Consider the following 50,935-nt stretch of genomic DNA (forward strand, 5'->3'; position numbering starts at 1 on the left):
CCTGGAACAGACCGGTCTCGGCAAGCTGGATATCGCCGGTTTGGTGAAGGGCGGTGGGCTGGCGGCACCGTTTATCAGCGGTATCAAATCGGCGCTGGCGTTCAGGGCTGAGGTCGGCGAGGTCAATGCCGCCGTGGGGCAGGGCGTTACCGAAACGGCGGCGCAAGGGCTGAAGGATTTCAACGCGTCGCTGGACAAGGTGTCGGTGGCGTTTGGTACTGCGCTGTTGCCGGCCGTCACGGCGGTGGTGGTCGGGTTGGAGCCGTTGCTGACGACGTTGGCCCAGGTGCTCACCGAAAATCCGCAACTGGTGCAGGGCCTGGCTGCCGGCGCAGTAGCGTTTACCGCGATGCAGGCGGCCGTCACCGGCGTGTCTCAGGCACTGGGCTTGATGCAGCTGGTGCTCAGCGCCAATCCGATAGTTTTGGTGGCTGTAGGCATTGCCGTGGCGGCAGGCTTGATCGTTGCCAACTGGAAGCCGATTTCGGCATTTTTTGTCGGGCTCGGCGAACGGGTGATGGCGGCGATTGGAACCTTGGGCGAGTTTTTCCAGACGGTCTTTGCGTTTCGTCCGCTGGAACAGGTGATGCGCTTGTGGGGGCCGATCACAGGCTTTTTTGCAGGGTTGTGGACGTCGCTGAAGGTAATGGCGCAGCCCTTGGTCGGCTTTTTCACCACACTGTTTTCCTGGTCGCCAATGGGTTTGATCGTCAACAACTGGACGCCGTTGAGCGGTTTTTTTGCGGCCCTCTGGGACTTGCTCAAGGCACTGAGTGTGCCGGTGGTCGAGTTCATGAAAAGTCTGTTCAGTTGGTCACCCCAAGGGCAAATCATTGCCAACTGGGGTGTGATCAGTGAGATGTTTGCGGCGATCTGGAGTGACTTCAAACTCACCGCGCTGGCGGCTTTTACCATCGTCAGCAGTTACTTCGATTGGTCGCCCCTGGACAAGGTTTCTGCCGTCTGGGGTAGCGTCAGCGGTGCATTCGCCTCGATCTGGGGCGATATCAAGTTGCAGGCCCAGGACGCCTTTGTAGTGTTGAGTGGCCTGTTCGACGACTGGCATCCGATGGAGCAACTTGAAGCCATGTGGGCACCGGTGCTGAGTTGGTTCACGGCGCTCTCGGAGAAGCTTGCGGTGATCACCGCACCGATTCGCAAGCTGTTCAACGGTGGGCTGGGTGAGGTGATCAACCAGGCGACCGGCAGTGTGCTGGAGTTGACCACCGAGCAACAGGAACGTAATGCCGAAAGCGCGCGCGATCCGTCCTGGTTCCGCAAGGGGCCTGGCTTGGTATCACCGCTGGCGTCCAGCTCCAGTTCGCTGCTGCAACAAACCGCTGCCAACAACCGCACGCAGCTCAACGGCGATTTGCGGGTGAGCTTCGACAATGCACCGGCCGGCCTGCGGGTCGACCAGCCCAGAACCAACCAGCCCGGCCTGAGCGTCACCCCACGTGTCGGCTACCGTTCCCTGTCCCTTGGAGGCTCCAATGAGCTGGCGTGATCGTTTGTTGCCGGCGTCGTTTCGTGGCGTCGGGTTTTGGGTTGACCAGGCGAAAGTCCCGGTCGGCAAGAAGGGCCAGTTGCACGAATACCCTCAGCGCGACCTGCCTTTTTTTGAAGGGCTGGGCCAACAGTCCAGGGTGCATGAGCTGACGGCATTTGTAGTGGGCGAGGATTGCCTGGAGCAACGCGACAAGTTGCTCAAGGCCCTGGAGGAGGGCGCCGGCGAGCTGGTGCACCCGTGGCTTGGACGGTTGCAGGTCAAGGTCGGCGAATGCGAGATGACCCAAACCCGCCAGGACGGCGGGCTGGTGACCTTTGCCCTGAAGTTCTATCCCGACGAACCTTTGAAGTTTCCCACTACGGCGGTCAATACCCGCCAGCTGTTGCTGGTGTCGGCCGACAGTTTGCTGGGGTCGGCGGTGCTGCGCTTTGAGCAGGCCGTCGCACTGGTGAAGCAGGCGCGGGTGGGCATCCAGGCGTTGCGCAATGGCCTGGCAGAGGTTTACCAGGTGATTGAGCAGCAGTTTGCCCCACTGATTCAGTTGTATGGCGACCTGAATGCCTTGGTCAAAGCCATCAAGGAAGTGCCCAAGGAATTGAGCGCCGAGTTCAAGGGCTTGCTCGGTGATGTGAAAGAGTTGAAGGCATTTGCCCGCAACGGCTATCGCGGCATGCTGGCCAACCTCTCGCAGCAGGTGGAAGCGGCTCGCACTATCGACGTGCCGAAGCTGACCACCGGCAAGGACAGCGTGGCGGCGGTGCAAGCCACTGCCAACCTGGTACAGGATGCGTTGTGGGTGAAGATCGCCCATTGGCTGGCGGACGTACCGGTGGCGACAAAAGCGGTGACCCTCAGTACCACGCCATCCCTGGCGCAACAGGCGGCACAGCCGGTGCAGCGCCGCGAAGTACCGGTGGCCGACGATGTGCTGGTGCTGCGTGACCTTCTGAACGAAGCCATGTGGCAAGCCGCATTGAAGGCCGACGCCGGGCACTATGTTGCGCTGAACGACCTGCGCCAACAGATGTTCGCGCATCTGACGGCGGTGGCTTCGTCCGGTGTCCGGCTGGTCAATCTGACGCCGATGCGCAGCATGCCCGCCTTGCTGTTGGCCTATCAGCGGTTCGGTGACGCGACGCGAGTGGGCGAGGTGGTGCAGCGCAATCGGGTGGCTCACCCGGGCTTCCTGCCACCGGCGGACCTGCAAGTGGTCAGGGAGTAACTCATGAACGAGTTGGACAATGCCGTCACCCTGACCGTGGACGGCCTGGATTATGGCGGCTGGAAAAGCGTGGAAATCAGCGCCGACCTGGAGCGTCAATTTCGCACCTTCACCCTCAACATCACCTGGCAATGGCCCGGGCAAACCCTGGCGGCGCCGATCAAGCCCGGCGCCCGTTGCCAGGTACGCATCGGTTGCGACCTGGTGCTCACCGGCTTTGTGTTCAAGGCGCCCATCAGTTACGACGGCCGACAGATCAGCCTGAGTATTCAGGGCGGCTCAGTGACCCAGGACCTGGTGGACTGCGCAGCGATAAACCAGCCCGGCCAGTGGCGCGGGCAAAATGTGCTGAGCATCGTCCGGGCGCTGACGGCCACCTATGGCGTGGAGGTGCACAGCGAGATTGCCGAAACCGCGCGCCTGCATACCCACAGCATCGTGCCCGGGGAGACGGTATTTCAATCCATCGACCGCTTGCTGACGTTGTATCGGGTGTTCTCCACCGACGATGCGGATGGGCGCCTGGTATTGGCATCGCCCGGTAGTGCAGGGCGTGCGAATGACAGCCTGGAGCTGGGCCAGAACATCCTTTCGGCTAACGCACCGATGGACTTCAGCTCGGTATTTTCCGAGTACCGCGTCATCGGCCAGCACAAGGGCGATGATCAAAAAAACGCAGCGGCGGTCAGTGAGGTTTCAGGGATTTCCCGGGATGAAAAAGCCACGCGAAAACGCGTCACGGTGATCAGCGAACCGACGCAGTTGACCCCCGAGCTGGCCCAGCAACGCGCCGACTGGGAACGCGCCACCCGTACCGGAAAAGCCCTGACCACCACCTACACCGTGCAAGGCTGGCGGCAGTCCAACGGCGATTTGTGGCGCCACAACCTGTTGGTGCGGGTGATCGATCCGGTGCTGGGCTTTGACCAGGACATGCTGATCTCCAAGGTCACCTGGTCGCTCTCCGACCAAGGTTCGATCACCACGCTACAGGTGGCGCCGCCGTCCACCTTTGATGCCAATCCGTTGCCATCCGCTTAACCACCAAGGAATTTCCATGAGCTTACTGACTCGCCTGCTGGCGCGCGGCACTGTCGTGCTCGCCCACTCGGCCACCAAGCTGCAATCGCTGCAAATGCGCCTGACGGCAGGCGAAGTGAACGACGACATGGAGCACTTCGAACCCTACGGGTTTACCAGCAACCCTCTGGCGGGTGCTGAAGGCATCGCCACCTTCCTGGGCGGTGACCGCTCCCATGCCATCGTGCTGGTGGTGGCCGACCGTCGCTATCGCTTGCAGTCCCTGGCGCCGGGTGAAGTGGCGATCTATACCGACGAAGGCGACAAAGTTCATTTCAAGCGCGGGCGGGTAATCGACATTGAAACCGGCACCTTGAATATCCGCGCCAGCCAGGCGGTGAACATTGATACGCCGACCCTGACCCAGAGCGGCAAGATCATCTCCCAGGGCGACCAGATTGCCGGCGGCATCAGCCAGATCCAGCACGTGCATGTGGGCGTCCAGCCCGGCAGCGGCCAGACCGGTGCGCCGGCGGGAGGCCAGTGATGTTTGTCTCCGACAACCTGAAAAAGGCCCTGACCCGCTCGGTGCTGATCAGCCTGTTCACCTGGCGCCGTGCCGCGTCCGACGATGCGGTTGACGATGACGAGCGCTTCGGCTGGTGGGGCGACAGTTTTCCCAGCGTGGCCGACGACCGTATCGGCTCAAGATTGTGGTTGCTGCGCCGGGTCAAGCTGACCCACCAGACGCAACTGGACGCCGAATTCTATGCCCGCGAAGCCTTGCAATGGCTGATCGACGACGGGCATTGCAGCGCCATCGAAGTCCTCAGTGAGCGCCTCGACGCCCAGCGGCTCAACCTGCGCACGCAGCTGACCCTGGCCGATGGCGAGCGCCTGGACATCAACCCTGATAACAGTTGGCAGGTGATCTATGCCGTTTGAAACCCCTTCGCTGCCGGTGCTGATCAAACGCACCCAAAGCGACCTGGCCAGCGATTCGCTGCGCCAGTCCGATGCCCAGGTCCTGGCGCGCACACTGAGTGGCGCTGCGTTCGGCCTGTACGGTTATCTCGATTGGATCGCTGAGCAGATCCTGCCGGATACCGCGGATGAATCCACCCTGGAGCGCATCGCCGCGCTGCGTTTGAACCAGGCTCGCAAGGCGGCGGTGGCCGCCAGTGGCAGCGTGAGTTTTACCGCAGCGGCGGGCGCGGTGCTGGATGTGGACACGGTGCTGCAAGCCAGTGATGGTCGCAGCTTCAAAGTCACCGCTGCCGGTACCACCCATGCAGGCCTCAACACCGCCACGGTGCAGGCGATTGATGCCGGCACGCTGGGCAACGCTGATGCCGGGCTGAGCCTGATCGCGGTCCAGCCGCTGCAAGGTATTGGTTCGACCTTTACCGTGCTGGCGCCGGGGCTGACCGGCGGTGTGGCGCGAGAAACCCTGGAGTCGCTGCGGGCGCGGGTGATTCGTTCCTATCGCGTTATTCCCCAGGGCGGTTCGGCACAGGATTACGAGACCTGGTCCCTCGAAGTGCCCGGCATTACCCGCGCATGGTGTCGCGGCAATTACCTGGGGCCGGGGACGGTGGGGGTGTTCGTGATGCGTGACGACGACCCGCAGCCGATCCCCAATGCCGCGCAGCTGGCGCAGGTTCAAGCCCATATCGAACCGCTGCGGCCAGTGACCGCTGATGTGTATGTGTTGGCGCCGGTGATGAAGCCAGTGGTTTATCAACTGCGCCTGACCCCCGACACCAGCGCCGTGCGCGCGGCCGTCGAGGCCCAACTGCGAGACTTGCACAATCGCGAGGCGGGGCTGGGCGACAGCTTGTTGCTGACCCACATCGCCGAAGCCATCAGCACCGCCACCGGTGAGACCGATCACACACTGACAAGCCCGCTGGCGGACGTTACGGCGGCGACAAACCAGTTACTGGTGTTTGGAGGTATCACATGGCTGGGATAAGGACGGCTGGCCAGTACGAGGAACAACTGATCGCCCTGTTGCCCAGCGGTCCGGCCTGGGACCTGGAGACCATGCCGCAGTTGCAGACGGTGCTCAAAGGCATCGCCGAAGAACTTACGCGCATCGACGCCCGCGCCTGCGACCTGCAAAACGAAATGGACCCCGTGACCGTCAGCGAACTGGTGCCGGAGTGGGAAAGGGTGATGCAACTGCCCGACCCTTGCCTGGGCTTGAGCCCGCTGTACGACGACCGTCGCCTGGCGGTGCGTCGACGTCTGTTGGCGGTGGGCAGCCAGCGCGCCGCGTACTACATCGAAATCGCCCGCAGCCAGGGTTATCCCGACGCCAGTGTCACTGAACATCGCGCCCCGCGCATGGGCCGCTCACGGTTTGGCGCGGCGCATTTTGGCACCTGGCAGGCGCACTTCATGTGGACGCTCAACACCGGCGGCCGCCAGCACCTGGGGCGGCGGTTTGGGGCGAGTTATTGGGGAGAGCGGTTTGGCGTCAACCCGGGCAATGCCCTGGAGTGCCTGATTCATCGCAGCGCACCTGCACATACGCAGGTGCACATCAATTATGACTAGAGGATAGAAGCGTGGATTATCCAAAGAGTGTGCCCAGCGTTGGGCTGGTGAATGGCAAGTTTGTGGATGAAAACCCGGTGACCGGGACGCCGGGGAGTTTGATTCCGGCAGCTTGGGGGAATGGGGTTACGCAGGAGATTTTGAATGTGCTGGCGGCGGCGGGGATTGCGCCGGATGAGACGAAGACGGATCAGTTGGCGCAGGCGTTGACTGTTTTGAGTGATTGGTTGAGGTTGAGGAATAAGCCGACGACGTTGGCGGGGTATGGGATTACGGATGCTCTGGTGGTAGGCCGTACGTCCCAGCAGCGCCCAAGTCTTTCTTCCAGCATATTGGGTGAGATCGGCAATGGACAGGGGGGCGCACTGGAAATTCGTGAAGCGCAAGAAGTTTCTGATTCCACACGAGATTTCAACTATGCACCACGAATCATGTTCCATTGGGGCAAGATAATTGCTCGAGCACTCGCGATGAACGCGGACGGTGAGTTGCTCTGGAGTTCGAAGAAAATTTGGTCTGAGATCAACTTCAACCCTTCAACCAAAGCGGATAAGGCCACGACCCTTGCGGGCTATGGTGTGACAGATGCGCTGAGCATTGGCCAATACGGACTGGGTGGCAATGTTGCACCTGCTGCCGCGATTGATACCGTTGGGCTACCCGGCGGGTTTTATTATTACAGTGCCGGGAATACCAGTTTCGCCAACTACGTCGGATTGGTGAATATCCCTTACGGCGACGGAAATTACGCGGGGCAGATTGGTTTTCAGCAGGGGAACACAGAACCGGATGTCTACATCCGAGGCTGCTCTCAGGCTAAGGTCTGGAGCCCAACACGAAGGCTCTGGCACTCTGGAAATCTCGACCCAGCGTCGATGGGGGTTCCGGTCGGGACGACGATTCAGTATTGCGGTGCCTCGGCACCGGCTGGGTTTTTGAAAGAGAACGGGGCTGCGGTTTCTCGTACAGCCTATTCAAAGCTGTTTGACGTGATAGGGACGACGTTTGGCGCTGGTGACGGAAGCACTACGTTTAACCTGCCGGACAGCCGTGGTGAGTTCATCCGTGGCTTTGACGATGGACGCGGCGTGGACCCGCAACGCGGGCTGGGGTCGTTGCAACTGGATGCGATGCAAGGCCATTGGCACGGCCCTCGTCCTGGCACCACTCTGAACGGGAGCCCAGGCAACTGGAACGGCGTGGGCGGTGGTTCCAACGCATCGTTCAACATTGGCAGCACCGGTGACCCCGTAACCAACGGCGTCAATGGTGTTCCACGCACCGCCAACGAAACGCGTCCGCGCAACACTTCCCGTCTTATGTGCATCAAGTACTGAGGTCAATCATGACTACTTCTGCCCCCGTTATTTATCAGGCACACCCGGTGACGGGCGAATACATCGGAACGGCTTTTGCTGACCCCGATCCACTTGTCGAGGGTGCCTGGCTTATCCCCTCCATGGCTTTCAGTGAAGCCCCGCCTGTAACCGAGCCCGGCTTTGCTGCGGTTCACGTTAAAGATGCTCAAGCTATCTGGAACCTGGTTCCGGACCTGCGCGGTCTTGTGTATCGAACGGATACCGGCGAGGAGATCCAATGGCAGCAGTTAGGTGAGTTGCCGTTGGAACTTACCTCGCTGAAACGCCCCGGGTCAGATCACGTTTGGGATGGCTCGTCCTGGCATCTCGATGAAAAACTGAGGAACACGAACGAGTGTGAATCCGAACGACTCTGGCGGGATTCGGAAATCGACAGTATCAAGTGGCTTCGCGAGCGCCATCGGGATGAGTCCGATCTGAAGCGAGATACCACGCTGACAGAAGGACAATTTGCGCAACTGCTGGCTTATTTCCAACTGCTGCGTGATTGGCCGCAGAACTCGAAGTTTCCAGCCTCCGAATTTCGACCGGTTAAACCGGACTGGATGGTTGGCCTTGTACAATAGTGTGGTGCTCGTGAGTTCGGAGGTTTTTTCATGCCGATAACCCAGAATGATCTTGTGCAAATCATGCCTAACGCCCGCTCCCAAGCGGGCGTTTTCGTATCTGCGCTGAACACAGCCATGTCCAACCGCCAAATCACCACACCCAAACGCATCGCCGCCTTCCTCGCCCAAATCGGCCACGAATCCGGCGAACTGCGTTACGTACGTGAGCTGGGCAGCGATCAATACCTGAGTAAGTACGACACCGGCACCCTGGCCGCCCGCCTGGGCAACACCCCGGAAGCCGATGGCGATGGCCAGAAGTATCGCGGCCGCGGCCTGATCCAGATCACCGGCCGGCGCAACTACCTGGCGTGCAGTCAGGCACTGTTCGGCGATGAGCGTTTGTTGCACCAACCGGAGTTGCTGGAGACGCCGCAATGGGCGTGCGAATCTGCCGCGTGGTTCTGGCAGCGCAATGGCTTGAACGAGCTGGCTGACCAGGACCAGTTCACCACGATCACCCGGCGCATCAATGGTGGCCTCAACGGTCTGGAGAACCGTATGCAACTGTGGGCGCGGGCGAAGGCGGTGTCATGGGCTTCCTGACGTCGTGTCGCCTGCTTGGGTTTTGCCTGTTGTTCGCAGTTTCGGCGGGTGTTGCCTGGCAGGTACAGGCTTGGCGATATGGCGCACAACTCGAGCACCTGCAGGCTCTGCATGCCGCAGCACTCAGCCAGCAACAACAGGCCGAACAGGATAAACGGCTGGCACTGGAGCAACAACTCAGCGCCAGCGACCAACAACACACCCGGGAGCTTTCCGATGCACAACGCGCTCAGGCTCACCTGCGGGATCGCCTGGCCACTGCTGATGTGCGGTTGTCAGTCCTTCTCGACGCCAGCGATTCAGCCAGCGGCTGTACAATGCCAGCCACCGCCCCCTCCGGCAGCCTGGTTCATGGCGCCCCGCGAGCCCGACTTGACCCGGCGCATGCTCAACGAATTATCGGCATCACCGACGACGGCGATAACGCAATGATCGCCTTGCGCGCCTGCCAGGCGTATGTCCAGGCCGTCGCGCGTTAGTCTCTTGTAACTTGCATGGCCCATGGGCTCCTGTAGGGTAGGCGAACGCCCGTCCACTCCAGGAGATGACCGTGAAGGAAATTACTCAACTCGCCGCTGAACTTGGCCGACGCTTGCAGGTTCTCAATGCCCACGTCACAACGGCCGAGTCGTGCACCGGCGGCGGTATCGCCGAGGCAATCACGCGGATTCCCGGGAGTTCGGCCTGGTTCGAGGCGGGCTATGTCACGTATTCCAATCGCCAGAAGACCCGGCAACTGAATGTGCCGGAAGCTCTGTTCCCCAAGGTCGGTGCCGTCAGCCGCGAAGTGGTGGAGGCGATGGTGCGGGGCGCCCAGGAGAAAAGCCTGGCGCGTTTTGCCGTGGCAGTCAGCGGCGTGGCCGGGCCCGATGGCGGTTCGCCGGACAAGCCGGTGGGCACCGTATGGCTGGCCTGGGGCGTGGGCGATGAGGTTACCGCCGAGCTCGAACACTTCCCCGGCAACCGCGACGAGGTCCGCCGACAAACGGTAAAGGCCGCGCTAGAGGGCTTGTTGCGACGAGCTGCAGCAGAAATAGAAAATCAGGGGTAGGCGATCACGGATCTTTGTGGAACAATACTGTCTACTTATACAGGTGTTGGCCGCCAGGCCTTATTGATTACGTGAGGACTTTAATGGACGACAACAAGAAGAAAGCCTTGGCTGCGGCCCTGGGTCAGATCGAACGTCAATTCGGCAAGGGTGCCGTAATGCGTATGGGCGATCACGACCGTCAGGCGATCCCGGCTATCTCCACTGGCTCTCTGGGTCTGGACATCGCGCTCGGCATTGGCGGCCTGCCAAAAGGCCGTATCGTTGAGATCTACGGTCCTGAATCTTCCGGTAAAACCACCCTGACCCTGTCGGTGATTGCCCAGGCACAAAAAATGGGCGCCACCTGTGCGTTCGTCGATGCCGAGCACGCCCTGGATCCTGAATACGCCGGCAAGCTGGGCGTCAACGTTGACGACCTGCTGGTTTCGCAACCGGACACAGGTGAGCAAGCGCTGGAAATCACCGACATGCTGGTGCGCTCCAACGCCATCGACGTGATCGTGGTCGACTCCGTGGCAGCCCTGGTACCCAAGGCTGAAATCGAAGGCGAAATGGGCGACATGCACGTGGGCCTTCAAGCCCGCTTGATGTCCCAGGCCCTGCGTAAAATCACCGGTAACATCAAGAACGCCAACTGCCTGGTGATCTTCATCAACCAGATCCGGATGAAGATCGGCGTGATGTTCGGCAGCCCGGAAACCACCACCGGTGGTAACGCGCTGAAGTTCTACGCTTCGGTCCGTCTGGACATCCGTCGTACTGGCGCGGTGAAGGAAGGTGACGAGGTTGTCGGTAGCGAAACCCGCGTTAAAGTCGTGAAGAACAAGGTGGCCCCGCCGTTCCGTCAGGCCGAGTTCCAGATTCTCTACGGCAAGGGTATCTACCTGAACGGCGAGATGATCGACCTGGGCGTGCTGCACGGTTTCGTCGAGAAATCCGGTGCCTGGTATGCCTACAACGGCAGCAAGATCGGCCAGGGCAAGGCCAACTCGGCCAAGTTCCTTGCGGATAACCCGGATGTTGCCGCTACGCTCGAGAAGCAGATCCGCGACAAGTTGCTGACCCCGGCACCTGACGTCAAGGCTGCCGCCAACCGCGAGCCGGTTGAAGAAGTAGAAGAAGTCGACACTGACATCTGAAGCAAACGATGAGCGTTGTCCTGGATACACCCGTCGCCGTAAGGCGCACTGCAATGGACCTGCTCGCACGGCGCGAGCATGGTCGAGTCGAGCTGACGCGTAAGCTGCGTCAGCGTGGCGCAGATCCCGAGATGATCGACGCAGCCCTTGACCGTTTGACGGAAGAAGGGCTGCTGTCGGAGTTCCGTTACCTCGAAAGTTTCGTCTCCTACCGAGCCCGATCCGGCTATGGCCCTGCACGAATTCGTGAAGAGCTGAGCCAGCGTGGCCTGCACCGGGCTGATATCGAACTCGCGTTGCGTGAGTGCGGCATCAGTTGGCAGGCACAACTGGAAGAAACCTGGCGGCGCAAGTTTGCCGGTCATCTGCCTATTGATGCGCGTGAGCGGGCTAAGCAAGGTCGCTTCCTGAGTTATCGCGGGTTTTCGATGGAGATGATCAGTCGCCTGTTGAGCGGTCGGGATATGGATGACTGAAGGCTGCGCCTGGTAAATGGTTGCTCTGATCATTGCGGGGCTTGGTGTGGCGAGGGAGCTTGCTCCCGCTAGGCTGCGCAGCGGCCCTAACCTGCGCATCGTTCTACCTGACACAACCCAAAAGGCCCACTATGAAAATAGCGGGCCTTTTTGCGTTTCAGTGTCAGGTCACGCCGTCTCCGTCACCCGCTGCTGCGGTTTTCCCTGAGCCTGGGCCCAGTTTTCCGGCAAGTTGATGTAATCCACCAATTCCCGCAACCGTCCCTGATCACGCCCGTTGAAGTTGAACACCAGCCGCGTCAGATGGCTGAAGCTTGGCTCGTCATGCTCTTCGCCGGTGTACGCGACTTGTTGGAAGTCGCCACTGAGGCGAAGGCTGGCGAACGCCTCCTGCAGGTGGGCCAGTGCGCGGTCACTCAACGGATGATTCATGCGAATCACAAACTGGCGCTTCAGCCAGCGGGTGGAGTGGAAGTTGGCGTAGAACTGGTTGATTTCGTCCACCGCCTCTTCGGCGCTGTACACCAGGCGGACCAGCTTGAGGTCGGTGGGCAGGATGTAGCGATTGGCCTCAAGCTGGCTGCGGATAAAGTCCAGTGCGCCTTGCCAGAAGCTACCACCCGGTGCATCCAGCAGTACCACCGGTACCAGCGGGCTTTTGCCGGTCTGGATCAGGGTCAGCACCTCCAGCGCTTCATCCAGGGTACCGAAACCGCCCGGGCACAGGATCAAGGCGTCGGCTTCCTTGACGAAGAACAGCTTGCGGGTAAAGAAGAAGTGGAAGGACAGCAGGTTCTCGGTGCCATCGATGGTCGGGTTGGCGTGCTGTTCAAAGGGCAGGGTGATGTTGAACCCCAGGCTGTGCTCCAGGCCGGCACCCTCGTGGGCCGCCGCCATGATGCCGCCGCCGCCGCCGGTGATCACCATCAGGTCCGAACGGGCCAGGACCGCGCCCACTTCCCGGGCCAGTGCATACAGCGGGCTTTCCACCGGCGTGCGAGCCGAGCCGAACACGGTGACTTTGCGCCGCCCCTTGAACTGTTCGAGCACGCGGAAGGCGTGGTCCAGTTCCCGTATCGCCTGCAAGGTGATCTTGGCATTCCAGCGGCTGCGGTCGTCCTGGGCCATGCGCAACACGGTGAAGATCATGTCGCGATAAAGGGGGATATTTGGACTGTTGGGCGCAATCAAGTGGAGTTGCGCGTCGACCTGCTGCGTGAGGTCGGTGCCGTTTTCTTCAAATTGACGGATCAGGAGTTCATTCGGTTCGTAAGGCATTCAACTTCTCCTTCTTCACAGAACCCTGGGTGCCGGCGAGAAATTCGTCGGGACCACGACACTGCATGTGTCGTTGCCTCTGATTAACGAGGTGGGCGAAACCGGTTCTGTATATTCCTTATGATTAAAAACCTTTGCATTGCACGCTCAGGAGGGCAACCCTCTTTTGCCCTGAAAATGTTACAGGACGGTGTGAAAACCCGATGTTCCAGGCGTTCAGGATGAATTGATCATGAGCCTATAAAGTCTTGGCTGGCAACCGCTTATTGATCACTTCTGAGGGAGTTTAGACGCTGCCGCGGGCGGGCAATGGCGGAGAGTGCAGAGGGGTATATTGCGCGCCGCTGGTCAGCGGCGCGCGACAGGAGTTATCGCTTACTTTTTCTTCTTCGCGGCAGCCGGTGCCGGGCAATCTGCTTCCTGGAACTTCACCGAGGCTACCGGGCGGTTGGTTTTGTTCTCGGTGATTTCATAGCGCATGATCGCGCCCTTGGCCATCAGCTCGCGGTAACCCTTGTTCAGGCACACACTTTGGCCGAGCTGGAAGTACACAGCCTTGGGGTTGGCGCGCATTTGCTCGGCGCGGTCGGGCAGTACGCTCAAATGGTCAATCAGCTGCAAGCCTTCAACGGTGTAGGCAACTTCCAGGGTCTTTTCGTCAATTTCCCGTGGCAGTTCTTTGTTGGTTTCCTCTGCGACGCTTTGCAGCTTCCTGTTCAGTTGAGCCTCCAGCAACGAGGCCGCTTGGGCACCCAGAGGCAACACCAGCGCGAGGGCGACGGACGGAACTACAAGGCGTGGCATAAGACGCAGCATGAAACTCTCCTGATTCGGTTACTGGTGCATAGACCAGCCACTGCGCTGTGCGTTCAGTGGCGCGGGATTATAGGTGACCGCTTGCCCCTAGGGCCAGCCTATTGCCGGGAAGTGCAGGTGGCCGGGGGCGGCTCTGGTAAACTGCGGTAACTTTTGCCTTCCGAGTTCTATCCGTGTCGATTTCCACTTCCCTGCGGCGCACCCGATGAGCCATGCCGTCTCCCGTTTGCGCACGCAGCGCCTGGCCCGTGCCGTAAAACCGTTTGTAGCGCGAGGCTCGCGGGCCGAACGCTGCCCCGGCTGCCGGGTGATTCCCGAGTACTGCCTGTGCGCCTGGCGGCCCAAGGTCCAGGCCAGATCCGGCATGTGCCTGCTGATGCACGACGTAGAGCCGATGAAACCCAGCAACACCGGCTGGCTGATTGCCGATGTGATCAACGACACGACCGCGTTCCCCTGGTCGCGCACTGAGGTTGAGCCGGAGTTGCTGACCTTGCTGGCCGACCCGCAATGGCAGCCATACATCGTCTTTCCCGGCGAATTCGTGGCCCCGGAGCGGGTGGTCCATCAGGTCAAGCTGGAGGAGGGCAAGCGCCCGCTGTTCATTTTGCTGGACGGCACCTGGAGCGAGGCGCGCAAGATGTTCCGCAAGAGCCCGTACCTGGAGCACTTGCCGGTGCTGAGCCTGGCGCCCGAGCAACTGTCGCGCTACAAGCTGCGTCGCTCCAAGCGTGATGACCACTTCTGCACCGCCGAAGTCGCCGCGCTGTGCCTGGAGCTGGCTGAAGATGCCGCAGCCAGTGAAGTCCTGGATGCCTATCTGGACGTATTCAGCACTCACTACCTGGCCGCCAAGTTTCAACTGGCGCTGGACCCGGCCGATGTCGTCCATACTCGCCTTGCACCTTATCTATAGGTGTCATGGCCAGCCGACCTTTGCATGATGGCCGCGCAAACGCGCAGCCCGCTAAAATAGCCACGGGCGTAGCGCTTGACCACCCAGGCTACGCTGGGCATGCTTGGCGCCGATTGGGGCGCTGTCACAGATTGGATACGTCGCTTTTTGACGTTGAGCGCGCCCTTTGGTGACTGCTGGCCTGGCAGCCACCTTGCGCGTTGGCGAGCACTGAACCCATCAGTGCCGCCCTAAAAAACAGGATCATTTAATAAATGGCCACATACGAAATCCTGATTGCCGATGACCACCCGCTGTTTCGCAGTGCGCTGCACCAGGCGGTCACGTTGGGCCTGGGGCCGGATGTACGCCTCGTCGAAGTCGCCAGCATTGCCGAGCTGGAAACCCGCCTTACCGAAAAGTCCGACTGGGACCTGGTCCTGCTGGACCTGAACATGCCGGGTGCCTACGGTTTTTCCGGGCTGGTGCTGCTGCGTGGGCAATACCCGCAAATTCCGGTGGTGATGGTATCGGCCCAGGAAGAGGCGTCGGTGGTGGTGCGCTCCAAGGAGTTCGGTGCCAGTGGTTTCATTCCCAAGTCCAGCTCCATGGAAGACATCCAGAAAGCCGTGCGCACGGTGCTGGATGGCGATGTCTCCTGGCCGCCGCAGGCCTTTGAAGAGATCAACGTCTCCGACGAAGCCAAGGCCGCGCGTGATGGCCTGGCCAGCCTCACGCCCCAGCAGTTCCGCGTATTGACCATGGTCTGCGAAGGCCTGTTGAACAAACAGATTGCCTACGAGTTGAGCGTGTCGGAAGCGACCATCAAGGCTCACGTCACGGCGATCTTCCGCAAGCTCGGCGTACGTACGCGAACCCAGGCGGCGCTGCTCTTGCAACAACTTGAGTCAATTTCGCAGCATTAAGACGCTGTTCATTCACGTTTTTTTGACTTTGCTTGCTCTAGTTTCCCCACACCTTTTTGCTCAGTTGCCTACTCTATGTCGCCTTTCAAGGGTCAAACCGGTATCAAACGTATTTTCAACGCAGGCGGATATTCCCTGGATGGCCTGCGTGCGGCTTTCACCGGCGAGGCGGCGTTTCGTCAGCTGGTGTTGCTCAATGTCATCCTGATCCCGCTGAGTTTCTTCCTTAACGTCAGCCGGGTAGAGCGGGCGCTGCTGATTGCGGTGTGCCTGCTGGCACTGATCGTCGAGTTGCTCAACTCCGCCGTCGAAGCGGCGATCGACCGGATTTCCCTGGACCTGCACCCCTTGTCGAAAAATGCCAAGGACATGGGCAGCGCCGCGCAGTTCGTAGCGCTGACCATGATTACCCTGGTGTGGGCCGTGATCCTGATCTAGGCAATGGTCGGCAGTACAATTTCGTCGCTGCGCTGCACCCCGGCGGTGAACGACCGGCACAGCTCGAGGAATTCGCGCATCGCCGAGGTCTGGTACTTCTGCTTGTGCCAGATGAAGTAGAACTGCCGGGCCAGGTCCAGGTCCGGGGTTTCCACCGGTACCAGGCTGCCACGCCGGAAGGCGTCGCGCAGCGCCAGCCGGGAAATGCAGCCAATCCCCAAGCCTGATTCCACCGCGCGTTTGATTGCCTCGGTGTGTTCCAGCTCCAGGCGGATATTCAGCGCGCTGCGGTGATGCCGCATGGCCTGGTCAAAGGTCAGGCGTGTTCCAGAGCCTTGTTCCCGCAGGATCCACGCTTCATGGGTCAGCTCTTCCATGGTCGCCTGGCCGCGCTTGGCCAAGTGATGCTGGGGTGCGCAGAACACCACCAGTTCATCTTCCACCCAGGTTTGCACCTCGATGTCCGGGTGGCTGCAGTCGCCTTCGATTAGACCCAGATCAATTTCGTAATGCGCCACCTGATGCACGATATGCGCAGTGTTCTGCACGTGCAGCTTCACCTGGCTCTCGGGATGCTGCTGCATGAAGCTGCCGATCAGCAGCGTGGCCAGGTAGTTGCCGATGGTCAGCGTGGCCCCGACCGCCAGGGAGCCGAAGCCCGACTTGCCGTTGAGCAGGTCCTCGATCTCCTTGGCCTGGTCCAGCAGTGCCACCGCCTGGGGCAATAGCTGGTGACCGAGGGCGTTGAGGCTCAGGCGTTTGCCCGCGCGGTCGAACAACTGGCAGCTGGATTGACGCTCCAGCTCGGTAATCGACGTGCTGGCGGCGGATTGAGATAAGGCCAGAAGGCCAGCAGCGCGCGAGACGCTTTCCTGCTGGGCGACGGCGACGAAGACTTGCAGTTGACGTAGAGTAAATCGCATATCGATATAACCGATAACCCTTATCTTAATAATCCAGTTAACAGATATTGTCGCCGCCATTAGAATGCTGTGCAATTGCGCATCCATCATTTGGCGCAGACCCATTTCCAGGAGTCCCCCGTACATGAGCAACATGAACCACGAGCGTGTCCTCAGTGTTCATCACTGGAACGACACTCTGTTCAGCTTCAAGTGCACCCGCGATCCGGGCCTGCGCTTCGAGAACGGTCAGTTCGTGATGATCGGCCTGCAACAGCCCAACGGCCGCCCGCTCATGCGCGCTTACTCGATTGCCAGCCCGAACTGGGAAGAGCATCTGGAGTTCTTCAGCATCAAGGTGCCTGATGGCCCGCTGACTTCCCAATTGCAGCACCTGAAGGAAGGCGACGAGATCATCATCAGCAAAAAACCGACGGGCACCCTGGTGCTTGACGATTTGAAGCCGGGCAAGCACCTGTACCTGCTCAGCACCGGCACTGGCCTGGCGCCGTTCATGAGCGTGATCCAGGACCCGGAAACCTACGAGCGTTTCGAAAAAGTGATCCTGTGCCACGGCGTGCGTTACGTCAACGAAGTCGCCTACCGCGAATTCATCACCGAGCACCTGCCGCAGAACGAGTTCTTCGGCGAGGCCCTGCGTGACAAGTTGATCTACTACCCGACCGTGACCCGTGAGCCGTTCGAAAACGAAGGCCGCCTGACCGACCTGATGCGCAGCGGCAAGCTGTTCAGTGACATCGGCCTGCCGCCGATCAATCCTGAAGACGACCGCGCCATGCTGTGCGGCAGCCCAAGCATGCTGGATGAAACCAGCGAAGTGCTCAACAGCTTCGGTTTGAAGGTTTCCCCGCGTATGCGTGAGCCGGGCGACTACCTGATCGAGCGTGCGTTCGTCGAGAAATAAGCGCGACGCAAAAAAATGTGGGAGCGGGCTTGCTCGCGAAAGCGGTGTAACAGTCACCAGATGTATTGACTGATCCACCGCTTTCGCGAGCAAGCCCGCTCCCACATTTGTTTCCGGTTTACCCGGCCGACACGACTTCCAGCACACAAATCATCCCGGCTTCGGGATAGTGCCAGCGCACATCAACATCCCAGAACTGCGCCCCGTATTCCCGCTCCGGCCCCGGAGTCTGGTACGCCGGCCGTGGATCCTGCGCCAGGCACTGCTCGATCAACGCCACCAATGGCTCGCCAAGGCGCTGAGCGTGGCCTTCTGCCTGTTGCAGCGCAGTCTTCAGCCACTGCACGGGAATCAGCGGTGGCGCAGCGCTGGCGATGCTGTTGGTCGCAGTGTCAACTATGTCTGCGTACGGCACGTACGGCTTGATGTCGAGAATCGGTGTGCCATCCAGCAGGTCGATCCCGGATATCCACAGGCGCCCATCTTCCACCTTGTCCAGCTTGACCACTGACTGGCCGATGCCGTTGGGCCGGTGCGTCGCGCGGGTGGCGAACACGCCCATGGACGTGTTGCCACCCAGGCGAGGCGGGCGCACTTTCAGGCGGGGCTTGTCTTCCAGCGCCTGGTGGAACAGGAACAGCAGCCACACATGGCTGACCTGTTCCAAACCCTGCACCGCCTCACCCTGGTCGAATGGCGCCACCAACTCCAGCACGCCCCGGGCGGCAGGCGCCAGTTGTGGCTGGCGCGGGATGGCGAACTTCTCCTTGAAGCAGGAGCGGACAAAGCCGATGGGCGAGACGCTGTAGTTCACGGGTTTAGGCGCGAACGCGCAGGGTCAAGCCCTTGAGGAAGTTGCGCAACAGCTGGTCACCACAGGTGCGGTAGTTGGTGTGGCCGAACTTGCGGAACAGTGCGCTCAGCTCAGGCTTGGACACCGGGAACTCGGAGGCCTTGAGGATTGCGTGCATGTCGTCTTCCTTCAGTTCGAAGGCCACGCGCAGTTTCTTCAGGACGATGTTGTTGGTCACCGGCAGTTCGATCGGCAGCGGTGGACGGCTCTCGTCCTTGCCGCGCTTGAAGATCACCAGGCCATCGAGGAAATGCGCCATGACTTCGTCCGGGCAGAACACGAAGCCTTCTTCCTCGTCTTTCTTGAGGTAGGTCAGCAGGTCGTCCTTGGTGACTTCCATGCCGCCGAGCTTGATGATCTCGACCATCTTGTTGTCGCTGATGTCGAGCATGTAGCGCACGCTGCGCAGTACGTCGTTGTGAATCATGGTGGGCAATCCTGGTCATTCAACTGTGGACACCGCCCAGGCAGGCGGTATCGAGAGATTCGGCGGCGAAAAAAGTCTTAGAATTTTTCTTTGCCGGACAGATAGCGCCATTGGCCTACCGGCACTTTGCCGATGGAGACTCCGCCAATGCGGATGCGTCGAATGGCGACGACTTTCAGGCCGACGGCTTCGCAGAACAAGGCAATCACACCCGGTTGCGGGTTTTTCAGCGCAAAGCGCAGGCGGTTCTCGTTCTGCCAGCTGGCTTTCACCGCCGGCAATTCCTTACCTTTGTAGGTCAGGCCATGGTTGAGGCGGTTCAGGCCGTGGGCGACCATGTCGCCGGACACCTCCACCACGTATTCCTGTTCGATCTTGTTCGCGTCAGCGGTCAGCTTGCGCAAAATCTTCCAGTCCTGGGTGAACACCAGCAGGCCGCTGGCCTTGGCTTGCAGGTCACTGCTGGCGGTCAGGCGCAGGAAGTGGCCCTTGAGCGGGCGCTTGCTGAAGCGGTGTTCTTCCGACAGGGTCTCGGCGTTGATCGACGCCATGGCTGTCTCGGCATCCACGCCGGCGGGGGCGTGGAACAGGATGGTCACCGGCTCCGGCGCTGTGGCCTTGGCCTCAGGGTCAAGCTCGACCTTCTGGGTGGTGACCTTGAACTGCGGCTCGTCGATCACTTCGCCGTCCACCGTGACCCAGCCGCCTTCGATGAACAGCTCAGCCTCCCGACGGGAGCAACCGACCAGTTCGATGAGGCGTTTGGAGAGGCGTAGGGGTTCAGTCATGACAAGGGCCGAAACAAAAGGGGGCGGCTATTGTACCTGTGTGGCGCCGGTTAATCCCGGCTCCATTTCATTTAGCCGCGACGTGCCTGTGGCTGGGCCTGGCGCAAACGCATGTGCAGCAACGGATAAGGCTGGCCCATGCCGTCATGGTCCGTGCGTCCGATCACCTCAAAGCCTTGCTTGAAGTAAAAGCCCAGGGCCTGCGGGTTCTGTTCGTTGACGTCCAGTTGATCGGCATTCATCGACTCGATGGCATAGCGCAGCAATTGCCGGCCCAGGCCCTGGCCACGGTGCTCGGGGTCGATAAACAGCATCTCGACCTTGCCCGCGGCCACCCCGGCAAACCCGGTGATGCGCTGGCGCGAGTCCTTGGTGCAGATCAGCATCACCGCGTCGAGGTAGCGGGTCAGCACCAGGTTTTTCAGCAGCTCGATGTAACTGTCCGGCAGGAAGTCATGGGTGGCCCGCACCGAAGCCTCCCAGATGCGAGTCAGTTCCTGATAGTCGCTGGATTTGGGTGTATGGATAACCGAATGCTGACGCATGCCCGCTGCCCCTTGCCGATGATTGGCGCCGATGGGCAAAACGATAGACCTAAAAAAGCCCCGCATCTTGTCCAGAGGCAGGGCTTTTTCAATTCTTTACACCTTATGCGCGTTTTTCAGCCCACAGGTCGTACTCGTCGGCGTCGGTCACGGTGCACCAGACCTTGTCGCCCGGCTTCAGGCCGCTGGCATCGTCGATGAACACGTTACCGTCGATTTCCGGCGCATCGAAGAAGCAGCGGCCTACAGCGCCTTGCTCGTCGACTTCGTCGATCAGTACTTCGATCTCACGGCCGATGCGCAGTTGCAGGCGCGCCGAACTGATGGCCTGCTGGTGCGCCATGAAGCGCTCCCAACGGTCCTGCTTGACGTCGTCCGGCACGATGGCAGCGTCCAGCAGGTTGGCCGGAGCACCTTCCACCGGCGAGTACTGGAAGCAGCCGACGCGGTCCAGCTGGGCCTCGGTCAGCCAGTCCAGCAGGTACTGGAAGTCTTCTTCGGTTTCGCCGGGGAAGCCAACGATGAAGGTGGAGCGGATGATCAGGTCCGGGCAGATCTCGCGCCAGTTCTTGATGCGCGCCAGGGTCTTGTCTTCGAAGGCCGGGCGTTTCATGGCCTTGAGGATTTTCGGGCTGGCGTGCTGGAACGGGATGTCCAGGTACGGCAGGATCTTGCCGGCGGCCATCAGCGGGATCAACTCGTCAACGTGCGGGTACGGGTAAACGTAGTGCAGGCGCACCCATACGCCGAGGCTGCTCAGGGCTTCGCAGAGTTCGGTCATGCGGGTTTTCACCGGCGCGCCGTTCCAGAAGCCAGTGCGGTATTTGACGTCGACGCCGTAGGCGCTGGTGTCCTGGGAGATCACCAACAGCTCTTTCACGCCGGATTTGACCAGGCGCTGGGCCTCGTCCAGCACGTCGCCCACCGGGCGGCTCACCAGTTTGCCGCGCATCGACGGGATGATGCAGAAGCTGCAGCTGTGGTTGCAGCCTTCGGAAATCTTCAGGTAGGCGTAGTGGCGCGGCGTCAGCTTGATGCCCTGCGGCGGCACCAGGTCGATCAGCGGGTTGTGGTCCTGGCGCGGCGGCACTACGTCGTGCACGGCGTTGACCACTTGCTCGTACTGCTGCGGGCCGGTCACGGCCAGCACGCTTGGGTGCACGTTGCGGATGTTGCCTTCTTCCACGCCCATGCAGCCGGTGACGATCACCTTGCCGTTTTCCTTGATGGCTTCGCCGATCACTTCCAGGGACTCGGCCTTGGCCGAGTCAATGAAGCCGCAAGTGTTGACCACCACCACGTCCGCGTCCTGGTAGGTGGACACGACGTCATAGCCTTCCATGCGCAGTTGCGTAAGGATGCGTTCGGAGTCGACCAGAGCCTTTGGGCAACCCAGGGATACAAAGCCGACCTTGGGGTTGGCTTTTGCGATGGTGGTGGACATGTCTAACCTCGGTATTGAATGACGCCGCCCGTCGTGCACGAAAGGTGGCGGATGGGCACTTGGTGTGCCTCTGATCAAAAAGTGCGCAATTCTAGCGACGGGAATCGCTCTTGACCAGCTTTATGCAGGGAAATACGACGAGTGCTGCGCTATGCTTCGCGCCGTTGCACCTGAGTGAATTTCCTCGGTCAATAAATCGTCTGTAACGAGAAGTAAAACAGCGCATGCTGTGGACAGCATAGGCGCCCGCAGCAGGCGCGCTGTTTATAAAAGACCGCAGGTCAAAGGGCAGGAGTGGTTGATGGGTCAGGCAAGTAGTCAGGCAGCAGGTGCCGAGCAGTCCAACGCAAAGCCGATCGGCATGCTGGTGGCGGCAGTGGGGGTGGTTTACGGCGATATCGGCACCAGCCCGCTCTACACCCTTAAAGAGGTGTTTGCTGGCGGTTATGGGGTTCAGGTCAATCACGACGGGGTCTTCGGGATCCTGGCGCTGATTTTCTGGTCGCTGGTCTGGGTCGTTTCGATCAAGTACGTGCTGTTTATCCTGCGCGCGGATAACCAGGGCGAGGGCGGCATCATGGCCCTGACGGCTTTGGCCCGGCGGGCGGCGGCACCTTACCCCAAGTTGCGTTCGGTGCTGGTGATTCTCGGCCTGATCGGTGCGGCGCTGTTTTACGGCGACAGCATGATCACCCCGGCGATCTCGGTATTGTCGGCGGTCGAAGGCCTGGAACTGGCGTTTGATGGCCTTGAGCGCTGGGTGGTGCCGCTTTCGCTGGTGGTGCTGGTGGGGCTGTTCCTGATCCAGAAACATGGCACGGACCGCATCGGCAAGCTGTTCGGCCCGGTGATGGTGCTGTGGTTCCTGGTGTTGGCCGGCCTGGGCATCCATGGAATCATCCAGCACCCTGAGGTGCTCAACGCCCTCAACCCTGTGTGGGGCGTGCGCTTCTTCATCGTTCACCCTGGCATGGGCGTGGCGATTCTCGGTGCGGTGGTACTGGCATTGACCGGCGCCGAGGCGCTGTACGCCGACATGGGCCACTTCGGACGCAAGCCGATTGCCCGTGCCTGGTTCGCCCTGGTGCTGCCGGCGTTGGTGCTCAACTACTTTGGCCAGGGCGCGCTGCTGCTGGAAAATCCAGAGGCAGCCCGCAACCCGTTCTACCTGCTGGCACCGGAGTGGGCTCTGGTCCCGCTGGTGGCGTTGTCCACTTTGGCCACCGTGATTGCTTCCCAGGCGGTAATCTCCGGGGCGTTCTCCCTGACCCGTCAGGCGATCCAGCTCGGTTACATCCCGCGCATGCATATCCAGCACACTTCCAGCGCCGAGCAAGGCCAGATCTACATCGGCGCGGTGAACTGGTCACTGATGGTGGGCGTGATCCTGCTGGTGCTGGGCTTCGAGTCCTCCAACGCCCTGGCTTCGGCCTACGGTGTGGCGGTGACGGGCACCATGTTGATCACCAGCATTCTGGTGTCGGCGGTGATGCTGTTGCTGTGGAAATGGCCGCCGGTACTGGCTATCCCGGTGTTGATCGGTTTCCTGTTGGTGGATGGGCTGTTCTTTGCCGCCAACGTGCCGAAGATCGTGCAGGGTGGTGCGTTTCCGGTATTGGCGGGGATTGTGTTGTTTATCCTCATGACCACCTGGAAGCGCGGCAAGGAGCTGCTGGTGGACCGGCTGGACGAAGGTGGGCTGCCGCTGCCGATCTTTATCAGCAGTATCCGTGTGCAGCCGCCTCATCGCGTGCAAGGCACGGCGGTGTTCCTGACCGCACGCCCGGATGCCGTGCCCCACGCCTTGCTGCATAACTTGCTGCATAACCAGGTGCTGCATGAGCAGGTGGTGCTGTTGACGGTGGTCTACGAAGACATCCCGCGTGTACCGGCCCAGCGTCGTTTCGAGGTCGATTCCTATGGCGAGGGCTTCTTCCGGGTGATCCTGCACTTTGGTTTCGTCGATGAACCGGACGTGCCCGAAGCGCTGAAGCTGTGCCATCTGGATGACCTGGATTTCAGCCCGATGCGCACCACCTACTTCCTCAGCCGCGAAACCGTGATCGCGTCCCGCATCAAGGGCATGGCGCGTTGGCGCGAAGGGTTGTTCGCGTTCATGCTGAAGAACGCCAACGGCAACCTGCGCTTCTTCAAGTTGCCGGTTAACCGGGTGATCGAGCTCGGCACTCAAGTAGAAATGTAAGCCCAACAAAAAGCCCCCGGTGCCTTGCGGCAGCGGGGGCTTTTTTGTGGGCGCTTATTCGGCCGGGGTCTTGCCCTGGCGCTTCTCGATGATGTCTACCAGACGCTTGGCCAGCGCCGGGTAGTTCTCGTCGAAGTGATGGCCGCCAGGCAGCTTCACGGCTTCGCCGACAGCGGTCTTGTCGGTGCAGCCACTCTCGTCGACTTCTTCGGCACCGTAGATGCACACCACCTTGTCGGCCGGCAGCTTGGCCATTTCCGGGCCGGTCGCAGCTTCCTTGCCGGCGTTGCCCAGCCAGCCTTCCACTTCGATCTCGAAGCTGCCGGTGCGGGCGAAGGCCAGCAGGATGATCGCGTCTACACGCTGCTGCTCGTTTTCCGGCAGGCGGTTGTAGATGGCCGGCAGCACATCGGCGCCGAACGAGTAGCCGGTCAGCACGAAGCGCTTGGTGCCCCATTTCTGCCGGTAGTGCTGCATCAGCTCGGCGAGGTCCTTGGCGCTTTGTTCCGGAGTCTTGTGCTGCCAGTAGTAGCGCAGGGTATCGATGCCCACCACCGGGTAGCCGATCTTGGCCATTTCACCGGCCACGTCGCGGTCCAGGTCACGCCAGCCGCCGTCACCGGAGAGGAACAGGGTGACGGTGTCCTTGGCCTGCCCAGCCGGCACTTCGACCACCGGGATCGCCAGGCCGCCGTTGTCCGAGCCCACCAGTTGCTTGCGCAACTCGTTGTTCAGCACTTGCGGGTAGTGAACGTCGTAGTCGCTGATGCTGGTGGTAGCACGCGGCGTGTCGCGTACGAAACTGGCAGCATCATCGTCAGGGTTATCGTTCCAGGCCACCAGCCAGCTACCGTGGGCCGAAGTCTTCGGCAGCGGGTCGTTGCAGCCTGGCTGCGCCAGCGCGAAGCCGACGGAGATGGCATTGGCCTTGTCGTCGTTCTGCGCGGCCAGCCAGCGCCAGGCGAGGGATGCGCCAGGGCCGATGCCGCTGACCAGGGTCGCTGGGCCGGCAAGCTGGCCGAGGGCGGTTTGCAGGGCTTGTTCCTGCAGCTTGCAGTCATCCTTGGGCAGGATTACCTGGACGATCTGCGCTGCGCCGCCCTGGCTCAGGGCGATCAGTTGGCTGTCGGTCAGGGTTTCGTCGGCCAGCACGGCCACGGCCACGCGGGCCTTGGGCGCGGTACCCGGGGTAACGCGGGTCAGGACCGTGCCATCGGCCTGTGGCAGTTGTTCCAGAGTCGGTTGCGGTGCAGGGCGGTTCCAGTACCAGTAGCCGCCACCGAGGATCAGTGCCAGTACCACCAAAAATGCCAATACATACCGCCAGGAGCGTCGAATCATCAGCGTTTCACCAATCCAGTCAAGCCGCCCGCAATCAGGGCGGCGGTGTCGGCCAGTGCCACCAGCGGATCAAGTCCTGCGGGCACGGCCATATAACGGGGTTCCCAGTCAGGCTGGAACTTGTCTTTGAAGCGGCGCAAGCCTTGGAAGTTATACAGTTGCTCGCCACGGCGGAACACCATCGAGCCCAGGCGTTGGGTCAGCGGGGCGCCACGTCGTGGTTGCAGGCCCGACAACGGCACCATGCCGAGGCTGAAGCGGGCGTAGCCATGGTTCTTATAATGTTGAATCAGGCCGACCATCATGAATTCCATGGTCAGTTTCGGCGCGTCCGGGTGCGCACGCATCAGGTCGAGACTGGCCAGGTCGTGGCTGTAGGTCTCAAGCAGGTTCGCAAACGCTACCGGGCGCCCTTCGAAGCGAATGATCGCAATACGAAAGTGCTTGAGGTAGTCGTCGCTGAATCGTCCAAGGGAAAAGCCTTTTTCCCGCACGTTCTTACCGGTCAGCCATGCGTCGGAGATGACTTTCAACTCCTCCATCGGGGCCTGGCCGGGTTCGTGGATCTCCAGGGACAAGCCATCACGGGTCCCGCGGTTCCAGGTGTAGCGCAGGTCCTTCATCTCTTTGCCCTTGGCTTCCAGGTCAAAGCGTTTGAGGTCGACCCGGGCTTCTTCACCCAGTTTGATCGCGGTGAGGCCGATGTCCATGTAGTACGGCAGGTTCTCCGCGCGCACCTGGTAGAACACCGGGCGGGCGTGGTGAATGTCGCACAGGTCGCGGAACTGCCAGATCATCTCGGCCCGTTGCAGGGTCGGGCCAATCGGATCGTACAAGGCCACCAGGCTGCGACCGCGACGAGCGTACATCAGGAACGCTTCGTCGTTGGGGTGAAACAGCAGGGCCTTGTCGCCGGTCAGCGCCAGGCCGCCGTCGGGTTGTGCAGAGTTCATCAGGATCTTGGTGGCGCGCTCCAGTTCATCCGGTGTCGGCAAGTGGATGATCGGGCGCGCGGTACGCAGCAGCCAGGTCAGCGACACCACCACCAGCACCACGGCCGCGCCCAAAAGCGAGCGCAGGCCACGCGGGGCGTTGGCGTCGAGGGTGAACTGCCACCACAACTGATGGCTGTAGGGCACGTCCTGGTAGGCGAACAACAGCAGCCAGATCGACGCACCGAGTACGCACACGCTGGCCACCAGGTACAGCGGCGAGAACGGCAGTTCGGTCAGGCGGCTGGCGCGGTAGAACGAGCGCCGGAAGATCGCCAGCAGCACCGCCGTCATGGTCATCAGGCTGGCTTCTTCCCAGTCGAAACCCTTGAGCAGGGAGAGCAGGGCGCCGGTCAGCAGCAGCACCATGGTCAGCATCCACGCCGCGGACAACCGTCGACGCAGGCCCTGGGCCAACAGAAGGCAGAGCACGCCGATCAGGCTGGCACCAAAGTGCGAAGCGTCAATCAGGCGATGAGGAATCAGGAAGCCGATGTTTTCCAGGCGTGAGTCGATTTCCGGGGTTGCGCCGGAAAACAGCAGGACCACGCCTGACAAAAAAACCAGTACGGCCAGGATCGGCGCAGCGAGGCCCGAGGCCGCGCGCAGGCTTTGTTGCGTATGGAACAGGCGCTGGGCTTCGTTGACCAGCAGGAACACACAAGCGATCAACAGCGGCAGCACCACATAGATCATCCGGTACAGCAGCAGTGCGGCCGCCAGTGGCGCGGCACCGAGCTTGTCGGCGAAGGCAGCCAGCAGGATTGCTTCGAACACCCCGACGCCACCGGGTACATGGCTGAGCACACCGGCGGCCAGGGCCAGCAGGTACACCAGCAGGAACGGGCCAAAGGGCGGCGCTTCCGGCAGCAGCATATACAGCACGGTAGCGGCCGCAGCCACGTCGAGGGCGGTGATGATCAGTTGCAGGAAGGTCAGGCGACGGCCCGGCAGGCGCAAAGTGCGACGCCCAGCCTTGACCAGCAGGTTGTCCGGATACGGTTGTTCCGGCAGGCGGCGGCGGTAGATGCCAATGCACAGTGCGGCTGTTAACAGCAACACAGCACCGGCGATGCCGCCGAGCAGGCTGGCAGGTAGATGCAGGGCATTGGACGCGGCAGGCAGGTTGCTCAGGGTGGCCAGCGCAGCGAGCGGCGGCAGGGCGCAACCCAGGGCCAGGCTGGCAAACACGGTCATGCGCGCCACTTCCGAAGCGCCGATGCCATACCGTGCATATAAACGGTAGCGTACCGAGCCGCCCGAGAGCATCGACAGACCAATCGCGTTACCGATGGCGAATGCGGTAAAGCCGCCGTAGGCCAGAGTCTTGGCAGGCAGCTTCACGCCGGCATAACGGGCACCGGAAAATTCATAGCCCAACAAAATGATAAAGCCGGCGACAGCAGCACCGAACGCACCCAGCAGTGCAGGCTTGGGTACTTCAAGGATTGAATCGTGGAGCGCGTACAGATCCAGTTCAAGCAACAGGTGGCGACAGGCGATAAGGGCGATTGCGAACAGCAACAAGGTGACGGCCAGCCCGATGGGTTGGCGGTATTTGCTCAACAGATCCAGCCAGCGCAAACGGGTGGGAGTGATCGGTTGTGTCGCTGTGACAGAGTCTTGTGGTTCAGACGAGTTGGCGCGCATCAATCACCTCGTGGATTGTGCGCGACAGGATGGAGGTATCCAGCCAAGTTACCAATCCCTATGGACAAAATAATTACAAATATTAACGCGTATCGCGAAGTGCGGCGACAGCGCCCATTGGTCGTAGAAGGACAGTGCTTGAAGACTTAGCATAGCTTGCAATGAGATGGACTCTACAAACCGTGTACGGTTTCATGAAAGATGCCATGCCATTGTTTCAAAAGGACTTTTTCGTCAGATACAAAAAAGGCCACTCTTTCGAGCAGCCTTTTTTGATGTTTGGTTGCGGGAGCCGGATTTGAACCGACGACCTTCGGGTTATGAGCCCGACGAGCTACCAGACTGCTCCATCCCGCGTCTGTGTGGCGGCATTCTACAGAGCAACGGCGGGGTGTCAACCGTTAATCGAACGATGGGTCAAATAAGTGCAATTTAGCGTCGGATTGTCACGCGGGTGCGGTAAGTGCGCGATTGGGAAAGGTTTTTTGTCAGACAATCGAAACGAGGGCTAAAACAGACAGGCACAAAAAAGGCCACTCTTTCGAGTAGCCTTTTTTGATGTTTGGTTGCGGGAGCCGGATTTGAACCGACGACCTTCGGGTTATGAGCCCGACGAGCTACCAGACTGCTCCATCCCGCGTCTGTGTGTCGGCATTCTACAGAGGAACGCGAGTGTGTCAACCGCTGATTCAAAGAAAAGCGCTTGTGGTTCAATCGGTTAGCTCTCCAAGGTGGCCCCTTGATAGGCCGCGGGGCCAGTCTGGCCGAGGCTTTCAGCTCTATTGGGGGGTGTGTTTCGATTGAGAAAATGAATTCACCTGCGAATTTTCCTACCGCTTAAGCGGAAGATTCAAACTACTGGTGCTATATACAGGTGTGAGTGAGATACTGCCGGCCTGTCCGTTTTCTGCCCAGAACCACTGCCTTATATATGACGCAGCGCAAAATCATCCACGTCGACTGTGATTGCTTCTACGCCGCCATCGAGATGCGCGACGACCCGACCCTGGCGCAAAAGCCCCTGGCGGTCGGTGGCTCGGCAGACCGTCGCGGGGTGATCGCCACCTGCAACTATGAAGCACGGGCCTATGGTGTGCGTTCGGCCATGTCGTCCCGCCATGCCCTGAAGCTGTGCCCGGACCTGACCATCGTCAAGCCGCGCATGGATGCTTATAAAGAAGCATCAAAGGAAATCCAGACGATCTTTCGCGACTACACCGACCTGATCGAACCGTTGTCCCTGGACGAAGCCTACCTGGACGTCTCCGACAGCCCGCATTTCGGCGGCAGTGCCACGCGCATTGCCCAGGACATTCGCCGGCGGGTCTCCAACCAGTTGCACATCACCGTTTCCGCGGGCGTGGCGCCGAACAAGTTTCTCGCCAAGATCGCCAGCGACTGGAAAAAGCCCAACGGACTGTTTGTGATCACCCCCGACCAGGTGGAAGACTTTGTCTCGGCGCTGCCGGTGAAAAAGCTCCACGGCGTGGGCAAGGTGACGGCCGACAAGCTGGCGCGGCTGGGGATCGAGGACTGCCTACAACTGCGGGAGTGGAACAAGCTGGCGCTGGTGCGAGAGTTTGGCAGTTTTGGCGAGCGGCTTTGGAGCCTGGCGCGTGGGATTGATGACCGTGTGGTGCAGAACGACAGCCGCCGGCAATCCATCAGCGTGGAAAATACCTACGATGTCGACCTGCCGGACTTGCCCAGTTGCCTGGAAAAACTGCCGGAGCTGATGGACACCCTGGCCGGGCGCATGGCGCGCATCGACAGCAGTTATCGGGCGGGCAAGCCGTTCGTCAAAGTGAAGTTTCACGACTTTACCCAGACGACCCTGGAGCAGGCGGGGGCAGGGCGGGACCTGGAGAGTTACCGGCAGTTGCTGACCCAGGCGTTCAATCGCGGCGACAAGCCGGTGCGATTGCTGGGAATAGGCGTGCGTTTGCTGGATTTGAGCAACGGCAACGAGCAGCTCCAATTCCCCTGGTAGAAACCGAAAACCAAATGTGGGAGCGGGCTTGCTCGCGAATGCGGTGTGTCAGTTGACGCATGTGCTGGCTGACACGCCGCATTCGCGAGCAAGCCCGCTCCCACATTTAAAGGCTTCAGCGTGCCCCGGGGTCCGCCACCAGGCGTCCGGCATCCTTGGTCAAGGCCTGCAGGAATTCCTGCTGCAACTCCGGATCATTGCGGGTCAGTTCGATCAGGCTCTGTTCCAGCTCGCTGGCTTCTTCTTCCAGGCCCAGCTCCGACAGGCGCTTGACCCGGTGCACCCACTCGTTGACCTCGTCGTCTTCCAGGTCGTCATAGATCAAACCGTGAGCTTCGAGCAATTTGCCCCGCAGGGTGCCGCTGATGGCCAGGGATGAGTCCGAGTGCACGTCATCCTGGGCATCTTCAACACTGATCTTCAGGGTGCTGATGCGGTTCAGGTCCTGCTCGGCAAACGGGCTGTCCAACAGGTTCAGGCGCAGCACGCCATCGCGGTCGGTGGTCAGCTCATGGGTTTGCTTGCCGGCAGTCACCTGTACCGGGCGCTCGCTCCAGGGCAGGCTCGAATACTCCACGCGCTTGTCGCGCTGGACTTCATCGATACCCGCCAGGTTCTGTTGCGCACGGCCGTTGGATTGCACGTTCATGAACGGGTTGAGCCCGTCCACGCCATAGCTGAGCCAATCCCGGGTCATGCTGGCAGGCAGGTTGCCCAGGGCAAACACATTCGCCACGTTGGCGCCGACGCCCGCCACCAGCGCGACCGCGCCCAGGGGCATCTCATAGAGTTTGCGCCAGGGCTGGTAGGGCGTGTAGCGGTCGTAGCGACGGGTAACTTCGAACTCGGTGACCTCAAAGGTCTTTTGCTCGTGAATGCGCACCCGGCGTTGCGGCAGCTCCAGCACCTTCGGCTCGCCCACGTCGATCTGCAGGCTGTGATCGAGCAATTTGCGCTCGATGCGTTCCTCGTGCTCGCTGCGTTGCGACATTTGGTTGGCGCAGCCGCTGACCAGCAGGGCGCCACATAACGTGGCGCCCCCCAGGGCTATGGTGTTTCGCTTGAACATGACGACTCTTGATCTGGTTTTCAGCGACGAATACGCGCCTGAAGGAAAGACAGCACGTCAGCCACCGGCAACGGTTGGGCCTCGGCTTCGGTCCGGCTCTTGTATTCCAGATTGCCATCGGCCAGGCCGCGGTCACTGACCACGATCCGGTGCGGGATGCCAATCAGTTCCATGTCGGCAAACTTGATGCCCGGGCTGGTTTTCTTGTCCCGATCATCCAGCAGCACTTCAAAACCGGCAGCCGTGAGTTCGGCATACAGTTTGTCGGTGGCTTCGCGTACTTGCTCGGTTTCGTAGCGCAGCGGTACCAGGGCAACCTGGAATGGCGCCAGGGCGTCGCTCCAGATGATGCCTTTCTCGTCGTTGTTCTGCTCGATGGCAGCCGCAACCACGCGGGATACGCCAATGCCGTAGCAGCCCATTTCCAGGGTGATCGGCTTGCCGTTCTCGCCCAGCACTTCGCACTTCATCGCCTTGCTGTACTTGTTGCCCAGCTGGAAGATGTGCCCGACTTCGATGCCGCGCTTGATTTCCAGGGTGCCCTTGCCGTCCGGGCTTGGGTCGCCGGCCACCACGTTGCGCAGGTCGGCCACGGTCGGAACCGGCAGGTCACGTTCCCAGTTCACGCCAAAGTAGTGCTTGTCATCGATGTTGGCACCGATGCCGAAGTCGCTCATCAGCTCGACCGAACGGTCGATGATGATCGGCAATGGCAGGTTCAGCGGGCCCAGGGAGCCGGCACCGGCACCAATGGCGTCGCGCAGTTCGGCGTCGGTGGCCATGACCAGCGGGCTGGCAACGCCTGGCTGCTGGGCGGCCTTGATTTCGTTGAGCTCGTGGTCGCCGCGGATTACCAGGGCGATCAGCTTGCCTTCTTCCTCGGCGCGCACGATCAGGGTCTTGATGGTCTTTTCAATCGGCAGATTGAATTTTCCCACCAGGGCCGCGATGGTCTTGGTCTCGGGCGTGTCCACCAGGCGCAGCTCTTCGCTTGGCGCAGGGCGGGAAGTTTCCCGTGGCACGGCTTCGGCTTTCTCGATGTTTGCCGCGTAGTCGGAACCGTTGCTGAACACGATGTCGTCTTCACCGGACTCGGCCAGCACGTGGAACTCGTGGGAGCCGGCACCGCCGATGGAGCCGTTGTCCGCTTCAACTGGGCGGAATTTCAGGCCCAGGCGCGTGAACACGTTGCAGTAGGCGGTGTGCATGCGGTCGTAAGTGACCTGAAGGGACGCCTGGTCAGCGTGGAACGAATAGGCGTCCTTCATGATGAATTCGCGGCCGCGCATCAAACCGAAGCGTGGGCGGATTTCGTCACGGAACTTGGTCTGGATCTGATACAGGTTGAGGGGCAGTTGCTTGTAGCTGCTCAACTCGTTGCGCATCAGGTCGGTGATCACTTCTTCGTGGGTCGGGCCGGCGCAGAAGTCCCGGCCATGACGATCCTTGAAGCGCAGCAATTCAGGGCCGTACTCTTCCCAGCGCCCGGATTCCTGCCACAGCTCAGCCGGTTGGGTGCTCGGCATCAACACTTCCAGAGAGCCGGCAGCGTTCATTTCTTCACGAACGATGGCTTCGACCTTGCGCATCACCTTCAAGCCCATGGGCAGCCAGGTGTACAGGCCCGAGGCCAGTTTGCGGATCATGCCGGCGCGCAGCATCAGCTGATGGCTGATCACGACCGCGTCGGAAGGCGTTTCTTTCTGTGTGGCGAGCAAATATTGACTGGTGCGCATGGTAGGCCGTTGTCGGTTGCTTGGACTTGAAATGACTTGGGATTGTACGGGCGCTTGCTGCCGACGTACAGGCATCTGGTTGCTGGAGCAGGGCTTCTGTGGGAGCTGGCATGCCTGCGATGCAGGCAACACGGTGTGTCAGTTACACCGCGGTGATGCAATCGCAGGCAAGCCAGCTCCTACAGTGATTCGTTTTCCTCGGGAGGATTCAAGCGAATCCGCCGGCTTTCCTGAAACCAGTGCAAGGCGATCAGGACCAGCGTCGGCACACCCAGCAGGCAGGTGATCATGAAGAAGTTGTGGTAACCGAACTTCTCGACCATCACCCCCGAATACCCGCCGATCAAGCGCGGCAGCAGCAACATGATCGAACTGAGCAGGGCGTATTGGGTGGCGGAGAACTTCAGGTTGGTCAGGCTCGACAGGTACGCGACAAACGCCGAGGTCGCCATGCCTGAACTGAAGTTATCCAGGGAAATGGTGAAAATCAGCATCTGCAGGTCCGGGCCCATGTCGGCGAGCATCACGAACAGCAGGTTGGTGCCGGCCGATGCAATGCCGCCGATGAACAGGATCGGCAGAATCCCGAAGCGCACGATCAACAGGCCACCCATGCCGGCGCCCAGCAAGGTCATGATCAGGCCGAAGACTTTGCTGACACCGGCGATCTGGTCCTTGGTAAAGCCCTGGTCGATATAGAACACGTTGGCCATTACGCCCATTACCGTGTCCGACATGCGGTAGGTGGCAATCAGCCCCAACAGCAGGAAGGCCTGCCAGCGGTAGCGCAGGATAAAGTCGTTGACCGGCGTGAGCACCGGCGCCAGGCCCCGGCGGCCCATGGTCGACAGGCACAGCGTGGTCAGGATGATGTAGAGGATGGCCCGCAGGAACGCGCGATCTTCCAGCAGCAGGTCCAGCAGGCTGACCCCATGGAACAGCACGCTGGCGAAATCAGTGTTGTACAACTGGGTGAACATCGCCGGCACCGAGACCAGCAGCACGATCAACACGAACACCGAGACCAGCTGGTGAGCAAAGCTGTAGCGCCCGGCCTGCAATTGGGTACGCAGCGGCACATTGGGTTCGCGCATGAACAGCGTGGTCAGCAGCGCAGGCACCATCAGTGCACCAAACAGCACGTACGTACCGGCCCATGCCGAGTGCTTGTAGTTGAACCCGGTGGAACCGAAGCCTTCGGCAAAAAACAGCGCACCTGCGGTGGCAAGCAGCGCGGCCACGCGATAACCGGACATATAGCTGGCGGCAAGCGCGGCCTGCTGGCTGTCGCTGGCGATTTCCAGGCGGTAGGCGTCTACGGCGATGTCTTGCGTGGCGGAAGCGAAGGCCACGATCACGGCGATGGCGATCAGCCAGGACAGATGCTTTTGCGGATCACAGAAACCCATGCCGATCAATCCGAGGATCACCAGCGTCTGGGACAGTACCAGCCAGGAGCGACGACGTCCGAGCTTGCCGAGCAGTGGCAGGCGCCATTGGTCGAGCAGGGGCGACCAGACCCACTTGAAGGCATAGGCCAGGCCGATCAGGCTCGCATAACCGATGGTTTCGCGGGCCACGCCGGCCTCGCGCAACCATACCGAGAGCGTCGAGAACACCAACATGTAAGGCAAGCCGGCAGCAAAGCCGAGCAGCAACAGCACTAACGTCGAGGGGCTGGCATAGGCGGCGAGCGCGGCGCGCCAGGTTTTACGGGGCATGGGCTGGAGTCTGCCTCAGAATTACGCAAATAAAGCGCGCACTCTAACCGCTGTGCTCTACCGGGCGCCAGCCATGACGCTGAATATCAACACGATTGTTCAGGATGCTGACGCCTTCGCCGCGCAAACGCGCACGTTGCTCGTCACCCGAGGCACTGCCCACCGGCAGACTTATCCGACCACCGGCACCCAGCACGCGATGCCAGGGCAGTTTGGTGTCCTCGGGCAGTTGGCTCAGGGTGCGACCCACCCAACGTGCGGCGCGACCCAAACCGGCGAGGTGTGCCAGCTCCCCGTAGCTGATCACGCAGCCTTCGGGCACTTGGGCGAGGGTCAGGTACAGCACGGTGCGGCGCATTTCAGCGGGGCTTTGCGGAGCGTCGGTCAGTTCGTTCACGGTGGCATATCCGATGAAAATATCCGTCTATTTGTAAGAAATTTCTGCAAAATGGGGGGCTGAGAGCGGAACTCGATACGAATACCCGAGTCAGTCCTTGCTAAGAAGTTATCCACCCCGATAATGCCCGTTTTTTCGTCAAACTCGAGCCCCATATCCGCTTATGTTGTCCAGAACCCTGCTGTGCCTCGCTGTTTTCAGCGCCTCCACCCCGTTGCTCGCCGACACCGTCTGGTTGAAGAACGGTGACCGCCTGACCGGCAAGATCAAGGTTTTCGACGGCGGCAAGCTGCTGATCCAGACCGACTATGCCGGCGCGATACCGGTGGACTGGAAGCAGGTCAAGACCCTGGAGAGCGATCAGGAATTGCTGGTCAAGCAGGATGCCTACAGCGGTGAGAAGGCCAAGTCCCTGCAGCCGGCCGACGATGGCAAGGTCATCCTGGCCAACGGCGAGGCGCCCAAGACTGTCGAGCTGGCGAGCATCCAGCAGATCATCAAGCCCAAGCCGGTGATCGAGGATCTGGTGTGGAAGGGCAATGTCGATATGGCGCTGGACTACAAGCGCGCGGAAAACGACACCAACGACTACGACATCGACTTCAAGACCACTGCCCGCCATGGCCAGTGGCGCCATACCGCCGAGGGCGAATACAACCGCGAATTTCAGGACGACGTGACCACCACCGACAACTGGGCGCTGGAGTACGACCTGGACCGGTTTATTACCGAACACTGGTTCTGGCAGGGCCGCTTGACCTACAAGCGCGACAAGGTCGAGGACCTGTCCCGCCAGCGCACCGTGGGTACCGGCCCGGGCTACCAATTCTGGGATGACGAACTGGGCGCGTTCTCCCTCGGTTCGCTGGTCAACCGCACTGACTATGAATACCAGGACGGCGGCAAGGACAACTTCTATTCGCTGGCCATGAAGTGGAACTACAACCGCTACCTGGTGGGCAAGACCGTTGAATTCTTCACCAATGGCGAAGTGGGCAAGCCGCTGGCCGGGCCGTCCGAGTACTCCCTGGATGCGGAAATGGGCTTGCGCTACAAAGTCACCGAGTGGGCCTCCCTCAACCTCAAGGCCGAGCGCGACATTATTAGTGGCGACTCGGAAAGCGCGTTGAGCAAGACCCGCTACACCGCAGGGTTCGGCGTCGCCTGGTAACGAGCCGCCTGGTAATTAAAGGCGTAACCCGCCGTCCATTTCCAGAATCCGCCCGGTGTAGTAGTCGTTCTCGAAGATATACGCCGCTGAATGGGCAATCTCCTCTGGCCGCCCCATGCGCTTGAGGGGAATGCCGGCGGTCATCTTCTCCAAGGCCTCGGGCTTCATGCCCAGGGTCATCTCGGTCTCGATAAACCCCGGTGCGATGCCCGCCACGCGGATGCCGTAGCGCGCCAGCTCCTTGGCCCAGGTCACAGTGGCGGCCGCTACACCGGCCTTGGCGGCGGAGTAGTTGGTCTGCCCGACATTGCCGGCCCGCGAGATCGACGAGATATTGATAATGGTGCCCTGGTTCTTCAGCTCCACCATTTTCGCCGCCACCTCACGGGTGCACAGGAACACCCCGGTAAGGTTGACATCGATCACCGCCTGCCACTGGGCCAGGCTCATCTTGGTCATCTCGCCGTCCTTGACCTTGAGCAGCAAGCCATCACGCAAGATCCCGGCGTTGTTGATCAAGCCGTTGATCGCACCAAAGTCTTCGGCGATCTGTGCCACGGTGTGGGTCACCTGCTCTTCATTCGCCACGTTGCACAGATAGGCGCGTGCCTTCACCCCATGGGCCTGGCAGGCGGCCACCGCCCGGTCGAGTTTTTCCTGATTGAGGTCCACCAGCGCCAGGTTGGCACCTTTGGCGGCAAAATACTCGGCCATGGACCGGCCCAAACCCTGGCAACCGCCGGTGATAATGATTACTTTGTCGTTGAGATGCATTCGCAAGTCCTGTGGGCAGAATTAAGCGGCTATCCAGGTTTGTTTTTTGACGAAATTTATCGAAGGAGTCATAAGTTGAGCGCGCACGTTGCCAAGAATGCCCGAGAACTACTGCTCAAGGAATACCGTGGGGCACTCGCCACCTTGTCCAAGGCCATGCCCGGTTTCCCGTTTGGCTCGGTGGTGCCGTATTGCCTGGACGCCGAGGGCCGGCCGCTGATCCTGATCAGCCGTATCGCCCAGCACACCCATAACCTGCAGAAAGACCCCAAGTGCTCGTTGCTGGTCGGTGAGCGTGAGGCTGACGACGTGCAAGCGGTAGGGCGCCTGACCTACCTCGCCGAGGCCGAAAAGCTCGAAGACGGCGCTGCGATTGAAGCCGCCGCCGAGCGTTATTACCGCTATTTCCCGGACTCGGCGAACTACCACAAGGCCCATGATTTTGACTTCTGGGTGCTCAAGCCGGTGCGCCATCGTTATATCGGCGGGTTCGGCGCGATCCACTGGGTCGACCAACTGACCCTGGCCAATCCGTTTGCCGGCAAGGCCGAGCTGAGCATGGTCGAGCACATGAACAGCGACCACACCAAGGCGATTGCCCACTATGTCGAACTGGCCGGCCTGCCGACCTCCGAGCCTGCGCAACTGGCCGGTATCGACAGCGAAGGCATGCACTTGCGCATTGGCCAGGCCCTCTACTGGCTGCCCTTTGCCGAGCCTTGCAACACGCCGACACAAGTACGCGAAGCCTTGGTTTTCCTGGCTCACGCCGAGGTCTGGCCGAAAAAAGCAGCCGCTGAAGCTTGAATTCACGAAACGGCGACGTCATCTAAGGTGGAGTAGCAAGGCATTCTTGCGTTGAGGAACCATTTGATGCGCCCTTTTTTGTTGCTCTTTTTGTTGTTTCCGGTGCTTGAGCTGTTCGTATTCGTACAAGTCAGCGGGGCAATCGGGTTTTTCCCGGCGCTGCTGCTGATCATTCTCGGCTCGATGCTCGGCGTACTGGTGCTGCGCGTCGCCGGCCTGGCCACGGCGCTGCGTGCCCGTGAAAGCCTGAATCGCGGCGAGCTGCCGGCCCAGACCATGCTCGAAGGCCTGATGATGGCGTTGGCCGGTGGCCTGCTGATCCTGCCGGGCTTTATCAGCGATGTGGTTGGCCTGGTGATGTTGCTGCCATTCACTCGCAAAGTGCTGGCGGGCAAGATGCGCCAGCGTGCCGAAGAGGCTGCCATTCGCCAGCGCGCCTTTGCCGATGACCTGCAACCCCGTGGTGGCCCGGCCCCGCGCCAGCCCCTGGGGCGCGAAGGTGACGTGATCGAAGGTGAGTTCGAACACCGCGACCCCAAGTAATCTCCTCACTGGCACGGCACCCGCGGGTGCCGTGCGGCTTTTGAAGACGCCCCCCGACACAAAAATTTTCATCTCGGTACCCTTGTAATAAGCTTATGCGCCCTTATGTAACGGTCACCGCAAGGTTTCTGGTGGCGACACCAGACAGACTTCCGCGTTTCGCGCCGCGAACCGCGACCGGCACCGCCGGAATTTAACTAGCCGGAATTGACACCGGCCGATGAAAAACACAATTAGGAGAGATCGACAATGAGCAAGCTTCGTCCTCTGCATGACCGCGTCGTCATCCGTCGCAGTGAAGAAGAAAAGAAAACCGCTGGCGGTATCGTGCTGCCAGGTTCGGCTGCTGAGAAAGCCAACCACGGTGTGATTCTCGCTGCTGGCCCAGGCAAGACCCTGGAAAACGGTGAAGTACGTGCGCTGGCTGTGAAAGTGGGTGACAAGGTTGTTTTCGGCCCTTACTCCGGCAGCAACACTGTGAAAATCGACGGCGAAGACCTGCTGGTAATGGCTGAGAACGAGATTCTCGCTGTTCTGGAAGGCTGACTTCCCCGCTCATCTTCCCGTTACTACAAAGTATTTAAGGAATATCGATCATGGCTGCTAAAGAAGTTAAATTCGGCGATTCCGCCCGTAAGAAAATGCTCGCCGGTGTGAACGTCCTGGCTGACGCAGTAAAAGCGACCCTGGGCCCTAAAGGCCGTAACGTGATCATCGAGAAGAGCTTCGGCGCTCCGACCATCACCAAGGACGGCGTTTCCGTCGCCAAAGAAATCGAGCTGAAAGATCGCTTCGAAAACATGGGCGCGCAGCTGGTCAAAGACGTTGCCTCCCGTGCCAACGATGACGCAGGCGACGGCACCACCACCGCGACCGTCCTGGCTCAGTCGATCGTCAACGAAGGCCTGAAAGCCGTCGCTGCCGGCATGAACCCGATGGACCTGAAACGCGGCATCGACAAGGCGACCATCGCCATTGTCAAAGAGCTGAAGTCCCTGTCCAAGCCATGCGCTGACACCAAGGCAATCGCTCAGGTCGGCACCATCTCGGCCAACTCCGACAGCTCCATCGGCGACATCATTGCCGAAGCCATGGAAAAAGTCGGTAAAGAAGGCGTGATCACCGTTGAAGAAGGCTCGGGCCTGGAAAACGAACTGTCGGTTGTTGAAGGCATGCAGTTCGACCGTGGCTACCTGTCCCCGTACTTCGTCAACAAGCCAGACACCATGACCGCCGAGCTCGACGGCCCACTGATCCTGCTGGTTGACAAGAAGATCTCGAACATCCGTGAACTGCTGCCAGTTCTGGAAGCTGTTGCCAAGGCCGGCCGCCCACTGCTGATCGTTTCCGAAGACGTTGAAGGCGAAGCCCTGGCGACTCTGGTTGTGAACAACATGCGCGGTATCGTGAAAGTGGTTGCTGTCAAGGCACCTGGTTTCGGCGATCGTCGCAAGGCCATGCTGCAGGACATCGCTGTTTTGACTGGCGGTACCGTTATCTCCGAAGAGATCGGCCTGAGCCTGGAAAGCGCTACCCTGGAACACCTGGGTAATGCCAAGCGCGTCACCGTGACCAAGGAAAACACCACCGTGATCGACGGTGCTGGTGTTGAAGCTGACATCCAGGCACGTGTTACCCAGATCCGCGCTCAAGTGGCTGATACCACTTCCGACTACGACCGTGAAAAACTGCAAGAGCGTCTGGCCAAGCTGTCCGGCGGCGTTGCAGTGATCAAGGTTGGCGCGGGTTCCGAAGTTGAAATGAAAGAGAAGAAAGCCCGCGTTGAAGACGCCCTGCACGCTACTCGTGCAGCCGTTGAAGAAGGCGTGGTACCTGGCGGTGGCGTGGCACTGGTTCGCGCTCTGCAGGCTATCTCCGAGCTCAAAGGCGACAACGCTGACCAGGACGTCGGTATCGCTCTGCTGCGTCGTGCTGTTGAAGCACCTCTGCGCCAGATCGTTGCCAACTCCGGCGACGAGCCAAGCGTAGTGGTCGACAAGGTCAAGCAGGGTTCGGGTAACTTCGGTTACAACGCTGCTACCGGCGAATACGGCGACATGATCGAAATGGGCATCCTGGACCCGGCTAAAGTGACTCGTTCGGCTCTGCAAGCGGCTTCGTCGATTGCCAGCTTGATGATCACCACTGAAGCAATGATCGCCGAGATCAAAGAAGATGCTCCAGCTGGCGGCGGTATGCCAGACATGGGCGGTATGGGCGGCATGGGCGGCATGATGTAAGCCAGTCTTACCCCGATACTGAAAAACCCCGCCTGCAGCGATGCAGGCGGGGTTTTTTTATGCTGATCGTTCCCACGCTCTGCGTGGGAATGCCGCCAGGGACGCTCCGCGTCTCTCTTTACGCGCACGCCTCAGCTGACGCCGCGACGCCCCAGCAGTTTCTTGAACATGAAGCCGCGAGCCAGCATCAGGTGCGAGGCGGGCGGCAAAGATGCCACGGGTCCCGGTGCCGCAGAGCCGGATGACGGATGGACAGGCACGTGTGCGGTTTTTTTGAGGGGCGCCGGTTGGGGCCGCTCCCAATGGCCGGACATGACCACCATGCCCAGCAGTTTGAGGGTATTGCCGTAATAGTCATGGTCACGGATGGACCGGCGTTGCAGGTTGTCCCAAAGGTTATTGAGCCACAGCTGATTGTCGGGGCTGATCATTGCGCTGACCCCGAGCGCCGCCACAAAGGCTGGCTCATTCTGCGCTTCCTCGATTGAACTGCCGTCGATCCGGTAACCACTGTTGAAGTTGCCCGGCTCATCGTGGGTGGTGGCGCGTGCCCAGCGGTTGAAGGTGGTCAGGGTGTACAGCGCACGCGGGTCACCGTACATCAGGTAATCCAGGCCGATGCGCCAAGGGTAGCGGGCCGCGTTCCACGAATAGCTGCCGTCGTATGGGCCTTCCACCAGTTCGGGCCGCGCCGGGGTGATCGAGGTGTCCAGGTGGCTGATGAAGTCCGGCACCAGCCCGCTGTTGGCGCTGTACCGTTGGGTAAAGTCACTGATGATCGAATAGGTCTTGTCGCGCACCGCCTGCCAGCGCTTGTCCCCGGTCATGGCGAAAAAGCTGTAGAGGTGCGACTGCATGAAGTCCGAGCTGCGGGTGGTGTACTCAAGCTCTGCGTCACCGTCGCTACCGGCCCAGTCGCCGAGCATCAGGTGCTGAGTCCTGGGGTGCACCTCGTGTTTCATGATCGCCGCCATCACCGTGTTGGCCTCGCTGCGATAGTCAATGGAGCCCTCGCTGCCCCATTTCTGATCCGCCAGCAGCAGGGCGTAGGCGATGTCCAGGTCGCCATCGGTGGCACTGACGTCGCCACGGAAAGGATCGGTGGAGTCACTGCATCCCTCGGTCTGGTTCCAGGCCATCAGGCCGGGATCGGACGCTGCCGGGTGATCCTGGAAGTAGCGCACCATGCCGTCGAAAATTCGTTGGGCCTGGTCATCGTAGTCGGCCATCATCACAGCAAGCAGCATGCCGTAGCCATGGGCCTCGGACACGGTGATGGTGTTGGGCGCGGCGCCACCACCCACGGGTTTGTGGTCGGCGTTGACCTTGATGAAATACCGGCCGCTGCCGCATTCCCCCGACAGGTAAACCGCCTTCCAGTCCTTGTAGAACGTGACCAGTTGTTGATCCATGATCGCCTGGGGCTGGCGATTGGGCAGGATGGTGCCGGGGTAGTAGGGCGCGTGGACATTCTGGGCCGCAACGCCGCCTGACCATGAACCGGCGGCCATGCACAGTGATAACAGCAGCGTGGGCAGATGCCGTCTAGGGTGACGCATGAGCTGACTCTCCAACCTGATCCAAAGGGCAAGGTCGCGAGGTTAGCGGCAGCGCGGATGTTCCACTGTCACAGGCTGTAACAGCCTAGGCCGGGCGCAGTGCCAGGGTCAGGGTCAGGCGTGCGCCGCCCAACGGGCTGCGGGTGATCGACAGCTCACCCCCGTGCCAATGGGTGGCGCGCTTGGCCAGTGCCAGGCCGAGGCCAAAACCGCTGGGCTCGTCGCCGCCCATGGCCAGGCGCACGAAGGGTTCGAAGATCTTTTCGCGGTTTTCCGGCAGCACGCCCGGGCCGTCATCATCCACATGCAGCACCAGGTGCTCGCCCTGGCACGCAGCGCTGACGTTCACCCGTTCGCGGGCGTAGTTAATGGCGTTGCTTAACAGGTTGCGCACGATCAGATGCAGCAGGGCGCGGTCGCCGATCAGTTCCAGGTCGGCCGGGTCGGTGTCCAGGGTCAGCAAGCGATGGTGCCCGTCCAGCAGGGCAAACTCCTGCTGCAGCCAGGCATGGAGATTGATCGGCTCATGCTGCAGGTCGCTGGGTGCGTCGGCCAGCCGGGCAAAGGCGAGGCTGGCGCGAACCAGCGACTCCAGCTCTTCGATGTCGGTTTGCAGGCGCTCTTGCAGGCGGGTGCGGGTGTCGGGGTCGGCGCTTTTACTCAGCAGTGCCAGGGCAAAACGCATCCGCGCCAGGGGTGTGCGCAGTTCGTGGGACACCGCCTGGGAAACCTCCCGGTGGCGTTCGCCCATCGAGCTGATATCCAGCGCATGCCGTTGCAAGGTCAGCAGCAGCGGCGCCCACTCCTGGCTCATCGCGGGCAGCAGCGTGTTGGGCGAGCGGGCGAGGGTAGCAATGCAGGCATTAAGGGCATCGAGGTCATGGGTGTATTTGCGCCGGGCACGCAGGGCAATCCAGAGAAACAGCAGTACCGGCAGGCCGGCGACACAGGCGGTCACCCAGTACACCGGATATTGCAGCAAGTCCTTCACTTCGGCGGTTCCCCACAAGGGGCCGAATTGAATCACCGTGTCATCGTCCAGCGGGAAGTAGGTGACGTCCTCATCACTGTTCTGCGCCGGCTGATGGTGGTCGAGCATCACAATAGCTTCAGGCGGCAGCTCGATATCATCCTTTTTCACCAGGCTCACCGGGTACTGAAAGCGTGCTTGCAGTGACTCGATGCGCGCCTCCCGTTGTTCGGCGGGCAAGGCCTTGAGTTGCTCGGCAACCAGATAACCCGGCCCGGCCATCAGCCGCAGAAAACTGTAGTCCCCGATAAACACCGAGGCGTTCGAGCACAACCACAACAGGTAAAAAGTGAGGGCGGCCCAGCTGGTGCCGGCCGCGATGGCCATCCACGGGCGGACTTTAGACAGCATGCTGGCTCCCGGTCGGGATTTCGACGAACAGGTATCCCTGCGCCGTGATGGTCTGGATGGTCACGGGGCACTCAAGGCTCATCAGCTTTTTGCGCAAGCGCGACACCCGCATATCAATCGATCGGTTCAGCCCGTCGTACTCCAGGCCGCGCAGGCGCTGGAGCAGCTTTTCCCGCGTGAGCAATACGCCGCAATGGCGGGCAAAGATGGCGAGTAACTCGAATTCGGCCACCGAAAACTGCAAGGGCGCCTCGCCAAGCCAGGCGAAGTGGTTGTTCAGGTCCAGCCGAAAAGCGCCCCACTGGTAGTAACTGCGGGGGGCCTGGGGATGGCGGCGCAGCAGCGAGCGGATCCTTGCCAGTAACAGTTGCGGGTCGATTGGCTTGACCACGTAGTCGTCGGCCCCGGCGGCAAACCCCACCAATTGTTCGGCGTTCTCGTCCAGGGCCGTCATCATCAGGATCAGCCCAGGGTAGTGGTCGCGAATCTGTCGGCACAGGGTAAAACCGTCGATGCCCGGCAGCATCACATCGAGGATCAACAGTGCCGGTTGTTCATCCTGGATACGCTGGGCGGCGTGGTCGCCACGGTGTTCCACTGCGACGGTAAAGCCTTCGGCGCGCAGGAACTCGGCCGTCAGTGCCGCCAGGGGCAGGTCGTCTTCGATCAGCAACAGGGTATCGGACATGGCTCAGCAGGATCGTTGCCAAAAAGTGCGCAGAGTGTTGCGCCCTTGCCCCCGGCTAGGCAAGGGCTGTTCATCACGGCGTCACGGGCTGCTTGCGGAAGGCGGGCTGCGGTGTTTTCACCGGCCGGTACAGCAGGAAGTAATAGGCGCCCAAACAAATCAGCCAGCTGAAAATTGCCGTCCACACGTTGTGGGAAAGAAAGTGCGCCCCTTGCATCGTGCGGCTCACCGAAAGCACCGTGCCCAGGCCCAGCGCAAACAGGAACGCCGAGCGCGCCATCCGCGGTCGGCGATCCCTCAGGGCAAAAAACAACGCAAACAGCGCAAACCCGGTCGCCGCATGCCCGCCCGGCCAGCAACGGCCAGGCTTGTCGGTCGGCGGCCTGGGGCTCAGCAGCTCGCTGTACGTCTCCTGGCCGCCAAACTCCTTGACGCTCCACGGGCATTGCACCCCGGTCACCGTCTTCAACGGTGAAACGAACGAGGTGGCCAGTGCCAGCGACAGCACCAGGCAGCCCAGTTCCCGGCGATAGGGTTTGAGCCGCTCAAAGACAAAGGCCCCGGCAAACCCGGCGATTGCCAGCACCGAAAACACGATCACCAACTGCTTGGCGCGGTCGTGAAGAATGTCCTCCAGAAAAAAACTGTGCCGGCCCACGAAGCCGCCTTCGGACGCGTCGTAAAACAGCCTGGCGATGTCCATGTCCAGCGACGTCAGCTCCAGCAGCAACATGGCCACCGCCAGAACGGCAGGCACACCGAGGCACAGCCAGAAGTTGAGGGGTTGGGATAACGGACGAACAGCGATTGCGTGCATGGCGAACTCAGACTCTAAAAAAAGCCCCGGTCAGACCTGGCCGGGGCATTCTGGTTAGCGTGTACTCACTTGGGGAGCCTCGTCCTTGGGCACCCTCCAGCTCAGCAACTGTTGCTTGTAGTCATAACTGGCGCCCTGGTAGTAGGTGATGGCCCGTTGGATCAACGGGTCATCGCTGCCAACGCGGATTTCGTGGCTGTCGCCCAGGGCCTGGTCATGCCGACGCAAGCCTTGGCGCGGGCTGAGAATCGCCAGGTCCTTGCCGTCGAACAACCCCAGGTACTGGTAATTACCGACCACTACCCGTGGCGGCAGCGGGTTGTCCTGCAGCAGGTTGCGGCCAAAGAACGTCGACTCGTAGCTCAGGTTCAGCAAGCCCAGCAGGGTCGGGGCGAGGTCGATCTGGCTGGCCAGCTTCGCGTTCTCGCCGGCGTCTACCAGTTTGGGTGCGTAGATGAAGAGCGGGATCTGGTAATTGACCATCGGCAGGTCTTCCTTGCCGGCGCTGCCCGCCGTGTGGTCGGCGACGAAAATAAAGATCGTGTTGTCGAACCAGGGTTTCTGGCGCGCCGCCTCCAGGAACTGGCCGATGGCATGGTCGGTGTACTTCACCGCGCCGTCGCGACCGTCACCGGATTTGATATCAATGCGGCCAGCCGGATAGGTATACGGACGGTGGTTGGAGGTGGTCATCAGTTGCAGCAGGAATGGTTGCTGCTTGGCGTAGTCGGCGTCCGCCAGTTTCAGCGTCTGTTTATAGAGGTCTTCGTCGGCCATGCCCCAGGCGTTTTTAAAGCTGATTTCGGATTCGGGCACGCTGCTCTGGTCGACCACGCGGTAACCGTTGCCGCTGAAAAACGCGTTCATGTTGTCGAAGTAGCCCCGGCCGCCGTAGACAAACACGCTGTCGTAGCCGATGGCGTTGAGCTGCTGGCCGAGGCTGCCGAAACCGCTTTCCCGGCCGATGCGCTTGACGATGGAACGCCCGGGCGTTGGCGGGATGGCCAGGGTGATGGCTTCCAGGCCACGGTCGGTGCGGGTGCCGGTGGCGTAGAAGTTATTGAAGTACAGGCTCTGTTTGCGCAGCGCATCGAGGTTGGGCGTGAGGTTATTCGGGTCGCCGTTGCTGCCCATGTACTTGGCACTGAAGCTTTCGATGGTCACCAGCACGATGTTGGGTTTGCGCAGCGTGCCCGGGTTGGTAATGGCGCGACGGATATCCAGCGGATCCGTGCCGATAAACCGTGCGTTGGGCTCGCTGAGTTCGGCGCGCAACTGCTTGGCGACTACATCCGCCGGCAGGCTCTTGTAGAACTGGGTGTAGTCCAGTTCGTTGTTACGGAAAGCGGCGAAGAACTGATAGGGGCCGTTGCTGGCCAATTCGTTGTTGTAGGCGTTACCGCCCTGGCTGCGCGGGCTGTCCTGGTTGATCAGTTGCAGGCTCAGGCCGGCCACCACCAACAAACCAAGGGCGTTGAGCAGGCGTTTGCGCATCGCAGGCAACGGCGAGTTCATCGCCGCGTTGAACGGTTTACGCAAGGCCAGGCTCAAGATAATCGCCATCACCGCCAGCAGGCTCAGCAGCTTGCCGATCGGATACGACTCCAGCAGGTTGTTCAACACCTCTTTGGAGTACACCAGATAGTCCACGGCAATAAAGTTGAAGCGCACGCCGAACTCGTCCCAGAACAACCATTCGGCCACGCTGGTGAAGAGCATGGCGAACAGGCTGACGGTCAGTACCGCCTGCAGGAACCAGCGATGGCCACGAAGGCGCCACAACCCCGGTGGGCACAGCAGCAAATACAGGCCCAGGGGCAGGGCGGCATAGGCGAGGAAGCCGAGGTCATACAGCAGCCCTACGCCGAATACCGGCAGCAGGTTGCCGCTCACCTCATCCAGATGGGTTACCAGCAGCACGCTGCGGGTCAGTAGAAAAACCACCAGCCAGGCACCGGTCACCAACAGCAAATAGCGCATTGGCGCCGTTTTTGGAAAACCCATGTCAACGTTCCTTATTTTCGATGGGCGCGATCTTCGCGCTGACACTGTAGTCAGCTTGTGAACCTATAGTGAAAAACTCGTTAAGTTCCCCAATCGGTTGAAAACAGTAATCGGCGCGGCCTTCAGGCCTAGCCGTGAGCCATACTTGGCCTTAAGCTGCGCGAGCCAACACGGCCGTTACCGCGTACGGAGACACTGCCCATGCGAATTTTATTGGTTGAAGACAACCGCGATATTCTGGCCAACCTGGCCGATTACCTGGGGCTGAAGGGCTACACCGTAGACTGTGCGCAGGACGGTTTGTCGGGCCTGCACCTGGCTGCCACCGAACATTACGACCTGATCGTGCTCGACATCATGCTGCCCGGCATTGATGGCTACACCCTGTGCAAACGCCTGCGTGAAGACGCGCGCCGCGACACGCCGGTGATCATGCTCACTGCGCGCGACCAACTGGATGACCGGCTGCAGGGCTTCAAGTCCGGCGCCGATGACTACCTGCTCAAGCCGTTTGCGCTGTCGGAGCTGGCCGCGCGTATCGAAGCGGTGCTGCGTCGTGCCCAGGGTGGCGGGCGCCGTGCCTTGCAAGTGGGTGACCTGAACTACGACCTCGACACCCTGGAAGTCACCCGCGAAGGGCGCCTGCTCAAGCTCAACCCGGTCGGCCTGAAGTTGTTGGCGGTGCTGATGCAGAAAAGCCCGCATGTATTGCGCCGTGAGATTCTTGAAGAAGCCCTGTGGGGCGATGACTGCCCGGACAGCGACAGCCTGCGCAGCCATGTCCATCAGCTGCGTCAGGTGATTGATAAACCCTTCGCCAAGCCGTTGCTGCAAACGGTGCACGGTGTGGGTTATCGCCTGGCCGAGGGTCGTGATGGAGTTTAAGCAAAGCCTTGCCCAGCGGATCATCATCGCCTTCGCCTTGATGAGCGCGCTGGTGGCGGGGGCCTTCGCCATGGGCATCGTCGCAACGGTGCACCTGGTGGAAGAAAAACTCATTTCGGCAGGCCTGGGCGGTGACTTGCAACGCCTGTTGCTGATGGACAGCGTCGAGGACTGGAGCCATCGCCCGGAGCCCGACCAGTTGTTCTACTTCAGCGGCGGCCCCGGCGATTTCGAACTGCCCAAGGACTTGCGTCATCTGGAGCCTGGTTTTCACGAGGTGTTTCGGGAGGCGCTGTCCTACCATGCCATGGTCGAGGTGGTCGACGGCCGCCGTTATGTCCTGCTGCAAGACCAGAGCGATTTCGAAGAGCGCGAGCGCGTGCTGTTTGCCGTGGTGCTGGTGGGGTTTGTACTCAGCCTGGCGCTGGCGGTATTCCTCGGCTGGGTGCTGGCGCGCAAGGTAATGGCGCCGGTGGTGCGTCTGGCCCGCCAGGTGCGGCACCGCGACCAGTTACTCGGCCTGGCACCACCGCTGGCGCCGGATTACGCCGCGGATGAAGTCGGCGAATTGGCCGTGGCCTTCGACGCCACCCTGGGCCGTTTGCGCCAGGCATTGTCCCGGGAGCAACTGTTTACCAGTGACGTGAGCCACGAATTGCGCACCCCGCTGATGGTGCTCGCCAGTTCCTGCGAGCTGTTGCTGGAGAACCCCGCGATTGACCAGCGCGGCCGCAAGCAGGTCGAGCGCATTGCGCGGGCCTGTGAAGAAATGCGCGAACTGGTGCAGACCTTCCTGATGCTGGCCCGTGCCCAGCGCGAGGAGGCCGGCATGTCGCCCCAGGCCAACCTGGCCCAGGTGGCCGAGGACTTGCTGGGGATCTGGCGTGAGCCGATCGAGCGCAAAGGCCTTGAGCTGATCTATCAACCGGGCAATCCACTGGATACCCGCTACAACGCGACCTTCCTGCACGCGGTCATGGGCAACCTGTTGCGTAATGCCCTGCACTACACCGAGCATGGCTTGATCCGCCTTACCCTGGAACCGAGCGGTTTTGTGGTGGAAGACACTGGCGTGGGCATTCCCGAGGACAAGCGCGAAGCGATGTTCGAACCGTTTGTGCGTGGCAGTGAAAAGCGCGGTGAAGGCCTTGGCCTTGGTTTGTCCTTGGTTCAGCGCATCTGCGAGAACCAGGGTTGGAGCGTCAGCCTCAGCACCATGGAGCCCAACGGCTGCCGCTTTCACGTCGAATTGAGTCAGGTCAAAGCCTGATGCCTGCCCTGCCGCTAAGCTGCGACAGACTTCCTGATTTTCGCCGAAGATGGCACCATGCCACGACTTGTGTCTGCAAAGTTTTGTAATGTATACGATTCGACAGGACAAGTTTTTCACAACGTGTTGACCTGTTGATCACAGGATTCTTTTTAAGGTTGTAGGCATCAGTAACTGGAGACCCGGTGATGCCTACCCCGATCAAGCTCGAATTTTCCGAAAAGTACGACGATCAGCACGCGCAGAATTATTTACTCAAACATCAGGACAATCTGGCTCGCCGGTTGTCCCACAAACGCGACGAGCAATTGGCCCGTGGTGCGCTGGCCATGGCCGGTGAGCCTGGCCTGGTGCTGGATTTGCCATGTGGTGCCGGGCGTTTCTGGCCGTTGCTGGCAGAAAAGCCCAACCGCGTGATCATCGGCGCCGACAACTCCGCGTCGATGTTGAAGATTGCCACCGTCGCCCAGCCGGCGGATGTGGTGAAACGGGTACGCCCCTTGCAGACGTCTGCCTTTGATATCGATTTGCCAGATAACGCGGTCGACAGTATTTTCTGCATGCGCTTGATGCACCACATTGGTGACCCCGAGCACAGGCTGGCAATACTGCGCGAATTTCAGCGTGTTACCCGTGACAGCGTGATTATCTCGCTGTGGGTGGACGGCAACTTCAAGGCTTGGAAACGCAAGCGTGCCGAAGTGCGGCGTCGCAACAAGGGTGAGCAGGAAGGTTACCAAAATCGGTTTGTGTTACCGGCTGCTACTGTTGAGGCAGAGTTTGAGCAGGCCGGTTTCCGTGTTCAGGAATCTCTGGACTTCATACCGCTCTACGCCATGTGGCGAGTGTATGTATTGCGCAAGAGGTAACAGGATGGCTGTCGAGTGTTTACCAGGTAGTGAAGTAGCTCCCGAAGAGCGATTTGATTATTTCTGGCGCCAGCAGGGCGAGTGGGTCGAAGAGCCCAATCGTCGTCGTGGCGGTGAAAGTGGTGTGCAACGGGTAACGGGCACCAATGGGCGTTTGCTCTACAGCAAGCGCCAGACCGGTCATATCTACCGTAGTTGGCTCCATCCGTTTGGGCGCCCCACTGTGTTGCGTGAGCGTGACGCCCTGAAGGGCCTGCGCTTGCTGGATGTACGCGTGCCGGAGTTGGTGTTCTGCGAGGCCCGTCGCGATCCTGAGCACCAATGGAAGGCGTTGTTGGTCACGGCGTCGCTGGACGGTTTCGACGAGATCGAAAACTGGTACGCCGCGGGTGGTCGTGAGCAGTATGGCGAGTTGGTGCATGAGCGTTTGCTCAAGGAACTCGCGGGTACGTTGGCGCGGATGCACAAGGGGCGTTGGCAGCATGGTTGCCTGTATATCAAGCATATCTTTGTGCGGGTGACGGGTGAGGGTGACGCGGCGAAGGTTGAGGTGGCGTTGCTGGATTTCGAGAAGTGCCGGCAGCGCTTGACCGCTTTGCGGGCGGCCCGGCATGACATGTTGCAGTTGCGCCGCCATTCGTCGTGGAATGCTACGGACTGGCAGAAACTCAGCTACTTTTACGAGACGGCGTTTGGCAGCGCTATCAAGGGTTTAACGTAATGAAGCTAGAAATTGCACGAGGTTTGTTTCTGTTGGGGGCTTTGGGCATAGCTGCCCTGGCCCTGGCTGCCTGGGAGCAGCCCCGGACACAAGTTCTCAGTGCGGTGCAGGGTGTCGGGCAGCAATGCCCGATGCCGCGGATCGCCAAGGTCGGTGTCGCGGCCAAGCCTGATCATGAGTTGTTGTTGTTCATGTTTGGGATGTCCCAAGGGATGAGGCCACAGAGTTGAAGAGATTGAAGCCCAAATAAAAGGCCTCGCTAGTTCGAGGCCTTTTATTTGGGCTTGGGTTTTGGGTTGGTTGGTTGGTTGATCGAGTACATATCCGTTGCTGCGGTAACGGCGGCTTATGGTT

Annotated in this window: 50 protein-coding genes and 2 tRNA genes (1 of these 52 cut by a window edge); 30 read left to right on the forward strand and 22 right to left on the reverse strand. The window is 60.6% G+C overall.

What is annotated here, in order from left to right:
• From HX818_RS00295 to recX, 14 genes are all read left to right on the forward strand, one after another.
• Positions 1 to 1,507, forward strand: partial view of a hypothetical protein gene (locus HX818_RS00295; RefSeq protein ID WP_177019265.1) — the 3' portion only. 110 nt of this gene lie to the left of the window's left edge; the window shows 1,507 of its 1,617 coding nt (coding positions 111-1,617); the start codon falls outside the window, past its left edge; the stop codon is at positions 1,505 to 1,507.
• Positions 1,494 to 2,732, forward strand: a complete 1,239-nt coding sequence (locus HX818_RS00300) for a DNA circularization protein (protein ID WP_177019266.1) — start codon at positions 1,494 to 1,496, stop codon at positions 2,730 to 2,732. Before HX818_RS00295 ends, HX818_RS00300 begins: the two co-directional genes overlap by 14 nt.
• Positions 2,733 to 2,735: 3 nt before the next feature.
• The gene (locus HX818_RS00305; protein ID WP_177019267.1) at positions 2,736 to 3,773 is read left to right on the forward strand and encodes a phage baseplate assembly protein; all 1,038 of its coding nucleotides are present in this window, start codon (positions 2,736 to 2,738) and stop codon (positions 3,771 to 3,773) included.
• 16 nt (positions 3,774 to 3,789) lie between these two features.
• Entirely contained in the window at positions 3,790 to 4,299 is a 510-nt protein-coding gene (locus HX818_RS00310) for a phage baseplate assembly protein V (protein WP_177019268.1), read from the forward strand.
• Positions 4,299 to 4,697, forward strand: a complete 399-nt coding sequence (locus tag HX818_RS00315) for a phage GP46 family protein (protein ID WP_177019269.1) — start codon at positions 4,299 to 4,301, stop codon at positions 4,695 to 4,697. Before HX818_RS00310 ends, HX818_RS00315 begins: the two co-directional genes overlap by 1 nt.
• The gene (locus HX818_RS00320) at positions 4,687 to 5,727 is read left to right on the forward strand and encodes a baseplate J/gp47 family protein (RefSeq protein WP_177019270.1); all 1,041 of its coding nucleotides are present in this window, start codon (positions 4,687 to 4,689) and stop codon (positions 5,725 to 5,727) included. Before HX818_RS00315 ends, HX818_RS00320 begins: the two co-directional genes overlap by 11 nt.
• Positions 5,715 to 6,314 carry a YmfQ family protein gene (locus HX818_RS00325; protein WP_087695306.1) on the forward strand — a complete coding sequence of 200 codons (600 nt, stop codon included), beginning with the start codon at positions 5,715 to 5,717 and terminating at the stop codon, positions 6,312 to 6,314. Before HX818_RS00320 ends, HX818_RS00325 begins: the two co-directional genes overlap by 13 nt.
• Positions 6,315 to 6,325: 11 nt before the next feature.
• Positions 6,326 to 7,651 carry a tail fiber protein gene (locus HX818_RS00330; protein ID WP_177019271.1) on the forward strand — a complete coding sequence of 442 codons (1,326 nt, stop codon included), beginning with the start codon at positions 6,326 to 6,328 and terminating at the stop codon, positions 7,649 to 7,651.
• Positions 7,652 to 7,659: 8 nt separating this feature from the next.
• Positions 7,660 to 8,259 carry a phage tail assembly chaperone gene (locus tag HX818_RS00335; RefSeq protein ID WP_177019272.1) on the forward strand — a complete coding sequence of 200 codons (600 nt, stop codon included), beginning with the start codon at positions 7,660 to 7,662 and terminating at the stop codon, positions 8,257 to 8,259.
• A 30-nt stretch (positions 8,260 to 8,289) separates the two neighbouring features.
• On the forward strand, positions 8,290 to 8,847 hold the full coding sequence (locus HX818_RS00340; protein ID WP_177019273.1) for a glycoside hydrolase family 19 protein: 558 nt from the start codon (positions 8,290 to 8,292) through the stop codon (positions 8,845 to 8,847).
• Positions 8,835 to 9,326: a lysis system i-spanin subunit Rz gene (locus tag HX818_RS00345; RefSeq protein WP_177019274.1), complete on the forward strand. Its 492-nt coding sequence runs from the start codon at positions 8,835 to 8,837 to the stop codon at positions 9,324 to 9,326. The genes HX818_RS00340 and HX818_RS00345 overlap by 13 nt, the downstream gene beginning before the upstream one ends.
• 71 nt (positions 9,327 to 9,397) lie before the next feature.
• Entirely contained in the window at positions 9,398 to 9,898 is a 501-nt protein-coding gene (locus HX818_RS00350; protein ID WP_003208648.1) for a CinA family protein, read from the forward strand.
• An 83-nt stretch (positions 9,899 to 9,981) separates the two neighbouring features.
• Entirely contained in the window at positions 9,982 to 11,040 is a 1,059-nt protein-coding gene (gene recA / locus HX818_RS00355; protein ID WP_003208645.1) for a recombinase RecA, read from the forward strand.
• An 8-nt stretch (positions 11,041 to 11,048) separates the two neighbouring features.
• Complete coding sequence (recX, locus tag HX818_RS00360; RefSeq protein ID WP_177019275.1) at positions 11,049 to 11,516, forward strand: recombination regulator RecX; 468 nt, start codon at positions 11,049 to 11,051, stop codon at positions 11,514 to 11,516.
• Positions 11,517 to 11,684: 168 nt separating this feature from the next.
• On the opposite strand, the gene HX818_RS00365 is transcribed toward recX, so the two are convergent.
• Positions 11,685 to 12,794 carry a TIGR00730 family Rossman fold protein gene (locus HX818_RS00365; protein ID WP_177019276.1) on the reverse strand — a complete coding sequence of 370 codons (1,110 nt, stop codon included), beginning with the start codon at positions 12,792 to 12,794 and terminating at the stop codon, positions 11,685 to 11,687.
• A 375-nt stretch (positions 12,795 to 13,169) separates the two neighbouring features.
• Positions 13,170 to 13,610, reverse strand: a complete 441-nt coding sequence (locus HX818_RS00370; protein WP_003208640.1) for a PA3611 family quorum-sensing-regulated virulence factor — start codon at positions 13,608 to 13,610, stop codon at positions 13,170 to 13,172.
• 205 nt (positions 13,611 to 13,815) lie between these two features.
• On the opposite strand from HX818_RS00370, the gene HX818_RS00375 reads away from it, so the two are divergent.
• The 3 genes from HX818_RS00375 to HX818_RS00385 all read left to right on the forward strand — a co-directional run bounded on the left by HX818_RS00375 (position 13,816) and on the right by HX818_RS00385 (position 15,869).
• Positions 13,816 to 14,526: a tRNA-uridine aminocarboxypropyltransferase gene (locus tag HX818_RS00375; RefSeq protein ID WP_177019277.1), complete on the forward strand. Its 711-nt coding sequence runs from the start codon at positions 13,816 to 13,818 to the stop codon at positions 14,524 to 14,526.
• A gap of 254 nt (positions 14,527 to 14,780) precedes the next feature.
• The gene (gene erdR / locus HX818_RS00380) at positions 14,781 to 15,431 is read left to right on the forward strand and encodes a response regulator transcription factor ErdR (RefSeq protein WP_003208636.1); all 651 of its coding nucleotides are present in this window, start codon (positions 14,781 to 14,783) and stop codon (positions 15,429 to 15,431) included.
• Positions 15,432 to 15,506: 75 nt separating this feature from the next.
• Positions 15,507 to 15,869 carry a diacylglycerol kinase gene (locus HX818_RS00385; RefSeq protein ID WP_003208635.1) on the forward strand — a complete coding sequence of 121 codons (363 nt, stop codon included), beginning with the start codon at positions 15,507 to 15,509 and terminating at the stop codon, positions 15,867 to 15,869.
• On the opposite strand, the gene HX818_RS00390 is transcribed toward HX818_RS00385, so the two are convergent.
• The gene (locus HX818_RS00390; RefSeq protein WP_003208633.1) at positions 15,866 to 16,792 is read right to left on the reverse strand and encodes a LysR family transcriptional regulator; all 927 of its coding nucleotides are present in this window, start codon (positions 16,790 to 16,792) and stop codon (positions 15,866 to 15,868) included. The two genes, HX818_RS00385 and HX818_RS00390, sit on opposite strands and share 4 nt — an antisense overlap.
• 124 nt (positions 16,793 to 16,916) lie before the next feature.
• Between HX818_RS00390 and fpr the strand changes: the two genes are divergently transcribed.
• The gene (gene fpr / locus HX818_RS00395) at positions 16,917 to 17,696 is read left to right on the forward strand and encodes a ferredoxin-NADP reductase (RefSeq protein ID WP_003189055.1); all 780 of its coding nucleotides are present in this window, start codon (positions 16,917 to 16,919) and stop codon (positions 17,694 to 17,696) included.
• Positions 17,697 to 17,814: 118 nt separating this feature from the next.
• On the opposite strand, the gene tsaA is transcribed toward fpr, so the two are convergent.
• The 5 genes from tsaA to rimO form a co-directional block, all read right to left on the reverse strand.
• Positions 17,815 to 18,510: a tRNA (N6-threonylcarbamoyladenosine(37)-N6)-methyltransferase TrmO gene (tsaA, locus tag HX818_RS00400; RefSeq protein ID WP_102369819.1), complete on the reverse strand. Its 696-nt coding sequence runs from the start codon at positions 18,508 to 18,510 to the stop codon at positions 17,815 to 17,817.
• 4 nt (positions 18,511 to 18,514) lie between these two features.
• Complete coding sequence (locus HX818_RS00405; protein WP_177019278.1) at positions 18,515 to 18,976, reverse strand: DUF1456 family protein; 462 nt, start codon at positions 18,974 to 18,976, stop codon at positions 18,515 to 18,517.
• 77 nt (positions 18,977 to 19,053) lie between these two features.
• Positions 19,054 to 19,764 (reverse strand): rRNA pseudouridine synthase, encoded by a 711-nt coding sequence (locus HX818_RS00410; protein ID WP_003208627.1) that lies wholly within the window; start codon positions 19,762 to 19,764, stop codon positions 19,054 to 19,056.
• A 71-nt stretch (positions 19,765 to 19,835) separates the two neighbouring features.
• Positions 19,836 to 20,309: a GNAT family N-acetyltransferase gene (locus HX818_RS00415; protein ID WP_003208626.1), complete on the reverse strand. Its 474-nt coding sequence runs from the start codon at positions 20,307 to 20,309 to the stop codon at positions 19,836 to 19,838.
• A gap of 103 nt (positions 20,310 to 20,412) precedes the next feature.
• Positions 20,413 to 21,753 (reverse strand): 30S ribosomal protein S12 methylthiotransferase RimO, encoded by a 1,341-nt coding sequence (rimO, locus tag HX818_RS00420; RefSeq protein ID WP_218172220.1) that lies wholly within the window; start codon positions 21,751 to 21,753, stop codon positions 20,413 to 20,415.
• A 301-nt stretch (positions 21,754 to 22,054) separates the two neighbouring features.
• On the opposite strand from rimO, the gene HX818_RS00425 reads away from it, so the two are divergent.
• Complete coding sequence (locus tag HX818_RS00425) at positions 22,055 to 23,956, forward strand: potassium transporter Kup (RefSeq protein WP_003208622.1); 1,902 nt, start codon at positions 22,055 to 22,057, stop codon at positions 23,954 to 23,956.
• Between the two features lie 54 nt (positions 23,957 to 24,010).
• Here HX818_RS00425 and HX818_RS00430 read toward each other — a convergent pair whose 3' ends face one another.
• From HX818_RS00430 to HX818_RS00445, 4 genes are all read right to left on the reverse strand, one after another.
• Entirely contained in the window at positions 24,011 to 25,297 is a 1,287-nt protein-coding gene (locus tag HX818_RS00430) for a virulence factor family protein (protein WP_177019279.1), read from the reverse strand.
• Entirely contained in the window at positions 25,297 to 27,939 is a 2,643-nt protein-coding gene (mprF, locus tag HX818_RS00435) for a bifunctional lysylphosphatidylglycerol flippase/synthetase MprF (RefSeq protein WP_003208619.1), read from the reverse strand. Before mprF ends, HX818_RS00430 begins: the two co-directional genes overlap by 1 nt.
• Before the next feature lie 280 nt (positions 27,940 to 28,219).
• Positions 28,220 to 28,296 (reverse strand) — tRNA-Met (locus tag HX818_RS00440).
• 206 nt (positions 28,297 to 28,502) lie between these two features.
• Positions 28,503 to 28,579, reverse strand: a tRNA-Met gene (locus tag HX818_RS00445).
• Positions 28,580 to 28,870: 291 nt separating this feature from the next.
• Here HX818_RS00445 and dinB point away from each other — a divergent pair.
• Positions 28,871 to 29,929: a DNA polymerase IV gene (gene dinB, locus HX818_RS00450; RefSeq protein ID WP_003208617.1), complete on the forward strand. Its 1,059-nt coding sequence runs from the start codon at positions 28,871 to 28,873 to the stop codon at positions 29,927 to 29,929.
• A gap of 115 nt (positions 29,930 to 30,044) precedes the next feature.
• Here the strand turns inward: dinB and HX818_RS00455 are convergent, their stop codons facing one another.
• The 4 genes from HX818_RS00455 to HX818_RS00470 form a co-directional block, all read right to left on the reverse strand.
• Positions 30,045 to 30,998: a hypothetical protein gene (locus tag HX818_RS00455; RefSeq protein ID WP_003208616.1), complete on the reverse strand. Its 954-nt coding sequence runs from the start codon at positions 30,996 to 30,998 to the stop codon at positions 30,045 to 30,047.
• A gap of 20 nt (positions 30,999 to 31,018) precedes the next feature.
• Positions 31,019 to 32,734, reverse strand: coding sequence for a proline--tRNA ligase (locus HX818_RS00460; RefSeq protein WP_177019280.1), 1,716 nt, complete (start codon positions 32,732 to 32,734; stop codon positions 31,019 to 31,021).
• A 179-nt stretch (positions 32,735 to 32,913) separates the two neighbouring features.
• Positions 32,914 to 34,455, reverse strand: a complete 1,542-nt coding sequence (locus tag HX818_RS00465) for an AmpG family muropeptide MFS transporter (RefSeq protein ID WP_008433581.1) — start codon at positions 34,453 to 34,455, stop codon at positions 32,914 to 32,916.
• A gap of 43 nt (positions 34,456 to 34,498) precedes the next feature.
• Complete coding sequence (locus tag HX818_RS00470) at positions 34,499 to 34,813, reverse strand: MGMT family protein (protein ID WP_218166212.1); 315 nt, start codon at positions 34,811 to 34,813, stop codon at positions 34,499 to 34,501.
• A gap of 202 nt (positions 34,814 to 35,015) precedes the next feature.
• Here HX818_RS00470 and HX818_RS00475 point away from each other — a divergent pair, with 202 nt between their 5' ends.
• Entirely contained in the window at positions 35,016 to 36,023 is a 1,008-nt protein-coding gene (locus HX818_RS00475) for a DUF481 domain-containing protein (RefSeq protein WP_134327254.1), read from the forward strand.
• Positions 36,024 to 36,038: 15 nt separating this feature from the next.
• On the opposite strand, the gene HX818_RS00480 is transcribed toward HX818_RS00475, so the two are convergent.
• Entirely contained in the window at positions 36,039 to 36,797 is a 759-nt protein-coding gene (locus HX818_RS00480) for an SDR family oxidoreductase (protein ID WP_177019281.1), read from the reverse strand.
• 75 nt (positions 36,798 to 36,872) lie between these two features.
• Here HX818_RS00480 and HX818_RS00485 point away from each other — a divergent pair, with 75 nt between their 5' ends.
• The 4 genes from HX818_RS00485 (at position 36,873) to groL (ending at position 40,387) form a co-directional block, all read left to right on the forward strand.
• A complete protein-coding gene (locus HX818_RS00485; protein ID WP_003208603.1) occupies positions 36,873 to 37,604 on the forward strand; it encodes a HugZ family protein in 732 nt (243 codons plus the stop codon).
• A gap of 66 nt (positions 37,605 to 37,670) precedes the next feature.
• Positions 37,671 to 38,147: an FxsA family protein gene (locus HX818_RS00490; RefSeq protein ID WP_003208601.1), complete on the forward strand. Its 477-nt coding sequence runs from the start codon at positions 37,671 to 37,673 to the stop codon at positions 38,145 to 38,147.
• A 249-nt stretch (positions 38,148 to 38,396) separates the two neighbouring features.
• The gene (groES, locus tag HX818_RS00495; protein WP_003208599.1) at positions 38,397 to 38,693 is read left to right on the forward strand and encodes a co-chaperone GroES; all 297 of its coding nucleotides are present in this window, start codon (positions 38,397 to 38,399) and stop codon (positions 38,691 to 38,693) included.
• Positions 38,694 to 38,743: 50 nt separating this feature from the next.
• On the forward strand, positions 38,744 to 40,387 hold the full coding sequence (gene groL / locus HX818_RS00500; protein ID WP_003208597.1) for a chaperonin GroEL: 1,644 nt from the start codon (positions 38,744 to 38,746) through the stop codon (positions 40,385 to 40,387).
• Between the two features lie 131 nt (positions 40,388 to 40,518).
• Here groL and HX818_RS00505 read toward each other — a convergent pair whose 3' ends face one another.
• The 5 genes from HX818_RS00505 to HX818_RS00525 all read right to left on the reverse strand — a co-directional run bounded on the left by HX818_RS00505 (position 40,519) and on the right by HX818_RS00525 (position 46,836).
• Positions 40,519 to 41,946: a glycosyl hydrolase family 8 gene (locus HX818_RS00505; protein WP_177019282.1), complete on the reverse strand. Its 1,428-nt coding sequence runs from the start codon at positions 41,944 to 41,946 to the stop codon at positions 40,519 to 40,521.
• An 85-nt stretch (positions 41,947 to 42,031) separates the two neighbouring features.
• Positions 42,032 to 43,327, reverse strand: a complete 1,296-nt coding sequence (locus HX818_RS00510) for a HAMP domain-containing sensor histidine kinase (protein WP_177019283.1) — start codon at positions 43,325 to 43,327, stop codon at positions 42,032 to 42,034.
• A complete protein-coding gene (locus HX818_RS00515; protein WP_102369812.1) occupies positions 43,317 to 44,015 on the reverse strand; it encodes a response regulator transcription factor in 699 nt (232 codons plus the stop codon). The genes HX818_RS00510 and HX818_RS00515 overlap by 11 nt, the downstream gene beginning before the upstream one ends.
• A gap of 73 nt (positions 44,016 to 44,088) precedes the next feature.
• Positions 44,089 to 44,832 carry a phosphatase PAP2 family protein gene (locus tag HX818_RS00520; RefSeq protein WP_177019284.1) on the reverse strand — a complete coding sequence of 248 codons (744 nt, stop codon included), beginning with the start codon at positions 44,830 to 44,832 and terminating at the stop codon, positions 44,089 to 44,091.
• Positions 44,833 to 44,886: 54 nt separating this feature from the next.
• A complete protein-coding gene (locus HX818_RS00525) occupies positions 44,887 to 46,836 on the reverse strand; it encodes an LTA synthase family protein (protein ID WP_177019285.1) in 1,950 nt (649 codons plus the stop codon).
• Positions 46,837 to 47,037: 201 nt separating this feature from the next.
• Here HX818_RS00525 and colR point away from each other — a divergent pair, with 201 nt between their 5' ends.
• The 5 genes from colR (at position 47,038) to HX818_RS00550 (ending at position 50,811) form a co-directional block, all read left to right on the forward strand.
• Positions 47,038 to 47,721 carry a two-component system response regulator ColR gene (gene colR, locus HX818_RS00530; protein WP_003208587.1) on the forward strand — a complete coding sequence of 228 codons (684 nt, stop codon included), beginning with the start codon at positions 47,038 to 47,040 and terminating at the stop codon, positions 47,719 to 47,721.
• The gene (locus HX818_RS00535; RefSeq protein ID WP_102369809.1) at positions 47,711 to 48,991 is read left to right on the forward strand and encodes a HAMP domain-containing sensor histidine kinase; all 1,281 of its coding nucleotides are present in this window, start codon (positions 47,711 to 47,713) and stop codon (positions 48,989 to 48,991) included. The genes colR and HX818_RS00535 overlap by 11 nt, the downstream gene beginning before the upstream one ends.
• A gap of 188 nt (positions 48,992 to 49,179) precedes the next feature.
• A complete protein-coding gene (locus tag HX818_RS00540) occupies positions 49,180 to 49,860 on the forward strand; it encodes a class I SAM-dependent methyltransferase (RefSeq protein ID WP_008433602.1) in 681 nt (226 codons plus the stop codon).
• A 4-nt stretch (positions 49,861 to 49,864) separates the two neighbouring features.
• Positions 49,865 to 50,581 carry a lipopolysaccharide kinase InaA family protein gene (locus tag HX818_RS00545; RefSeq protein WP_023659223.1) on the forward strand — a complete coding sequence of 239 codons (717 nt, stop codon included), beginning with the start codon at positions 49,865 to 49,867 and terminating at the stop codon, positions 50,579 to 50,581.
• Positions 50,581 to 50,811 carry a hypothetical protein gene (locus HX818_RS00550; protein ID WP_008433604.1) on the forward strand — a complete coding sequence of 77 codons (231 nt, stop codon included), beginning with the start codon at positions 50,581 to 50,583 and terminating at the stop codon, positions 50,809 to 50,811. Before HX818_RS00545 ends, HX818_RS00550 begins: the two co-directional genes overlap by 1 nt.
• The last annotated feature ends 124 nt before the right edge of the window (positions 50,812 to 50,935 follow it).

Source organism: Pseudomonas sp. F9001 (assembly GCF_013385435.1).
GTDB lineage: Bacteria > Pseudomonadota > Gammaproteobacteria > Pseudomonadales > Pseudomonadaceae > Aquipseudomonas.

Bases quoted from the DNA above. Each gene is read 5' to 3' on its own strand.
- HX818_RS00430 (WP_177019279.1), bottom strand. From the start codon at position 25,297: ATGATTCGACGCTCCTGGCGGTATGTATTGGCATTTTTGGTGGTACTG.
- recA (WP_003208645.1), top strand. From the start codon at position 9,982: ATGGACGACAACAAGAAGAAAGCCTTGGCTGCGGCCCTGGGTCAGATC.
- HX818_RS00470 (WP_218166212.1), bottom strand. From the start codon at position 34,813: ATGCGCCGCACCGTGCTGTACCTGACCCTCGCCCAAGTGCCCGAAGGC.
- rimO (WP_218172220.1), bottom strand. From the start codon at position 21,753: ATGTCCACCACCATCGCAAAAGCCAACCCCAAGGTCGGCTTTGTATCC.
- HX818_RS00415 (WP_003208626.1), bottom strand. From the start codon at position 20,309: ATGCGTCAGCATTCGGTTATCCATACACCCAAATCCAGCGACTATCAG.
- HX818_RS00520 (WP_177019284.1), bottom strand. From the start codon at position 44,832: ATGCACGCAATCGCTGTTCGTCCGTTATCCCAACCCCTCAACTTCTGG.
- HX818_RS00505 (WP_177019282.1), bottom strand. From the start codon at position 41,946: ATGCGTCACCCTAGACGGCATCTGCCCACGCTGCTGTTATCACTGTGC.
- HX818_RS00385 (WP_003208635.1), top strand. From the start codon at position 15,507: ATGTCGCCTTTCAAGGGTCAAACCGGTATCAAACGTATTTTCAACGCA.
- HX818_RS00490 (WP_003208601.1), top strand. From the start codon at position 37,671: ATGCGCCCTTTTTTGTTGCTCTTTTTGTTGTTTCCGGTGCTTGAGCTG.
- HX818_RS00460 (WP_177019280.1), bottom strand. From the start codon at position 32,734: ATGCGCACCAGTCAATATTTGCTCGCCACACAGAAAGAAACGCCTTCC.
- HX818_RS00425 (WP_003208622.1), top strand. From the start codon at position 22,055: ATGGGTCAGGCAAGTAGTCAGGCAGCAGGTGCCGAGCAGTCCAACGCA.
- recX (WP_177019275.1), top strand. From the start codon at position 11,049: ATGAGCGTTGTCCTGGATACACCCGTCGCCGTAAGGCGCACTGCAATG.
- HX818_RS00300 (WP_177019266.1), top strand. From the start codon at position 1,494: ATGAGCTGGCGTGATCGTTTGTTGCCGGCGTCGTTTCGTGGCGTCGGG.
- groES (WP_003208599.1), top strand. From the start codon at position 38,397: ATGAGCAAGCTTCGTCCTCTGCATGACCGCGTCGTCATCCGTCGCAGT.
- HX818_RS00375 (WP_177019277.1), top strand. From the start codon at position 13,816: ATGAGCCATGCCGTCTCCCGTTTGCGCACGCAGCGCCTGGCCCGTGCC.
- HX818_RS00320 (WP_177019270.1), top strand. From the start codon at position 4,687: ATGCCGTTTGAAACCCCTTCGCTGCCGGTGCTGATCAAACGCACCCAA.
- HX818_RS00315 (WP_177019269.1), top strand. From the start codon at position 4,299: ATGTTTGTCTCCGACAACCTGAAAAAGGCCCTGACCCGCTCGGTGCTG.
- HX818_RS00475 (WP_134327254.1), top strand. From the start codon at position 35,016: ATGTTGTCCAGAACCCTGCTGTGCCTCGCTGTTTTCAGCGCCTCCACC.
- HX818_RS00540 (WP_008433602.1), top strand. From the start codon at position 49,180: ATGCCTACCCCGATCAAGCTCGAATTTTCCGAAAAGTACGACGATCAG.
- mprF (WP_003208619.1), bottom strand. From the start codon at position 27,939: ATGCGCGCCAACTCGTCTGAACCACAAGACTCTGTCACAGCGACACAA.
- HX818_RS00535 (WP_102369809.1), top strand. From the start codon at position 47,711: ATGGAGTTTAAGCAAAGCCTTGCCCAGCGGATCATCATCGCCTTCGCC.
- HX818_RS00325 (WP_087695306.1), top strand. From the start codon at position 5,715: ATGGCTGGGATAAGGACGGCTGGCCAGTACGAGGAACAACTGATCGCC.
- colR (WP_003208587.1), top strand. From the start codon at position 47,038: ATGCGAATTTTATTGGTTGAAGACAACCGCGATATTCTGGCCAACCTG.
- HX818_RS00345 (WP_177019274.1), top strand. From the start codon at position 8,835: ATGGGCTTCCTGACGTCGTGTCGCCTGCTTGGGTTTTGCCTGTTGTTC.
- HX818_RS00390 (WP_003208633.1), bottom strand. From the start codon at position 16,792: ATGCGATTTACTCTACGTCAACTGCAAGTCTTCGTCGCCGTCGCCCAG.
- HX818_RS00405 (WP_177019278.1), bottom strand. From the start codon at position 18,976: ATGATTCACAACGACGTACTGCGCAGCGTGCGCTACATGCTCGACATC.
- HX818_RS00465 (WP_008433581.1), bottom strand. From the start codon at position 34,455: ATGCCCCGTAAAACCTGGCGCGCCGCGCTCGCCGCCTATGCCAGCCCC.
- HX818_RS00305 (WP_177019267.1), top strand. From the start codon at position 2,736: ATGAACGAGTTGGACAATGCCGTCACCCTGACCGTGGACGGCCTGGAT.
- dinB (WP_003208617.1), top strand. From the start codon at position 28,871: ATGACGCAGCGCAAAATCATCCACGTCGACTGTGATTGCTTCTACGCC.
- HX818_RS00545 (WP_023659223.1), top strand. From the start codon at position 49,865: ATGGCTGTCGAGTGTTTACCAGGTAGTGAAGTAGCTCCCGAAGAGCGA.
- HX818_RS00550 (WP_008433604.1), top strand. From the start codon at position 50,581: ATGAAGCTAGAAATTGCACGAGGTTTGTTTCTGTTGGGGGCTTTGGGC.
- fpr (WP_003189055.1), top strand. From the start codon at position 16,917: ATGAGCAACATGAACCACGAGCGTGTCCTCAGTGTTCATCACTGGAAC.
- HX818_RS00515 (WP_102369812.1), bottom strand. From the start codon at position 44,015: ATGTCCGATACCCTGTTGCTGATCGAAGACGACCTGCCCCTGGCGGCA.
- HX818_RS00525 (WP_177019285.1), bottom strand. From the start codon at position 46,836: ATGGGTTTTCCAAAAACGGCGCCAATGCGCTATTTGCTGTTGGTGACC.
- HX818_RS00410 (WP_003208627.1), bottom strand. From the start codon at position 19,764: ATGACTGAACCCCTACGCCTCTCCAAACGCCTCATCGAACTGGTCGGT.
- HX818_RS00510 (WP_177019283.1), bottom strand. From the start codon at position 43,327: ATGCTGTCTAAAGTCCGCCCGTGGATGGCCATCGCGGCCGGCACCAGC.
- groL (WP_003208597.1), top strand. From the start codon at position 38,744: ATGGCTGCTAAAGAAGTTAAATTCGGCGATTCCGCCCGTAAGAAAATG.
- HX818_RS00370 (WP_003208640.1), bottom strand. From the start codon at position 13,610: ATGCTGCGTCTTATGCCACGCCTTGTAGTTCCGTCCGTCGCCCTCGCG.
- HX818_RS00310 (WP_177019268.1), top strand. From the start codon at position 3,790: ATGAGCTTACTGACTCGCCTGCTGGCGCGCGGCACTGTCGTGCTCGCC.
- erdR (WP_003208636.1), top strand. From the start codon at position 14,781: ATGGCCACATACGAAATCCTGATTGCCGATGACCACCCGCTGTTTCGC.
- HX818_RS00340 (WP_177019273.1), top strand. From the start codon at position 8,290: ATGCCGATAACCCAGAATGATCTTGTGCAAATCATGCCTAACGCCCGC.
- HX818_RS00455 (WP_003208616.1), bottom strand. From the start codon at position 30,998: ATGTTCAAGCGAAACACCATAGCCCTGGGGGGCGCCACGTTATGTGGC.
- HX818_RS00480 (WP_177019281.1), bottom strand. From the start codon at position 36,797: ATGCATCTCAACGACAAAGTAATCATTATCACCGGCGGTTGCCAGGGT.
- HX818_RS00335 (WP_177019272.1), top strand. From the start codon at position 7,660: ATGACTACTTCTGCCCCCGTTATTTATCAGGCACACCCGGTGACGGGC.
- HX818_RS00365 (WP_177019276.1), bottom strand. From the start codon at position 12,794: ATGCCTTACGAACCGAATGAACTCCTGATCCGTCAATTTGAAGAAAAC.